This is a genomic window from Streptomyces sp. NPDC001532 (assembly GCF_040298625.1).
GTDB lineage: Bacteria > Actinomycetota > Actinomycetes > Streptomycetales > Streptomycetaceae > Streptomyces.
This window is the reverse complement of sequence record NZ_JBEPAL010000023.1, coordinates 1-56,093: the sequence shown is the minus strand read 5'-3', so window position 1 is coordinate 56,093 and position 56,093 is coordinate 1. Positions and strand designations below refer to the sequence as shown.

The window sequence follows — 56,093 nt, the reverse complement described above, 5'->3', positions numbered from 1 at the left end:
GCTGGCGCCGGCTCACCGAGGCCGGCCACGCCTGGCTGCACTGCTACGCCCCGGTCGTCGGATCCGTGGCCCCCGCCCTCGCGGTCATCGAGGTGGACTGTGTCGCCGGCTCCCTGCACGAGGTGGCCGCCCGGATCGTGGACGACCCCCACCTCATCACCATCGACCATGTGACCGGCGCCCGTGACCTGCTGCTGACCGCGGTCTTCCCCGACCAGGCGGCGCTCGCCCGCTACGTCGGCTTCCGCCTGGAGAGGCTGCCCGGCGTCGCCGCGACCCGCTCCCAGCTCGCCACCGCGGTGCACGCGGAGGGCAGCCGCTGGCGGCTGGACCGGCTCACCCCCGACGGACGGGAGGCGCTGCCGCACTACCGGCCCGGCACCGGCGTGCGCCGCGGCCTGGCCGCCGCCGACGACCTGGACCGCCGGCTGCTCGCCCTGCTCTCCGAGGACTGCCGGCAGCCGGCGGCCCGGCTCGCCCGGCGCACCGGTGCGAGCCCCACCACGGTCCGCAGGCGCCTGGACCGCTTCCACCGCGAGGAGGCCCTCATCTACCGGTGCGAGGTCGCCCGCTGCCTGTCCGGCTGGCCGGTCGCCGTCACCCTGTGGGGCGCCGCGCCGCCCGGCGACGCGGCACGGATCGCCGCCCAGCTGATCGCCCTGCGCGAGACCCGGCTGTGCGCCTCCCTCTCCGGCCCGCACAACCTGCTGCTGACCGTCTGGCTGCGCTCCATGGAGGACATCGCCGCCTTCGAGGCCCGGCTGAGCACCCGTTTCCCCGAACTGGCCGTCGCGGACCGCGCGGTCACCCTGTGGCCCCTCAAGCTGGGCGGCCAGATCCTCGATCCGAAGGGGCGCCACATCCGGGGCGTCCCGGTGGCGTTCTGGACGGATCCGCAGGCCGAACGCGCCGAGGCCGACCTGGTCCGGCGGTTGTCGGCACCGCCGCGTCCCTGACACCCAGTGATGTCCGCCGCCGGTTCGCCCCCAGGGCCGGAGAGGGGGCGGGCGGTGGTGAAAGGTCCGGCGAACGGGAGTGAGACCGGCGAGGAGGGGCCGACGGCGGGGAAGGGAGCCGGGCCACGCTGCCCACGGTGGACCACTTCTGACCAGGTCTGATCGTTCTCCTGCGCTTCGCGGACAAGCGCTCCACGCGGTTATCGGTCTGTCGCGCGAGGCCTCATACCAGAGCGGGACGGTCTGCGAGGGACTTTGTCAACTGCCCACCGCACATGTGGCGTTGCCGACTACTGTGAGTGTCCGTCGCGCGACCCCGCGCGTCCGGGCCCCGACCCACGGACCAGTACGAGGACACCGATGTCACACCTCCGCGCACCGGCCGCACGCGCAGACCGCCGTGAAGGCGGACGGCACGGACGACCGGTCGCCCGCACTGCCCCCGCACTGCCCGAGGCGCACATACGGTCCCAGCTGCTGCGCCTCGCCGTCCTGCCGCCCGTCGCGGTCGCCCTCGGAGGCTGCGCGGCGGTCCTGTTCACCGTCCGCTCCACCGGCGTACGGACCAGCCTCACGCTGTGGGCCGTTCTCGCCGGAGCCGTCTGCGTGGCGCTCGCCGGCATCGTCATCGCCGCCGTCGCCGCCCGCCGTGCCGCCCAGTCCGTGCACGAACGCCTCGCCGCACTGCGCCGCGCCGGCGCGCGCCGCGAGGCCGAGCTGCGCGCCCTCGTCGAGGGACTGCGGCGCGGCGAGATGCCGCCACCGCGCACACCGCGCGGCGAACCGGCCGAGGACGCCGACGACTTCGACCTGCTCGCCGCCGACCTCGCCCGCGCGCACGACGGGGCCGTCACCGCCGTCGTGCAGGCCGCGCAGCTTTCCAGCCAGACCGGCAGCGAACAGAAGCTGGAGGTCTTCGTCAACCTCGCCCGCCGGCTCCAGTCACTCGTGCACCGCGAGATCGCGATCCTGGACGAGCTGGAGAACGAGATGGAGGACCCCGACCTCCTCAAGAGCCTGTTCCACGTCGACCACCTCGCCACCCGGACCCGGCGCCACGCCGAGAACCTGGCCGTCCTCGGCGGCGCGGTCTCCCGCCGGCAGTGGAGCAACCCGGTCTCCATGACCGAGGTGCTGCGCTCGGCGATCGCCGAGGTGGAGCAGTACTCGCGGGTGAAACTCGTCCCCCCGATCGAGGGAACCCTGCGCGGGCACGCCGTCGCCGACGTGATCCACCTGCTCGCCGAACTCGTCGAGAACGCCACGGTGTTCTCCGCCCCGCACACCCAGGTGCTGCTGCGCGCCAACCTCGTCACCTCCGGGCTCGCCGTCGAGGTCGAGGACCGCGGCCTCGGCATGCCGGTCACCGAACAGGAGCGGATGAACGCCCTGCTCGCCGACCCCGACCAGGTCAACGTGGCCCGCCTGCTGGCGGACGGCCGCATCGGACTGTTCGTCGTCTCCCAGCTCGCCCGCCGGCACGGCATCGGCGTCCGTCTCCAGAGCAACATCTACGGCGGCGTACAGGCCGTGCTCGTCGTACCGCAGGATCTGCTGGGCGGAACGCCGGGCGCGAGCGGGGAGGTGCCGCGACCGCAGGCGGGCACCTCGCAGCCGCCCCCGCCCCCGCCCCCGCCGCCGACGGCCGCCCCGACCCCCCCGCGGCACGCACCGCGCCCGCACCCGGTCCCGTCCCGGACGGACGCCTCCCCGCTGCCGCAGCCCTACCCGGGCGTGCCGGGGCCGGCCAAGCCCCCGGCGGTCGCGTCGCCGGCCCCGCGCTCCCACCCGGGCGCGGCGCAGGTCCCGCACCCCCTCCCGGGCGCGGCGCAGGCCCCGCGCTCCCACCCGGGCGCGGCGCAGGTCCCGCACCCCCTCCCGGCCCAGCCGTTCGCGCCCCCCGCCCACGCCCCCGTGTCGCACCACCACGCCGCGCCGGAGCCCGGTTCGCACCGAGGTGCCGCCGTGCCGCTGCCCGTGCGCGGCGTGCGGGCGCAGCGGCCGAATCCGGCGGAGGCGGTGCCCGGTATCCGGGCCGAGGACCGGCCGGTCGTCGACGGGCACGACGGAGTGGCGCCCGTCCCGCGGCACCAGGGCGTGGTGCGCGGCACCATGGGCAAACCCCAGCTGCCCCGGCGGCGCGCCCAGGAGCACATCGTCCCCCAGCTGCGCGGCGGCCCCGCCCCGCGCCAGGACGGCGACGAGCCCGCCGGCCACGACCCCGGCCTGATGGCCGCCTTCCAGCGGGGCATCGGCCTCGCCGAGGCGCAGCAGAGCCTGGACCCGGCCGAGGGCGTCCATCGCGACCCCCTCGCCCACGCCGGGCCACCCGCTCCGGGCGTGTCCGCACCGGACGTACGTCCGGTCGACCCGGCCCGCATACCGCGGACGCGCCCCGTGCGGGCGACCGCGTCCCCCGAGGCGCACGGCGGGTCCGACCGCCTGCCGGCGCCCGCCACCGACCACCGTTCCACACCCCGGCACGACGGGAGCGCACCAGCCGGATGACCACCTCCACCACCCCCCACGCCACCCCCCATACCGCCCCTCACGCCACCCCCCACACCACCCCCACCCCGCGCCCCAGCGCTACCGCGGACCCTCGTACCCCAAGGAGTCGATCCACCATGGCGAGCGACGCCCCCACCGGCCAGGTATCCGATCTCGACTGGCTGATGAGCGGCCTCGTGCAGCGCGTCCCCCACACCACCAGCGCGGTGCTCCTGTCCTGCGACGGGCTGGTGAAGTCGGTGCACGGCCTCGACCCCGACAGCGCCGACCACATGGCGGCGCTGGCCTCCGGCCTGTACTCCCTCGGCCGCAGCGCCGGGATCCGCTTCGGCGACGGCGGCGACGTCCGGCAGGTGGTCGTCGAACTCGACTCGACGCTGCTGTTCGTCACCACCGCGGGATCCGGTACCTGCCTCGCCGTGCTCGCCGGCCGGGAGGCCGACGCGGCCGTGCTCGGCTACGAGATGGCGATGCTCGTCAAGAGCGTCCGCCCCTACCTGGTGACCGCGCCCCGACAGCACGCCGTCGAATCCACGGCGATGAGGCCTTGAGCGTGGCGGCGGCCGGCGACGGTCCCTGGCTCGACGAGGCCGCCGGACGGCTGGTGCGGCCGTTCACCGTCAGCAACGGCCGCACCCGCCCCACCGTCGCACTCGATCTGATGTCCCAGGTGATGGCCACCGGGGCCACCCCCATCGGCTACCTCGGTCCCGAACACGCGCAGGCCCTCGACCTGTGCCTGGCGCCCGTCTCGGTCGCCGAGGTCGCCGCCCATCTGACCCTCCCGGCGGTGGTCACCAAGGTGCTGCTGGCGGACCTTGTCGACTGCGGGGCGCTGACCACCAAGCCCCCCGCTTTCACCCACAACCCCACGGACCGGGCCCTTCTGGAGGCAGTGCTCGATGGACTACGACGACAGCTCTGACTACGACGACGGCAGCGGTGCGTACGACGACGGCGCCGACCCGTTCCCCACCGCACTGAAGATCCTGGTGGCGGGCGGGTTCGGGGTCGGCAAGACCACGTTCGTGGGCGCCGTCAGCGAGATCGCGCCGCTGAGCACCGAGGAACTGCTCACCACCGTCAGCGTCGGAACCGACAACCTCGACGGCATCGAGAACAAGATGGAGACGACCGTCGCCATGGACTTCGGTCGGATCACCCTCGACTCCGACCATGTGCTCTACCTGTTCGGCACCCCCGGACAGGAACGCTTCTGGTTCATGTGGGACGAGCTCTCCGAAGGCGCGCTCGGCGCGGTCATCCTCGCCGACACCCGCCGCCTGGAGGAGTGCTTCGCCGCCGTCGACTTCTTCGAGGAGCGCGGCCTCGGCTTCATCGTCGCCGTCAACGAGTTCGACGGCGCCCACCGCTACGACCCCGAGGAGGTGCGGGCCGCCATCGACCTCGACCCGGAGATCCCCATCGTCCGCTGCGACGCCCGGATCTCCGCATCCGGCGTCCAGACCCTGCTGACCCTGGTACGGCACCTCATCGCCCACGCGCCCGTCGTCCCCGCGCCGAGCCACGGCGCCCACCGGTGACCACCACACCCCCTAGCCCCACCGTACGGAGCCGCACATGACATCCGCCCCCAGCGACGGAGCCCGGCCATGAGCTACGACCCGCCGCGCCCGGCCGGTCGTCTGTTGCTCACCCCCGAGGACAAGGACGCCCCCGCCCGCACCCTGCGGCTGCGCGGACTCGGACTCGGACAGCGCCCGGAGCCCGCCCTCGACGCCTTCGCGGCCCGCCTCGCGGCCCACACCGGAGCGCCGTACGCCATGGTCAACTTCCTCGACGAGAACGGGCAGTTCTTCGCCGGACTGCACGCCCCGGACACCGGTCCGGCCGTGCCCGACGGCGGCAACCGGCCCGTCGTCGGCCGCCGGCTGCCGCGCGACCACGGCTTCTGCCCGCATGTCGTCGTCCGGCGCAAGGCACTGGTCCTGGAGGACGTCAGCGACTATCCGCGGTTCGCGGGCAACCCGGTCGTCGACGAGTTCGGCATCCGCTCCTACCTCGGCGCCCCGCTCCTCGACACCGCCGGGATGGTGCTCGGCACGGTGTCCGTCGCCGACACCGCGCCGCGGCCCTGGGGCAGGACCGGCCTGGAGACCATCAAGTCGACGGCCGCGGAACTCGCCGCACACCTGGAGCGCGGCCCGGCGCGTTGAGCCCTCCGGGGGGTGTGAAGGAAAGCTGTGGCGCCGCTTAAGAAAACCTCGATGGACCAGGGGCATCCTCGTACGGAAGATTGCTAGGCGATTCCACCCCCCTCCCCGGCCGCGGGCGCTTCGGCATGCCCCGGCCGGGTCTCAACGTCAGGAGCCGTAGCGTTGAAGGCGCTGGTCAAGGAGAAGGCGGAGCCCGGGCTCTGGCTCGTGGACGTCCCGGAGCCCGCCGTCGGACCCGGCGACGTACTGATCAAGGTGCTGCGCACCGGTATCTGCGGCACCGATCTGCACATCAGGGCCTGGGACGGCTGGGCGCAGCAGACCATCCGCACCCCGCTCGTGGTCGGACACGAGTTCGTCGGCGAGGTCGTGGAGACCGGCCGGGACGTCACCGACATCGCGGCCGGCGACCGGGTCAGCGGTGAGGGCCACCTGGTGTGCGGCAAGTGCCGCAACTGTCTGGCCGGCCGCCGCCATCTGTGCCGCGCCACGGTCGGCCTCGGCGTCGGGCGGGACGGGGCGTTCGCCGAGTACGTGGTGCTGCCCGCGTCCAACGTGTGGGTGCACCGTGTGCCCGTCGACCTGGACGTCGCGGCGATCTTCGACCCGTTCGGCAACGCCGTGCACACCGCGCTGTCGTTCCCGCTGGTCGGCGAGGACGTCCTGATCACCGGCGCCGGTCCGATCGGACTGATGGCCGCCGCCGTCGCCCGGCACGCCGGCGCCCGCAACGTGATGATCACCGATGTGAGCGAGGAGCGGCTGGAGCTGGCCCGCAAGATCGGGGCGAGCCTCGCGCTGAACGTCTCCGACGCGACCATCGCCGACGGCCAGCGCGAGCTGGGCCTGCGCGAGGGCTTCGACATCGGCCTGGAGATGTCCGGCCGCCCCGAGGCCATGCGGGACATGATCGCCAACATGACCCACGGCGGCCGGATCGCCATGCTCGGCCTGCCGTCCGCCGAGTTCCCCGTCGACTGGGCCCGCATCGTCACCTCGATGATCACCATCAAGGGCATCTACGGCCGCGAGATGTTCGAGACCTGGTACAGCATGTCGGTGCTGCTCGAAGGCGGCCTCGACCTGGCCCCCGTCATCACCGGCCGGTACGGCTACCGCGACTTCGAGGCGGCGTTCGCCGACGCCGCGAGCGGCCGCGGCGGCAAGGTCATCCTCGACTGGACCCTCTGAGACCTCCCAAGGACCGAAGATGTTCGACTCCGTGCGCGACGACCTGCGCGCCACCCTCGACGAGATCCGCGCCGCCGGGCTGCACAAGCCCGAGCGCGTCATCGGCACCCCGCAGTCCGCGACCGTCGCCGTCACCGCGGGCGGCCGCCCCGGCGAGGTCCTCAACTTCTGCGCCAACAACTACCTCGGCCTCGCCGACCACCCCGAGGTGATCGCCGCCGCCCACGAGGCGCTGGACCGCTGGGGCTACGGCATGGCGTCCGTGCGCTTCATCTGCGGCACGCAGGAGGTCCACAAGGAGCTGGAGGCGCGGCTGTCCGCGTTCCTCGGCCAGGAGGACACCATCCTGTACTCCTCCTGCTTCGACGCCAACGGCGGTGTCTTCGAGACGCTGCTCGGCCCGGAGGACGCGGTCATCTCCGACGCCCTCAACCACGCCTCCATCATCGACGGCATCCGCCTCTCCAAGGCCCGCCGCTTCCGCTACGCCAACCGCGACATGGCGGACCTGGAGGCGCAGCTCAAGGAGGCGTCCGACGCGCGCCGCAGGCTGATCGTCACCGACGGCGTCTTCTCCATGGACGGCTACGTGGCGCCGCTGCGCGAGATCTGCGACCTCGCCGACCGCTACGACGCCATGGTCATGGTCGACGACTCGCACGCCGTCGGCTTCGTCGGCCCCGGCGGGCGCGGCACCCCCGAGCTGCACGACGTGATGGACCGCGTCGACATCATCACCGGCACGCTCGGCAAGGCCCTCGGCGGCGCCTCCGGCGGCTATGTCGCCGCCCGCGCCGAGATCGTCGCCCTGCTGCGCCAGCGCTCCCGCCCCTACCTCTTCTCCAACACCCTCGCCCCGGTGATCGCCGCCGCCTCCCTCAAGGTCCTCGACCTGCTGGAGTCGGCCGACGACCTGCGCGTCCGGCTCACCGAGAACACCGCGCTGTTCCGCCGCCGGATGACCGAGGAGGGCTTCGACGTCCTCCCCGGCGACCACGCCATCGCGCCCGTGATGATCGGTGACGCGGCCGAGGCGGGCCGGATGGCGGAGCTGCTGCTGGAGCGCGGGGTGTACGTGATCGGGTTCTCCTATCCGGTGGTCCCGCAGGGCCAGGCCCGCATCCGGGTGCAGCTGTCCGCCGCGCACTCCACCGAGGACGTGAACCGGGCCGTGGACGCCTTCGTCGCCGCCCGCGCGGAGCTGGCCGCCTGACCTGAGAGAATCGATCCCGTGATCGAAGCGCGGCGGCTCCACATCCTCCGTGCGGTGGCCGACCATCGCACGGTGACGGCGGCTGCCGCCGCGCTGTACCTCACCCCGTCGGCGGTCTCCCAGCAGCTGACCGCCCTGGAGCAGGAGACCGGCCACCGCCTGGTGGAGCGCGGCGCCAAAGGCGTACGGCTCACCCCGGCCGGCGAGATCCTGCTCAGCCACACCCATCTGGTCCTCGCCCAGCTGGAGCGGGCCGAGGCGGAGCTGGCCGCCTACGGCTCGGGCGCGGCCGGCACGGTCACCGTCGCCGCCTTCGCGACCGGCATCGCCGAGGTCGTCGCGCCCGCCGTGGCCCGCCTCGCGACGACCTCGCCCGGCATCCGCATCCGGGTGCAGGACGCCGAGGGCGACGCCAGTCTGCCGATGGTGCTGGACCGGCAGGTCGACGTGGCGGTGGCGGTGGAGTACCGGGGCGCGCCGTCCGCCGACGACCCGCGGCTGACCCATGTGCCGCTGTACGCCGAGCCGTTCGACGCGGTGGTCCCGGTCAGCCACCGGCTGGCGGAGACGGCCGAGGTGCCGCTGGCCGAGCTGGCCAAGGACCCGTGGATCGGCCCGTACCCCGGCAACCCCTGCCACGACGTGGTCGTGCTCGCCTGCGAGAGCGCGGGCTTCCAGCCCCGCCTGGAGCACTCCTCCGACGACTTCCGCGCCGTCGTCGCACTCGCGTCGGCGGACGCGGGCGTGGCCCTCGTCCCGCGCTCGGCGCTGCGCGGGATGGACCTGGCCGGCGTGGTGGTGCGGCCGGTGGACGGGGTCGCGCCCACGCGCCGGGTGTTCGCCGCCGTGCGCCGGGGCGCGGAGGAGCATCCGCTGATCCGTCCCGTGCTGGACGCGCTGCGGGACGCCGCCGAAGGGTAAGGAACCGGCCAGGCAGGGAACCGGCCACCGGTCGAACGCGGTCTCGGGTGGCATGCGTGTGACGATGATCCTCCCGGCCCTGACCGAGGCGACCAGCCCGCTGTTCCGGCCCATCAAGTACTCGCTGTTCCCGCCCCTGGGCCTGGCCACGCTCGCCGGGTATCTCGACCCCGACGACGAGGTCACGCTGCTCGACGAGCATGTGGAGCGGGTCGACCTGGAGGCCCTTGAGACCCCCGACCTGCTGGTCGTCCAGCCCTACATCACCTCCGCCCGGCGCGGTTACGAGATCGCCGACCACTTCCGTGCCCGGGGCGTGCACGTGGCGATGGGCGGTCTGCACGTCACCTCGCTGCCGGAGGAGGCCGCGGCGCACGCCGACACGATCTTCACCGGCCCCGGCGAGGACACCTGGCCGCTGTTCCTGAAGGACTTCCGCGACGGCGTGCCCGCGCGCCGCTACGACTCCACGCAGCGCACCCTGGCCGGGCTGCCGCCGGTGCGGCGGGACCTGATCAAGCGCCACCTCTATCTCGTCCCCAACTCGATCGTGGTGTCCCGAGGCTGCCCGCACCACTGCGACTTCTGCTACAAGGACGCGTTCTTCGAGGGCGGCAAGTCCTTCTACACCCAGGCCGTTGACGACGCGCTGGCCGAGATCGACCGGCTGCCCGGCCGCCATCTGTACTTCCTCGACGACCATCTCCTCGGCAACCGCCGGTTCGCCGAGGCCCTGTTCGACGGCATGCGGGGGATGGGCCGGCTCTGGCAGGCGGCGGGCACCGTCAGTTCCGTACTGAAGCCGGATCTGCTGGAGCGCGCCGTGGAGGCGGGCCTGCGCAGTCTGTTCGTCGGCTTCGAGACCGTCAACGACGCCAACCTCGCCGAGCGGCGCAAGGACCAGAACATCGGCACCGACTACGCCGCGGCGGTGCGGCGCCTGCACGACGCCGGGGTGATGGTCAACGCCAGCTTCGTCTTCGGCCTGGACCAGGACGGCCCGGACGTCTTCGACCGCACCGTGGCGTGGGCGGTCGAGCAGGGCATCGAGACGGCGACCTTCCACATCATGACGCCGTATCCGTCGACCGGGCTGTGGAAGCAGCTGGAGTCCGAGGGGCGCATCGTGCACCGCGACTGGGATCTGTACGACACCCGCCATGTGGTCCACCGGCCCAAGGGCATGACGCCGCGTCAGCTGGAGGACGGCTACTGGCGGGCCTACCGCGACTTCTACCGCTGGTCCAGCATCTGGCGCGGCTCGGCGGCCCAGCCGGGACCGCACGAACGGCTGCGGCACCTGGCGTACGCGGGCGGGTGGAAGAAGTTCGAGCCCGCCTGGGACCTGCTGATCCGCTCCCGGCGCGTGGTGCGGGCGCTGCCCGCGCTGGAGCGCACCCTGGCGGCGTTCGGCGGCCGGGAGTGACCGGCGACACAGCTCAGCAGGTCCCATATCCGGGATAGCATCCCGGATATGAAACAAGACGTCACCGAGACCGGCGCGGACGCCGTGGACGCCCGGCTCGGCGCCCGGCTCGCCGAGCTGCGCGCCGAGCGCGGCTGGTCGCTGGGGGAGCTGGCGGAGCGCAGCGGGGTCAGCCGGTCCACCCTGTCCCGCGCCGAGCGCGCCGAGATCAGCCCCACCGCCGCCGTACTGAACCGGCTGTGCAACGTCTACGGCCGCACCATGTCCCAGCTGCTCAGCGAGGTCGAGGGCGAGCCCACCGCGGTGCTGCGGGCCGCCGAGCAGCCGGTGTGGGAGGACCGCGCGGCGGGCTTCGTCCGCCGCCAGGTGTCCCCGCCGCACGCCGGGCTGCGCGGCGAACTCGTCGAGGGGCGGCTCGCCGCCGGCGCGGACCTGGCCTACGACCGGCCGCCCGTGCCCGGACTGGAACAGCACATCTGGGTGCTGGACGGCACCCTCGAGGTGACCGCGCAGGACGCAGAGCACCGGCTGGAGACCGGGGACTGCCTGCGGCTGCGGGTCTGGGGCCCGACCCGGTTCCGCTGCCCCGGCCCCGTGGACGCCCGCTATGTGCTGGCGGTGGTGCTGCCGTGACCGTGACGACGATCCGACTGGACGCGGACCGACTGCTCGACCACGCGGACGAGTTGGCGGAGCTGCTGGTCGACACCGTGGCGAGCGGCGCCTCCGTCGGCTTCCTCGCACCGCTCGACCCCGCCGAGGCCGGCGCCTGGTGGCGGGGACGGGCCGCCGCGGTGGCCGCCGGGTCACTGGCCGTCTGGGCGGCGTACGACGGGAAGCGGCTGGTCGGCACCGTCTCCCTCGCCTTCGCCGACAAGCCGAACAGCCGCCACCGCGCCGAGATCGTCAAGCTGATGGTGCACCGGGACGGCCGCGGCCGGGGCCTCGGGCGGCGGCTGCTGACCACCGCCGAGGAGGCCGCCGCGGCGGCCGGTGTCACCCTGCTGCACCTGGACACCGAGACCGACAGCCTCGCCGAGCGGCTGTACGGCTCGGCCGGCTGGACGCGGCTCGGCGCCATCCCCGACTTCGCCGCCGAGCCCGGCGGCGAACTGCGCCCGACGACCATCTACTACAAGCAACTGCCCCCGGCGCCGGCCATGGCCTCCACCAGGTGATTGTCAGTGGCAGGGACTACCGTGCGGGTCATGTCGGATGCCGAGGACGTACGTCGTATCGCCCTGTCCCTGCCGGACACCACGGAGAAGATCGCCTGGAGCATGCCCACCTTCCGGGTCGCGGGCAAGATGTTCGCCACGCTGCCCGAGGACGAGACCTCCATGGCGGTGCGCTGCCCCAAGGAGGAGCGTGCCGAACTGGTCCTCGCCGAACCGGGGAAGTTCTGGATCGCCGACCATGAGGTCCAGTTCGCCTGGGTGCGGGTGCGGCTCGCCGCGCTGGAGGACGAGGCGGAGCTGCGGGACATCCTCGCCGACTCCTGGCGGCAGGCGGCACCGACCCGACTCCTCGACTCCCACCCCGAGTTGGGGCTGTCGTCCGGCGGGTGAAAATCCCTTGGACGCACGCGACCGCCATGGCATGATCCCCGGGCTCGGGAGGGCCGGGGAGGGAGTGCGCCAGTGACGTCCGGGACGCCGTCGGCCGAGAGTCTGTGGTCGCGGGAGTTCAACCTGTTCTTCGTCGGCCGTGCCGTCGCACGGCTCGGCGACACCATGCTGCCGGTGGCCCTGGCCGCCGGGCTGCTCCAGCACGGGTACGGGGCCGGAGCGGTCGGTCTGGCGATGGCCGCGACCGCCGCCTCCTTCGCCGGACTCGTCGTCTTCGCCGGGGTGATCGCCGACCGGTTCGGCACCCGCGCCCTGATGATCGGCTCCGACCTGGTCCGGCTCGGCACCCAGGCCCTCGCCGCCGGCCTGTTCTTCGCCGACCACGTGGTGCTCTGGGAGATCTGCGTGATCGGCCTGGTCAACGGGGCGGCGGGCGCCGTCTTCCAGCCCGGTGTCGCCAGCATGGTGCCCCGCCTCGCCGCCGATGTGCAGGGCGCCAACGGCGCGATCCGCGTCGCCGAGTCCTTGGCCCAGCTCGCCGGACCCGCCACCGCGGGAGTGCTGGTCGGCCTCGCCTCACCCGGCGGGGTGTTCGCCGCCCACGCCGCCACCTACGCGATCAGCGCCCTGTGCCTGCTGCTGCTCCGCCTGCCCCCGCTCGCTCCGGACAGCCGCCCCGCCGCCCACCCGGCCGCCACCTTCCGGGCCGACCTGGTCGAGGGGTGGCGTGAGTTCCGCTCGCGGACCTGGCTGTGGGCCGTGATCGCCGTCTGGTGCCTCTACATGATCGCGGTCTGGGGGCCGACCGGCCCGCTGGTGGCCGCGGAGGTGGTCCAGGACCACGGCGCGCGCGCCTACGGCCTGGTCAACTCCGCGCTCGGCGCCGGCACCGTCGTCGGCGGCCTCCTCGCCCTGCGACTGCGCCCCCGCAGGATGCTGCGCGCGGGCGCCTACGCCCTGATCGGCTTCGCCGGATACCCGCTCTGCGTCGGGCTCGGGCTCGGCGTGCCCGCCATGGCGGCCGGGGCCGCGGTCGCCGGGGCCGGGATGTCGTTCTGGAGCGTGATGTGGGCGACCAGCGTGCAGACCCAGGTCCCGTCCGAGGTCCTCAACCGCATCCACGCCTACGACGTGGCCGGGTCGCTGGCGATGATGCCCGTCGGCCAGGCCCTCGCCGGACCGGCCGCCGCCGCGCTCGGCGTGGAGCGGGTGCTGCTGGTCGCCGGGGCGATGAGCTTCGTCGTGGTGATCGCGCTGCTCTCGGTCCCGGCCATCCGCGGCCTGGTGCGCGCCGACGCGCCCTCGGCACCGCGCGGACGGGTGCCGGAGAAGGCGGCCCTGGTCCGTCCCGAGTAGCGGCCCGGAGGCGCACCCACGGAAAAGGGGTGCGCGACCACCGACCCGAGTGCGGTATGGTTTCTCTGCGCGTTCGGCCAGGGGAAACCCCAGGTCAGACGGCACCGGGACGTGGCGCAGCTTGGTAGCGCACTTGACTGGGGGTCAAGGGGTCGCAGGTTCAAATCCTGTCGTCCCGACGGTGAAGTACAAGGTCAGGGCCCTGTTTCGACAGGGTCCTTTTCCTGTCGTGTAAACGGTCAGCCGGCCTGCTACCACCGATCCACAGTCCAACGCTGCGGGCCCTGGTTACGATCCCCCGATGGAATGGTGGAAGACGATCGCGCCCCTGGTCGGTGTTGTCCTGGGAAGTCTCGGCACACTGCTCGGGCAGAAGCTGTCCGACTCACGCACCCTCCGGCGTGACCGGCTGCTCGCGCAGGAAGAAGCGAAGATCCGTCTGGCCGCAGAGCGGGCGACTCTCCAGCGGGAAGCGATCATGGAGATACAACACGCGCTTGAAGGCAGCATGGCCGCCAACGAGCTGCCGCCCGGGGCCCGGATGAGTGAGCAATTCCGGGCAGCGGCAACGGAATCCGCGCTGCATCTCCGTGCTCACATTGCCCGGCTAGAAGACCGTGAACTGGCCGCCAGCGTGCTGGAGTGGCTGGAGCCACACCGCAATGCGGCAGCGGCACGGGCGGCGCTCGATGCGCTTCAGGACCGACTGAGCCGCCATCTTCGAGGGCTCTACGCGGACGGCCCTGCCTAGCGCGCGAACGCTGGCGTCATCAGCGCCCTGTCCTGCGCACGGCGGGCGTACCGTGGCAGCGTGGCAAACGAAGACCTGGGGAAGACTCTGCGCCGCCTGCGCCGTCTGGCCTCCCTCACACAAGAAGAGCTGGCCGAGCGCTCTGGCGTATCCGTTGACGTGATCCGTCAGCTCGAACAGGGACGGAAGCATTCGGCGCGTCTGCCCACGCTGCACGCCCTGGCGAATGGTCTCGGTGTGGAGCTGACCACGCTTCTCGGGGATCCGCCTGCTGTGTCCTCCTCCGGGGAGAACGACGGTCCCCGCTTCGTGGCGGTGCGCCGTGCCATCATGCCCGCGCTCTGGGGACCGGCGCCCGAGCCGCCCGGACCCGACTTCTCCATGAACAGCCTGCGTGAGCAGATCGCGGACGGCTGGACGCAATACCACTCTGCCGAGTTCGACACGGTGATGAAGGCGCTGCCGGACCTGATCTCGGATGCGCGCTCCGCCACTGCATCGGGCAGCGACGATTCGCGCAGGGCCGGTTTCGCGGCTCTAGGGAAGGCACTTCAGCTCGCCGGGCACGTAGCCGTGCGGATGGGCAAGACGGACCTCGCTCTGATCAGCCTCGAACGCGCCATAGACGCTGCCGGACAGTCTTCCGATCCGCTGCTACTGCCAATGATCGTTAACTCCACGGCGTGGACGTATCAGCGGCAAGGCCGCCTGGAAGACGCGTTGGGTATCGCCCTCCGGGCCGCCGACGACATGGCGAACGCGGGCCATACGGATACGACCGATGGCCTGAAGGTGTGGGGTGCGCTGACCATGAGCGCCGCCACATCGGCCGCGCGCAGCGGCGACTACGAGCGCGCAGCCGCGATGATGGAGACGGCCGAGAAGGAAGCCGCCCGCGTCTCGAAGTTGCCGGACGGCGGAGACAACCGCATGGTCAGCGTCTTCAGCCCGTCATCGGTCCGCATCGAACGCGTCCGGCTCGCAGTGCAGTACGGGCATCCGCAAGACGCCCTGGCTCTGGCAAAGGGGATGCGGCTCAGCAAGGACACGCCTCCGTCGTGGCGCACGTGGCTGCTGCTGGATGTGGCCCGAGCGCACACGGACACTGGGGATGCGGCCGGAGCGGTGAAGACCCTGGAGTCCCTGCGCCGTGTGGCGCCGACGTGGATGCAGCACCACACCTTGGCCGTGGCGATCGTGCGCGACCTGTGGGCGCTCCCCAATCACCCTCCGGGCCTGCGGTCGTTGGCGGAGTTCCTGGGGGTCTGCGAATAGCGTGGTGAAAGTGGGACGTTGCGCCCCTGTCAGCGTTCCAGGCATGTCGCTTACATGAGCGGACAGCGCCCCGGCGGCCGTGCGACCGGCCCCGGGGCTTGGCCGATCTGAGGAAGCAGACCGACATGCCGCAACCTACAACGCGGGCTCGCAGGACCGGGCACCCCGGGTACAGCGAGACCCTGCCCCGTCAACCCGAGAGTGCCGCGCCCGCACGGCGCCTGGTCCGCGCCGCGTGTGCCGTGTGGCGCTTGGACGACCTGGCCGAGGACGGCGCCCTGATCGTCTCCGAGTTGGTGGCCGACGCCGTGCAGCACGCCCGGCGGGAGTCCATCCGGGTGGCCGTCGACCGCCCCGGCGCGGGGCGCGTGCGCATCGGCGTCGTGGACTTCTCGAAGGCTCCGCCGGTGCGCAAGGCGTCCGGCCCCGAGGACGAAGGAGGGCGCGGATTGGCGCTCGTGACGAAGCTGGCGGATGCCTGGGGCAGCGAGCCGCTGCCGTGGGGGAAACGGGTGTGGGCGGAGCTGCACGGGAAGGGACACGGATGACCGGCGAGCAGAAGCGGCGCGCGTGGGTGGGCGACATGATCCATGACGAGGACGCCGACCGGCGCGGGATCGTGGCGGACGTGCGCGGCGGCGCCACGTGGGTGCTGCGGCCGGAGTACGGGCCGGACCGGTGGACCTCGCAGCGGCCGGACCGGCTGCGGGTGATCAAAACCCGGGAAGAGAGGCTGCGGGAGCGGAGCGCCTGACGACAGAAGCCCCGGCACGGTGGAGTTCACCGGCCGGGGCTTCGTCGTCTCACGTCCGTCTCACACAGATCTCACGAACTGCACGGTCTGTCGCGGAGTTTGCGGCCCTGACCTGGACTTTTGCAGTCTCCCTGGATTTCGCGGACCCCCCTGGACTGTGTTTCGTTCACTGGGGGTCAAGGGGTCGCAGGTTCAAATCCTGTCGTCCCGACGGTGCGAAGGGCTTCGCGGACGAGAGTCCGCGAAGACCCTTACGCGTGTTCCGGGGAACCCGCCCTCCGGTCTCAGCGAGCCCCGACCGGCTCCGGACCGTCGACCGGCTCCGCACCCCCGACCGGCTCCGGGCCGTCGAGCGCGCAGGCGTCGTCGACGCCGTGGGACGCCCAGGCGGGGAAGGGGTCCTCGGCGGGTAGCGGTTCGCCGGGGCGCAGCAGACAGGCGGACAGCTCCGCGTGCACCGCCGCCCGGTCCAGCCCGGTGCCGATGAAGACCAGTTCCTGCGCGTACGGCGCCTCGTCGTCGCGGGCCGCGGAGGGTTCGAAGCGGGCGACGGAGCCCGCCTGCGACCACAGGCCGGTCACCCGCGGGCGGGTGGCCAGGGTGAAGAAGCCCTTGGACCGCAGCACCCGGCCGCAGGCGCCGCCGTCCAGCCGCTCGGTGACGAACTCCCACAACCGGCCCGGGTGGAAGGGCAGTTCGGAGCGGAACACGGTCGAGGAGATGTCGTACTCCTCGGTCTCCGGCACATGGTCGCCGTTGAGTTCGCGGACCCAGCCGGGCGCCTGCTGGGCGCGGTCCAGGTCGAACAGGCCGGTGTCCAGCACCTGGCGGAGGCCGACCCGGCCGTGGACGGCCGGGACGACCCGGGCCGCGGGGTTGAGGCGGGCGAGGATCGCGCGCAGCCGGTCGGCGGCGGTGGCGTCCACCAGGTCCAGCTTGTTCAGCACGAGGACGTCGGCGAACTCGACCTGGTCCATCAGCAGGTCGCTGACCGTGCGCTCGTCGTCCTCGTACTGGTCCAGGCCCCGCTCGGTCAGTTCGTCGCCGCTGTTCAGCTCCGTCAGGAAGCCGGCCGCGTCGACGACGGTGACCATGGTGTCCAGCCGGGCCAGATCGCCGAGGGTGGCGCCGTCGTCGCGGGCGAAGGCGAAGGTGGCGGCCACCGGCATGGGCTCGGAGATGCCCGACGACTCGATGAGGAGGTGGTCGAAGCGGCCCTCCCGGGCCAGCCGGTCGACCTCCAGGAGCAGATCGTCGCGCAGGGTGCAGCAGATGCAGCCGTTGGTCATCTCCACCAGCCGCTCCTCGGTGCGCGACAGCGCGGCCTCGCCGCCGCGGACCAGCGCCGCGTCGATGTTGACCTCGCTCATGTCGTTCACGATGACCGCCACCCGCAGACCCTCGCGATTGGCGAGGACATGGTTGAGCAGTGTGGTCTTGCCCGCCCCGAGGAATCCGGAGAGCACGGTGACGGGCAGTCGCTCGTAGGGCACCGGCGATCAGCCCTCGGGCCGCAGCAGCCCGCGCTCGTACGCCTTGACCAGGTGCTGCGGCACGAGGTGGCGGACGCCGTCGACGGTCACGGGGACCAGCGGCGGCGTGCTCGCCTTCCACTGGGCGCGGCGGTGGCGGGTGTTGCTGCGGGACATCTTCCGCTTGGGGACGGCCATGGGAGTCCTTCCTGGTGGGTGAACCAGGCAGACGCTACATGAAAATGGGTCCCATTACGAAAAAGTAGTTCGCCGTCGGCCGTCTTCAGCGGCGGCTGCGCACCTTCCCCTCCCTGGGCGCCGGGATGAACTGCAACTCCAGCGCCGCCGGCGGCTCGGCGACACCAGGACCGCCGTCGGCGGCCCAGCGCAGCAGTTCCTCCGTGGAGTCGTCGTCCGTCGCGAAACCCACCCACACCGCGCGGCCCCCGGCCCGCCGCCCCGTGCTGGACGGCTGCACCACGACGACGTTCGCCTGGTCGCACGGGCCCAGACAGTCCGTGGTCCGCACCGCGAACCGGCCGCCGGACTCGGCCGCGGCGGCCCGCAGCCGGGCCAGCTGCCAGGCGTGGTCGGTGCCGGGGTGCTTGCGCGCGTTGCCGCAGCAGCAGCCCCGGCACACCACGAGGGTGCACGGCCGGGCGGCGAACCGGGCGGTGCCGACCGTGCTCAAAGCGCCAGGCCCACATGGGCGAGGGCCTGCTTGAGCAGGACGCCGTGCCCGCCCGGCATCTCGCTCTGCACCGCCTCCGACGCCGCCTCATGGGGGCTGAACCAGACCAGGTCGAGGGCGTCCTGCCGGGGCCGGCAGTCACCGGTGACCGGGACGACGTAGGCGAGGGACACCGCGTGCTGCCGGGGGTCGTGGTAGGGGGTGATGCCCTGGGTCGGGAAGTACTCGGCGACCGTGAAGGGCTGGAGCGAGGCCGGGACGCGGGGCAGCGCGACCGGGCCGAGGTCCTTCTCCAGGTGACGCAGCAGGGCGTCCCGGACCCGCTCGTGGTGCAGCACCCGGCCGGAGACCAGCGTGCGGCTGACCGTCCCGTCCGGGCCGATGCGCAGCAGCAGTCCGATGCTGGTGACCTCACCGCTGTCGTCCACGCGGACCGGCACCGCCTCGACGTACAGGATCGGCATCCTGGCGCGGGCCAGTTCGAGTTCGTCGGGTGTCAGCCAACCGGGCGTGGTTTCGGTCATGTCAGACATTGCTTGATCATACTTTCAGGTGGCGTCGGAAAACCGGTAGACCCGGCGGGCGTTGTCCCTTGCCCGCCCACCGGGCGATCCGCGAAGCGTCGGGCAGGCTCGGCTCGTCGGCGTCCACCCGCTCCGCGAGCAGCCCGGCCGGGCCCTTCCGGAAGGCCGGCGCGCCGAGTTGGAAGAACTCGGCGACACCGTAGGCGTGCGAGCTGTACGGCAGTTCGCGGAACGGGGCGATCTCCAGGGCCTCGGCGAGGACGGCTGCGAACCGGGCCGGGCCGACGTGCGTCAGCGTCAGACCGGGATCGAGGTGCACCTGCTCGAACACCGAGGCCGGACAGGCGGCTTGGCGGTGGTACGGCCAGCAGCGCAGCAGCAGCAGCGGGACGGTTCTGGCGGTCAGCCGCGGCCAGTCGGTCAGCAGCGCCGGGTCCGCGTGGTGCGGCCGCAGATCGCGTCCCCGAACCCGGTGTGCAGCTGGAGCGGCAGGCCCAGCTCCACGGCCGTCCACAGCGGATGCCGGACCAGCACGGGGTCGGCGAGCCGTCCGCCGCCCACCGCGAGCCACCGGCGGGCCGCGCCGGTGACCTCCGCGTCGGAGGGCCGCGCCGGATCGAGGGCGAAGCCGGTGCGGTAGGCCGCCACGGACTTCACCGCCACCACGCCGGGCCCGCGCACCGCCTCCCCGGCGGCCGTCCGGAACGTCTCCGCGCAGGCGTCCGGCTCCACCCCGGCCGCCGCCACCGCCTCCGCGACGTTCTCCGGCCGTACGACCTCCCACGCCTCGGCGTCGGCGGCGCGGGCCGCCTCGGCCGGGGTGGTCGGGCCGCGCGGGGCGTGCCCGGTGTCGACGCCGAACACGCCGGTCGCGAGCAGGCCGGACACGGCTCGCCCTCCTGGGTGATCCGGTCCACCGGGGCCCATGCCCAGCCGGGCGGCGCGGCGAGCACGGTCAGCCGGTCCAGGTCCGGACAGAGGCGCGGATCGCCGTCGGGCGAGCCGAGCACATCGGTGCGGACGATGGTGTCGTGCGCCAGGAAGGTGTCGAACACCGGCGACATGCCGACACCCCACGCCACGGCGTCGGCGAGCCGCGCGGTCGGGATCGTCTTCACCCGGGCGACGCCGGCGGTGTCGACGTAGGCCAGGACGATGCCGTGCACGTCCCGCCCGGACAGCTCCTCGCTCAGCGCGCCGGCCCGCTCGACCTCGCCGGGTCGGCCGCCGGGCACCGGATCGGCCAGGGTGGTCATCGGTCCTCCTCCGGCTCATCACCGGGCTCAGGGCACCACGGGGCTCAGGGTTTGACCGCCACCGCGCCGAACTGCGGGACCACGACGGGCCACGGGCTCCGCGGGCGCCACTGCGAGCACGACACCAGGCCCGGCTCCAGCAGCTCCAGCCCCTCGAAGAACGCGGCGACGTCCGCGCGGCCGCGGGCGGTGATCGGCGGTGTGGCGTTCTCGTTCCAGAACCTCATCGCCGGGATCTGGCCCTCGCCGCCCAGCTCGGACTCGTAGGTGGGGTGGGTGAGGACCAGGAAGCTGCCGGAGGGGACCGCCGAGACGACCCGGCGCACGATCTTCCGCGCCTCGTCGGTGTCGAGCACGAAGTTCAGGATGCCCAGCATCATCACCGCGACCGGCCGGGACAGGTCGAGGGTGCGGGCGGCCTGCTCCAGGATGGTGTCCGGGTCGTGCACATCGGCGTCGATGTAGGCGGTGGCCCCGGCCGGTGTGCCGGTGAGCAGGGCGCGGGCGTGCAGCAGCACGACCGGGTCGTTGTCGACGTAGACGATCCGCGCGTCGGGCGCGACCCGCTGGGCGATCTCGTGGGTGTTGTCCGCCGTGGGCAGACCGGTGCCGATGTCCAGGAACTGCCGCACCCCGCGCTCCGCGGCGAGGAACCGCACCGCCCGGCCCAGGAAGTCGCGGTCCGCGCGGGCGATGTCCCGGATCACCGGGAACATCGAGGCGACGTGATCGCCGACCTGGTGGTCGACCTCGTAGTTGTCCTTGCCGCCGATCCAGTAGTTCCAGACCCGGGCGTTGTGCGCCACACCGGTGTTCAGGCGTGCCGCTCCGTCCGCAGGGGTGGGGGCCTCGCTCACGTCGCTTCCTCTCCTCGCCCGTACCGCGGTCCCCGTCATTGTGCCGCGTCCATGATCAGGCCGTCCCGGTGACCGGGCGAGGGGACGATCACCCGGAAGGGTGAGGGCCGCCGGGTAGGGTTGACAGTCGCCCACGGAACGACACTGAACGACACCGAACGACACACGGCTGCCGTCGCAGGAAGCAGGACATGCCCTACTCGCACTCGCCCCTCACCGCCGCCGACACCGCGTCCGCCGCCGCGCCCGAGGCCCCTCCCGCCGACATCCGGCTCGTCGTCACCGACATGGACGGCACCCTCCTGGACGACGACAAGCGGGCTCCGGCCGGGCTGTGGGAGGTGCTGGAGCAGCTGCGCGAGCGCGGAGTGCTGTTCAGCCCGGCGAGCGGCCGGCAGTACGCGACCCTCGTGCGCGAGTTCGCGCCGGCCGCGCAGGGCATGGTGTTCATCGCGGAGAACGGCACCTACGTGGTGCGCGACGGGGTCGAGTTGAGCAGCGACCCGCTGGACCCCGGTGTGGTCGCCGAGGTCGTCGCGGCGGTCCGGCGGCTCGCGGCCGACGGCACGGACGTCGGAGCCGTCGTCTGCGGCAAGAGATCCGCCTACGTCGAGCGCGCCGACGAGCCCTTCCTCACCGAGGTGCGCCGGTACTACGTGGAGAACCGCGTCGTCGAGGACGTCACCGCCGTGGACGACGACATCCTCAAGGTCGCCCTCTACGACTTCGGCCCCGCCGAACGCGGCACCGCGCCCGCGCTGGCCGCGTTCGCCGAGACCCACCAGGTCGTGGTCTCCGGCGCGCACTGGGTCGACGTCATGAACCGCACCGCCGACAAGGGCGCCGCCATCCGCAGGCTCCAGCGCGACCTGGGGATCACCCCCGCGCAGACCATGGTGTTCGGCGACTACCTCAACGACCTGGGCATGCTGGACACCGCCGACTGGTCCTTCGCCATGAGCAACGCCCACCCCGAGGTCGTCCGCCGCGCCCGCCACCTCGCCCCGTCCAACAACGACGACGGAGTGCTGCGCACCATCAGGCGAGTACTGGGCCTGCCGGCGGCCGGCACCGGCGACTGACGGACCGACGGATGAACCGACTGACGGGCTGACGGACTGACCGGACCGACGGGCTGACGGACTGACCGACTGACGGAGTGACGAAGTGGCGGGCTTGCGGCGGAATCGTCGGCGATCCCTGGGTCCGACCGCGTCAGCCCGCCCTCGTCGGCGACGCGTCCGGGGCGACCGCGCCGGGGCTCCCCGCGCCTCGGCGCCCCGGTGTCGCCGCTCGCCCGGCTGGGCATGGTGAGGGGTGCCGACCGGCCGCTCGGGCCGTGACGTCACGTCGAAGAGGGGGAGCCATGCCGTCGGTTCCGTCGACTCCGTCCATCTCGTCGAATCCCGCACCACGTCAGCGCCCGCAGCCGGTGCTGGCCCCGCCCGCCCGCGCGGCCGTCTTCCTGGTGGTCACCGTCGACCCCGGCGGGGAGAGCGCCGCCCGCGAGGTGCTGGCCGAACTCGCCGCCTGGGAGCGCGCGTTCGCCTTTCCGCACCCCAACGGCGACCTGTCCTGCGTGGCGGGCGTCGGCGCCGACGCCTGGGACCGCCTGTACGGTGCCCCGCGCCCGGCCGCCCTGCACCCGTTCCGCGAACTGACCGGGCCCCGCCACCACGCCGTGTCCACCCCGGGCGACCTGCTCTTCCACATCCGGGGCGCGCGCCCCGACCTGTGCTTCGCGCTGACCGCCGAGATAGTGAAGGGCCTGCGCGGACTCGCCACCGTGCAGGACGAGGTGCACGCCTTCGCCTACTACGACGCCCGCAACCTGCTGGGCTTCGTCGACGGCACCGAGAACCCCGTCGGCCCCGACGCCGAGGAGGCGGCGCTCATCGGCGACGAGGACCCGGAGTTCCGGGGCGGCTCGTACGCGATCGTGCAGAAGTACCTGCACGACGTGGCGGCCTGGGAGTCACTGACCACCGAGGAGCAGGAGCGGGTGATGGGCCGGGTCAAGGCGACCGGCCTGGAGCGGGCGGCGCCCGGCTCGCACCGGGAGGTCAACACCGTGCTCGGCCCGGACGGCACCGAGCAGCGCATCCTGCGCGCCGCGATGCCGTTCGGCCGGCCGGGCCGGGGCGAGTTCGGCACGTACTTCATCGCCTACGCCCGCGATCCGCGACTGACCGAGACCATGCTGCGCCGGATGTTCCTCGGCACCCCGGCCGGCGGCCCCGACCCGCTGCTGGACTTCTCCCGCGCCGTCACCGGCAGCCTGTTCTTCGTCCCCTCGGCCGATCTGCTCCAGCACGTCTCCGAGCACGGCAAGCCGCGCTGAGTCAGTCGTCCTCGCCCTCGTCGCCGGCAGGCGTGTCGGCCGCCGGTGCCGGGGTCTCGGCGGCCGGGGCCGCGGTGTCGGCCGCGGGCACCTGCGCCGTGGTGGCGGTCACCGGCGCGTCCGTGCCCGGGGCGGTGGTCCCGGCGACCGGGGCATCGGCGTCCACCGCCGGCGTCCGCACCTGGCTCTGCTCCCGGGAGTCCTGGGAGTCGGCGGCCGGCGCCTGGTCCTGCGGCGCGCTCGACGCGGCACCCGAGGGGTCGGCGGTGGCGGAGGGATCCGTGCGGGAGCTCTCGGTGCCGCTGTCGTCGGGCGAGAACAACAGCATCCCCGTGACCACCGCCGCGATGAACAGGCCCATGCCGGCGGCCCCGGCCGCCACCTTCCGTCCGTTCCCGGACGGCGCGCGGCGCCGGGAGCCCGGTCCGCCGGAGGACGGCAGCATGTACGTCGTCGCCTGACCGGACTCGCCGAGCGAGCGCGACCGGGTGCGGGACTGCGGGTGCGGCTGACCGTGCGGCTGCCCGTGCTGGGCGGCGTGTGACTCGCGGTGGGGCGCCCGGTGCGCGGCGGAGTGCGGCGCGGGGTGCGAGGTGGGGTGCGGATCGTGCCGCGGGCCCTCGGCGGGGAGTCCCGGCGCGGCCGCGGGCAGCGGCTCGGCGCGGCCCTGCCAGGCGCCCGACGCGAACCACTCGGCCACCTGCGCGGCGCCCGGCCGGTGCTCGGGCTGCTTGGCCAGCAGACCGAGCAGGTAGTTCTCGAAGGCGGGCGGCAGCTGGGCGCCGCACTGCCGGGGCGGGGTCGGCGCGGCGTCGAGGTGCTGGTGGAGGATGGCGATCGCGCTGTCGGCCTGGAACGGCGGCGCGCCCGTCAGGAGTTGGTAGAGCACACAGCCCAGCGAGTAGACGTCGCTGGCCGGGCCGGCCGGCTTGCCCAGCGCGCGCTCCGGGGCGATGTACAGGCTGGTGCCGACGATCTGCCCGGTCGCGGTGAGCGCGGCGGCCGGGTCGTCCATGAAGCGGGCGATGCCGAAGTCACCGATCTTGAGCGTGCCGTCGGTGTCCAGGAGCAGGTTGGCGGGCTTGATGTCCCGGTGCACGATGCCCTGCTGATGGGCGGCGGCGAGTCCGGCGGCGGCCTCGGCGGCGATTCTGGCCACCCGGTCGGCGGACTGGGGCCCCGAGCGCGCGAGCAGCCCGGCCAGGCTGTCGCCCTCGACCAGTTCCATCACCAGGAACAGCCGGTCCTCGTACGTACCGAAGTCCAGGACGCCGACCACATGCGGGTGGTGGAGCCGGCCGGCGGTCTGGGCCTCCAGCCGGAACCGGGAGGCCGCGGTGGTGTCGGAGTCCTGGGGCAGCAGCAGCTTGACGGCGACCGGCCTGCCGAGCGTGTCGTCGTAGGCCCGCCAGACCTCTCCCATCGCGCCGCGCCCGATCGGGTCCTGCAGCCGGTAACGGCCCGCTATGAGCACCTGTGCTTCGTCCTCGTCCTGAGTGAGTCGACCGCCGCGGGCCGTAACTCACCGCGCGGGTGCGGGTGATGTGGGGAAAAGCGCCGCGGCTGGCACAGCGTACCGGCCGTACGAGGTTGTCGATCACCTCGGGCGCCGGTCGCCCCGCCCGACGGCGACCTCCGCGACCGGCGGCGCCACGGCCGCGCCGCCCCGAACGGGACCCTCGCGGCACGGAGTTGGGTTGACCATCGTCCGGCACCCGCGGGCCACGGCCGCGGGCCACGGGCCGCGGGCCGCGGGCGGGTCCACCGGGCGCCGGGCGTCGGCCCCTCGCGGCCCACCGGCCGGTCCGGTCCGTCCCGGCCGCCGTCGAGGGTTCGGCCCGGTGGTGTGCCGGGTGCGGGTGCCCCCGCCGCCTCGGCCGGCTGGACGCCACGGCCGACGGCATGCCGTGGGGCGTCCGGCGGTGCAGGATGGATCGGGCGCAGCACCGCCCCGCCCGCCGTCCAGCGCAAGGAAGCAGCATGAGCGATCCGGCCGCCGTCGCCCGCCTCACGCAGGAGCTCACCGCCGACCTCAAGGTCGGCGAACTGGAGGACTTCTACCGCGACCTGCACCGCCACCCCGAGCTGTCCTTCGAGGAGCACGGCACCGCCGCCGCCCTCGCCGACCGGCTGCGCGCGGCCGGGTACACGGTGACGGAAGGCGTCGGCGGTACCGGCGTGGTCGGCGTGCTGAGCCACGGGGACGGGCCGGTGGTGTGGCTGCGCGCCGACATGGACGCGCTGCCCGTGCGGGAGGCGACCGGGCTGGCGTACGCCTCCACCGTCGACGGTGTGATGCACGCCTGCGGCCACGATCTGCACGTCACCTGGCTCGCGGGCGCCGCCGAAGCGCTCGCCGCCGGACGGGACGCCTGGTCCGGGACCGTCGTCGTGGTCGGGCAGCCCGCCGAGGAGGCCGGCGGGGGAGCGGCGGCGATGGTCGCCGACGGCCTCCACGAGCGCTTCCCGCGCCCGGACGCGCTGTTCGGCCAGCACGCCGCCCCGGGACTCGTCGGGGCGTACGCGCACACACCCGGTCTGATCCTGTCGGCCTCCGACGACCTCGACATCGTGGTGCACGGCCGCGGCGGTCACGGCTCACGGCCCGAGGCCGCGGTGGACCCGGTGGTCACCGCGGCGCACCTCGTCACCCGGCTCCAGACGGTGGTCGCGCGGGAGGTCGCCGCCAAGGAGTCGGTGGTGCTGACCGTCGGCCGGTTCCACGCCGGGACGCGGCACAACGTCATCCCCGCCGAGGCGCGGCTCGGGCTGAACCTGCGCACCCAGGACGCTGGCGTCCGCGACCGCGTCCTCGCGGCCGTGCGGCGGATCGCCGAGGGGGAGTGCGCGGCCGCGGGCTGCCCGGCCCCGCCCGAGATCACGCTCGCCCCGGACGGTTTCCCGACCACCGTCAACGACGCCGCCCTCGACGCCGAGACCACCGCCGTCCACCGCGCGCTGTTCGGCGCGGGCGCCGTGCTCGACCTCGGTCCGGCGACCGGCAGCGAGGACTTCTCCCACCTGGCGCCCGAAGGGGTGCCGTACGACTACTGGTTCGTCACCACGACCCCGCCGGACATGTGGGCGGCGGCGCCCGGTGAGGGTCTGGCGGAGAAGCTGGCCGCGGTGCCCGCCAATCACAGCCCGCTGTTCGCGCCCGATCTCGCGGCGCTGGTGCCGGGCGTGCGGACGCTGGTGTCGGCGGCGCTCGGCCGGCTCACCTGATCGGACCACGCCCGCCCGGTGCCCGAGCCGATCGGGCTCCAGCGACGGCCCAGCGGGCCGGGGTGCCGATCAGCCGAGCCGATCAGCCGGGCCGATCAGGCTTTGCGGCCCACCGCCCCGTAGAGCGACACCGGGCCCGGGCCGAGGTCGGACTCGCCCTCCGCCAGCTCCGGACGCCAGTCCACGACGGACACGACACCCGGCTCCAGCAGGTCGAGCCCGGTGAAGAAACGGCCCACCTCCGCCTGCGAGCGGGCCACCAGGGGCACCCCGCCCGCGGTGTACGCCGCGATGCCCCGGTGGACGTTCTCCGGCTCGAAGTCGGCGGTCATCGCGGACAGCACCAGCGCGCTGCCTGGCGCCAGCGCGCCGACCAGCCTGTCCACCAGCTCGTAGGCGCCGTCCTCGTCCGCGATGAAGTGCAGCAGCGCGATCAGGGACAGGGCGACGGGACGGTCGAAGTCGATGGTCTGGGCAGCCTGTTCGAGGATCCGCTCCGGCTCGCGCACGTCCGCCTGCACGTAGTCCGTCGCGCCCTGCGGGGTGCCGCGCAGCAGGGCGGCGGCGTGCGCGAGGACGATCGGGTCGTTGTCGACGTAGACGACGCGGGACTCCGGCGCGGTGGCCTGGGCGATCTGGTGGAGGTTCGGCTCGGTCGGGATGCCGGAGCCGATGTCGAGGAACTGGCGGATGCCCGCCTCCCGGACCAGCAGCCGGGTGGCCCGCTGCATGAACCAGCGGTTGCCGCGGGCGGCGCGCGGGGCGCCGCCGTCGATCGCCATGATCTGCCGGGCGAGTTCCTCGTCGACCGGGTAGTTGTCCTTGCCGCCCAGGTACCAGTCGTACACGCGGGCCGGATGGGGCCGCGTCGTGTCGATCCGCCGCACGGTCGGCTCGGTCCCCGTCACACTGCGCTCCTCTGCTCGGCGGGCCGGCGACGCGGCCCTGGGATGCGAGCAGTCTGACACGATCATGCGGCGCGGCGGAGAGTGTCTTCGGCCACCTCCTTCGCCAGCGCCGCCCGCACCAACGCGGCGGCCAGCACGGCCGGTTCGGCGTCTCCGGCGAGTTCGACCAGCCGGTTCGCGTCCTCCGGCAGCCCCAGCCGCCGGGCGCCCGACAGGGCCTTGGTGTCGATGTGGGGAGCCACTTCCGGCCAGACGCGCTGTACCTCGCGCAGGAAGATGTCGGCGCCTGCCGGGCCCATGCCGGGGACCTCCCGCAGCAGCCGGCGCAGCGCGCCGACGTCCCCGTCCGCCTCCTCGCGCAGCCGCCGCAGATCGCCGCCCCAGCGCTCGATCAGCAGCCGCGCGCCGTCACCGAGCATGGTGGCTGTGCGCTCGTCGTAGCGCCGGTAGCCGCCTTCGCCGAGCGCGTCCACCCGCTGCTGCCAGTCGGCCCCGGCCATCCGCCGCGGATCGCGCAGCCCCGCCTCGTGCAGGGCCCGCGCGGCCGCGACGGCGACCGAGGCCCGGATCCGTGCGCTCAGCAGCACCGCCAGCACCAGCAGCCGGTACAGCGGCTGCGGGGTGTCCTTCAGGCGGATGCCGGCCTCCTCGGCGTACGTCCGCCCGTGCGCCCGCACCAGCTCGCGCACCACGTGCCGTGGATCGGTCATGGCTTCAGCGGGTCGTGGCCGATCGTCATCAGCTCGTGGCGCCGGCTGGTGCGGTCGCCCTCCGGCTCGTTCGCCATGTCGGTGCGCCCGGACACCATGTCGACCACCAGCGCCATCACCCGGACGTCCGCGTCGGTCAGATCGGTGCGCCGCTTGCGGAGGATGGCGAGAACCTGCTGTCCGAGCGGCGGGCCCGCCTGGTCCGGCAGCGACTCGGACGCCTCGTCCGCGTCACGCACCCGCAGCCAGGCGGCCAGCTCCTGCGAGGTCATGTTCACCACGCGGTGGAAGTCCTCCCACAGCGCGTCGAGTTCGAGGGAGTCGGTCACGGCCTGTCCCTTTCCTGGATTGCGTGCCATGGGGAGCGTGCGCGCGGGCCCGCTCGGCGCGGGCCCGGGCGCGGGGTCACTCGTCGCGCGGGAAGTTCTCCGCGTCGAACATCCACCGCTGCTTCTCCAGGTCGCCGGTGATGGCGATCAGCAGGTCCTGGGTGACCGGATCCGGACGGTCGGTCGCCTCGATACGCTCCCGCAGCCGTCCGATCGCCGCCTCCAGCGACTCCACCATCACCTGGACCACCTCGGTGTCGCGGACCCAGCCGTCCTTCGGGCTCGGCAGCGTGAACCGCGCGGCGATGGTCTCCGGACGGCCGTCCGGCGGCACGCCCAGCGCGGAGGAGCGCTCGGCCACCGTGTCGGCGTGCGTACGGGCCGTCGCGACCACCTCGTCCAGCTGGAGGTGGATCGAGCGGAACCGGGGTCCGACGATGTTCCAGTGCGCCTGCTTCCCGATCAGTGACAGCCCGAGGAGATCGACCAGCGTCTCCTGGAGCGCGTCGGTGGCGATGCGGCGGGCGTCGTCGGGCAGCGTGCTCTTCACTACGGTCATCGCGGGCTTTCTCCTTCTCACGTCGTCCCAGAGGTCTGGACGTACGGAGCGGCGCGTCGCGAGGGCCCCGAGGCGCCCACGGGGACGGACGACTCGGCGTCCTGTCCCGGCGCGGGCCGCTCACCGCAACCGCTCCTGGGGGCGCGGGTGCCCCGGGCGTAACGGCGCAAACGTGACGCCGGGGGTGCGTGCCGCGCCGCGCGCTCAGAGAGCGGGCGCGCCCGCGGGCCCATCGTCGAGTCCGGGCGCGGGCCCGTCGCCGGGCCCGTCGCCGGGCCCGTCGCCGGGCCCACGGTTGTGCACGCCGTCGTGCACGCCATCGTGTGCGCCGTTGAGTACGCCGTCGTGTGCGCCGTCGAGCACGCGATCCAGTACGCCGTCGAGGAAAGCCGTCACCTCCGTGAACGCCTCCTGCCGGTTCGTCTCGTGGAACACCTCGTGGCGCGCGCCCGGGAACACGCGCGCGGTGAGCGCGCCTCCGCTCAGACGTTCCACGCCGGCCCGGCTGCCGGCGAGGGGGACCAGACGGTCGTCGTCGCCGTGCAGCCAGAGCACCGGCAGCCCGCCCACGTCACCGGCCTCGGCCACGTCCGCCAGGGTGCGGACGAACGCCCGGAGCGTCGGGTGTTTCATCGGGCCGTGCCAGACCAGCGGGTCCGCCGCGTAGGCCGCGCCGACGCCGGGGTCGCGGGAGAGGGCCGCCGGGTTGACCGGGATGTCGGGGATCTCGCCGTGCGCCGCCTCGTGGGCGAGCAGCCGCGCCGGTGTGTCCCAGGCGCCGATGACCGGCCCGGACAGCACCAGCGCGGCGAGTTCGGCGCCGTACCGCTGGGCGTAGCGGGCGGCGATCAGGCCGCCCATGGAGTGCCCGATGAGCACGATGGGCAGGTCCGGTCGGCCGGCCCGCGCCAGTTCCGCCACCGCGTGCAGATCGGTGACGACGTCCTCGAAGTCCTCGATCACCACCCGCTCGCCCGCCGAGGCGCCGTGCCCGATGTGGTCGGGTCCGAACACGGCCGCGCCGTGCTCCACGAGCACCCCGGCCAGCTCGGCGTAGCGGCCGATGTGCTCGCCGTAGCCGTGCGCCAGGACGGCCAGGTACCGGGGCCGCGGGTGCGGCCACTCACGGGCGGTGATGGCGCCGCGGGTTCTGGCGAGGACGTGCTCGCGGGCGTCGGTCATGGCTGCTCCAGCGACGTCGAGGGAGTTCCGGAAGGTTTCGGGGGATCTTCCCAGGGGGCCGCCCGGAGGTCTATAGTCCAAAACTAGCAGTGCTAATTAATGCTGATGCCGAAGTTGATGCCGAAGCTGTTCTTGTCTGCTGAGCGATGACGGTCAGGAGTCCCACGTGCGTCCCGTCCACTTTGCGGCCGCCCGCCGCACCCCCATCGGCAAGTTGCGCGGAGCTTTGTCCTCGGTGCGGCCCGACGACCTCGCCGCGGCCGTGATCCGCGGCCTGGTCGCCGACGTCCCCGAGCTGGACCCGGCCCGTATCGACGACGTCTACTGGGGCGCCGCCAACCAGGCGGGCGAGGACAACCGCAACGTCGCCCGGATGGCCGCGCTGCTCGCGGGCCTGCCCGAGTCGGTACCCGGTGCCACTGTGAACCGGCTGTGCGCCTCCGGTCTGGAGGCCGTCACCACCGCCGCGCGGACCATCGCCGCGGGTGAGGCCGACATCGTGCTCGCGGGTGGCTCCGAGTCCATGAGCCGCGCCCCCTTCGTGCTGCCCCGCCCGGACGAGGCCCTGCCGCACCGGATCGAGACCGCCGACACCCGGCTCGGCTGGCGCCTGGTCAACCCGGCGATGCGGGAGCTGCACGGTCTGCTCGCCATGGGTGAGACCGCGGAGGAGGTCGCCGTCCGGTACGGCGTCTCGCGCGAACGCCAGGACGAGTTCGCCCTGCGCAGCCACCAGCGCGCCGCCGTCGCCCGCAAGGACGGCCACTTCGACGCCGAGCTGCTGCCGGTCACCCGCCCGGACGGGGTCGTCGTCGACAGCGACGAGTGCGTCCGCGAGGACACGTCGTACGAGAAGCTGTCCCGCCTCAAGCCGGTCTTCCGCGACGGCGGCACCGTCACCGCGGGCAACGCCTCCCCGATGAACGACGGCGCCGCCGGTCTCCTCCTGGTCAGCGAGGAGGCCCTGGACGAGCTGGGCCTGGAGTCCCTGGGCCGCTACGTCGCCGGTGCCTCGGCCGGCGTGCACCCCGATGTCATGGGCATCGGCCCGGTCCCCGCCACCCGCAAGGTCCTCGGCCGGGCCGGCTGGAGCGTCGACGACCTCCAGGAGGCCGAGTTCAACGAGGCGTTCGCCGCGCAGGCCCTCGCCTGCGTGGACCAGCTCGGCGTCGACCCCGACCTGGTCAACCCGAGCGGCGGCGCGATCGCCCTGGGCCACCCGCTCGGCTGCTCCGGCGCCCGCATCCTGACCACCCTGCTGCACCGGATGCGCCGCACGGGTTCGGCCCGCGGCCTGGCGACGATGTGCGTGGGGGTGGGGCAGGGGAGCGCGGTGCTGGTCGAGAGGCACTAGGGGGCGTCTCGCCGATCATGCCGGGCTCCCGGCGCCTGGCACCGCGCCTCGCCGCGTTGTCGTCGGTTGCCATGGCTCCGCCATGCCGCCCTCCTCCGCCTTGCGATGCACGGCACCGGACGCCGCTCGCTGATCCGGCCTGATCGACGAGACACCCCCTAAGGCCTGTCCGACAATTCCCGCCTGCTCCCGGTGCCTGGCACGCGGCCCTAGCCCCACGCCACGGACATCCCGGACCCCGCAGACCCGCAGCCGCAGGGCGCACAGCCGCAGCCGCACACCCGCCTGAGCCGCAACGAAACGGAGCACCCCTCCATGGCAACCCTGTCCCTCGCCAGCATCCTCGCCGAGAACGCGCGTCGCCGCCCCGGCAAGACCGCCCTGGTCGAAGGCGACCTGCGCCTCACCTTCGCCGAGGTCTGGCAGCGCGCCCTGGCCCGGGCCGGAGCCCTCGTCGAGCTCGGCCTGCGGCCCGGGGACCGGGTGGCCCTGATGGCGCCCAACGTGGCCGAGTTCCCGACCGCGTACTACGCGATCGCGGCGGCCGGCGGTGTCGTGGTCCCCGTCCACCTGCTGCTGTCCGCCTCGGAGATCGAGCACGTACTGAAGGACAGCGGCGCCACCCTGCTGCTCTGTCACCCCGCGCAGGCCGAGGCGGGCACGGCCGCCGCGAACGCCGCCGGGGTGCGGGTCGTCACCCTCGGCGCCGAGTTCGACAAGCTCGCGGTGGACGCCCGGCCGCTGCCCTCGTACGTCACGCGCGACGCCGACGACCCGGCCGTCGTCTTCTACACCAGCGGCACCACCGGTGTCCCCAAGGGCGCCGTGCTCAGCCACTTCAACCTGGTGATGAACGCGACCGTCAACGCCTTCGACGCCAACGACGTCCGCCCCGACGACATCGCGCTCGGCGCGCTGCCGCTGTTCCACGCCTTCGGGCAGACGGTCTCCCTCAACTCCGTCTGGCGGGCCGGGGCCACCCTCGTGCTGCTGCCCCGCTTCGACGCGGCGCGCGCCATCGAGCTGATGGTCGAGGAGAAGGTCGACACCTTCCACGGGGTGCCCACGATGTACGTCTCCCTCGTCGCCGCGGCCGCCGAGGCGGCGGCGCTGCCCGAGCTGCGGGTGTGCATCTCCGGCGGTGCCTCGCTGCCGGTGGCCGTGCTGGAGCGGTTCGAGAAGGCCTTCGGGGCGCGGATCTTCGAGGGCTACGGGCTGTCCGAGACCTCCCCGACGGCCACCGTCAACCAGCCGGTGTTCGGCACCAAGGCGGGCACCATCGGGCATCCGCTGTGGGGCGTGGACGTGGAGATCGCCCGCGCGGAGACCGAGGACCGGATCGAGCTGCTGCCGACCGGCGAGCTGGGCGAGGTGGTGATCCGCGGCCACAACGTCTTCTCCGGCTACCTCGGCCGCCCCGAGGCCACCGCCGAGGCGATGGTCGACGGCTGGTTCCGTACCGGTGACCTCGGCACCAAGGACGAGGAGGGCTTCCTGCGGATCGTCGACCGCAAGAAGGACGTCATCATCCGCGGCGGCTACAACGTCTACCCGCGCGAGGTCGAGGAGATCCTGATGCGCCACCCGGGCGTCGCCCAGGTCGCGGTCATCGGCCTGCCGGACGAGCTGCACGGCGAGGAGGTGTGCGCCGTGGTCGTCCCGGCCCCCGGCAGCGCCGCCGACGCCGACGGGATCACCGACTGGTCCAAGGAGCACCTCGGGCGCCACAAGTACCCGCGGCGCGTGGAGTTCACGGACGCGCTCCCGCTGGGGCCGAGCATGAAGGTGCTCAAGCGGGAACTGCGGTCCCGGTACGCCGGACAGTAGCCCGGGCAGTCCGCCCGTACCCCGTCGTACATCGTCGTGCGGTGGCACCGCTGTGCTGCCGCACGACGGCATGTCACCAGGTGAGACCCGCTGACCGCGGGCAGATGCGTGCACATAGCATCGGTGCCCGCATGAACACCATGAACCTCTGGCACATCACCGGCTGGGAGTTCGCCGTGCTGGCCCTCGCGGCCCTGCTCGTCGGCTTCTCCAAGACCGCGGTGAGCGGCGCCAACACGATCAGCCTCGCGGTCTTCGCGGCGGTGCTGCCTGCCCGCGCCTCCACGGGCGTGCTGCTGCCGCTGCTGATCGCGGGGGACGTGCTCGCCGTCCTCACCTACCGCAGGCACGCCCACTGGCCCACGCTGTGGCGGCTGTTCCCGGCGGTCGCGGCCGGCGTGGTCATCGGCACGGCGTTCCTGATGTGGGCCGACGACGAGATCGTCCGCACCTCGATCGGCGCGATCCTGCTGCTGATGACGGCGCTGACGGTGTGGCGGCGGCGCACCGCCGAGCGGACGGACGAACCCGACTCGGTCACCGGCCGCGCGGGCCGCATCAAGGCCCGCTCCTACGGTGTGCTCGGCGGCTTCACCACGATGGTCGCCAACGCGGGCGGGCCGGTGATGGCGATGTACCTGCTGTCGGCGGGCTTCCGCAAGCTGGGCTTCCTCGGCACCTCGGCGTTCTTCTTCCTGATCGTCAACGTGTCCAAGGTGCCCTTCAGCGCGGGCCTCGGCCTGATCGACGGCTCCTCGCTGCTCCTCGACGCCGCGCTCGTCCTCTTCGTGCTGCCCGGAGCGCTGCTGGGCAGATGGGCCGTGGACCGCATCAACCAGCGCCTGTTCGAGCAGCTCGTCATCGCCGCGACGGTGCTGGGCGCCCTGCAACTCCTGCTGCGCTGACGGACCCCCCCTAGGAGGCACCCTCCGCCGGACGGTCGCGCAGCCCCAGCAGCGCCGGAAGGTCCGCGAACGAGTCGACGACGTGATCGGGCTCGCCGCTCGCCGCCCGGTGCGTCTCCGGCAGGTACTTGCCGGTCCGCACCAGGACCCCCGTCAGACCGGCCCGCTGGGCGGCGAGCACATCGGACTCGATGTCGTCGCCCACCATCACCGCCTCGTCCGCACCGGCGCCCAGCCGCGCCAGCGCCGCCCCGAAGAACGCCGCCGACGGCTTCCCGGTCACCTCCGCCTCCGTACGCGCCGCCTGCTCCAGCCCGGCCAGGAACGCCCCCGAGTCCAGCCGCAGGCCCTCGTCCGTACGCCAGTACAGATTGCGGTGCATGGCCACCAGCCGCGCCCCGCGCTGCAGACAGCCGAAGGCACGGTCGAGCGCCGCGTAGCCGAACTCGGGCCCGGCGCCGCCCACGAGCACCACGTCCGGGGCGTCCGCGCCCTCGTCGCCCGCCTCGCCCACCAGGCGCACGCCCTCCAGGTCCGCCTCGATCTCCCCGCTGTTCAGCAGGTAGCAGCGCGCCCCGGGACACCGCTCGGCGAGATGCGCGGCGGTGGCGGCCGGCGCGGTCAGGATGTCGTCGGCGGACACCGGGAACCCCGCGTCCGCGAGCGTCCCGGCGATCGACGCGCAGGTCCGGGACGTCGTGTTGGTCACCAGGACGAACGGCAGTCCGGCGGCCCGGATCTCCCGCAGCGCCTCCACCGCGCCGGGCAGCGGCTGCCAGGAGACGGTCAGTACGCCGTCGATGTCGATGAGCACGGCTCGCACCGGGTCCATGACACGACCATAACCGCGCCACCGCCGACACGGGCGGCCGTCAGCCCTCCCGCCGCCAGTTCTCCCGCCGTCGGTTCTCCCGCCGTCAGCTCTCCCACTGGGCGAGACGGTCCAGCGCGGCGGCCGTACCGGTGAACTCGCGCTCGCCGAGCAGGGCGCGCAGCTCCCCGTTGAAGCGGTCGATCTCGGGCCGGGCGGCGCGCAGCGCGGCGGCCCCCTCCTCGGTCAGCTCCAGCACCACGGCCCGGTGCTCGCGCGGATGCGCCCGCCTGGCGAGCAGGCCGGCCCTGGTCAGCCGCGCCACCAGCCCGGTCACCGCGGACTCGCGCAGCCCCAGCACCTCGGCGAGCCGCCGCTGGGTGAGCCCCGGCTCGTCGCGCACCGCGAACAGCGCGCCGAGCTGGGCGGTGGTGACGCCGGCGGCGGCCAGACAGCGGCGGTCGGCGGACGTCCGCAGCCGGTGCGCCGCGCGTTGCAGCAGGAAGTAGAGCCGGTCGTCGGACTCGCTGTCGCTCCCCATGGGGGGATCTTGACAGATGCGACCGCCGCGCGGGAGCCTCACTTCACTACTGAAGTGACATCTCGGTGAGGTGGGAAGTGAACGGCATCCCGGATCTCGCGGCCGCCCGGCGGGTGCTCGACGACCAGCCCTTCAGCAAACTCCTCGGCGCCCGCCTGGTGACCTTCGGCGACGGCGGCGCCACCCTCGAACTGGACATCCGAGACGACCTGCGCCAGCAGTACGGCTTCCTGCACGGCGGCGTCCTCGGCTACGCGGCCGACAACGCCCTCACCTTCGCCGCCGGAGCCGTCGCCGGAGCCAGGCTCATCACCTCCGGCTACACCATCGACTACCTGCGCCCCGCCGTCGGAACCCTGCTGCGCGCCCGCGCGAGCGTCGTCCGCGCCGGCCGCACCCGCGTGGTCTGCCGCTGCGATCTGGCCACCGTGGACGACACGGGCGTCGAGACGCTGTGCGCGGTCGCCCAGGGCACCATCGCGGTCCCGCAGGACACCTGAACGCTCTGCGCCTACGCGGTGTCCGGCAGCTCGTAGTCGCTGATGACGTACAGCGCCTCGTCGTCCACGGCGTCGCGCTCCCCGTCCAGGAACACCCGCACCGGATGGCCGTCCGCGGCGTACTCCGTCTCCGCCGCGTACACGCCGTCATGGCGCGCCTGCCGCACCTGGGCCAGCAGCTCGCCGAGGGTGGGCACCTCGCCGGGGAGCCGGGCCACCACCCGGCGTCCGCTCTCGTCGAGGCCGACCGCGTCGGCGACCTCGCCGTCGCGCACGGTCACCCGGAAGGTGCCCAGCAACGACCGCTCCCCTTCGCTCGACCTCAGCGTGAACGAGTAGGCGTCGGGCTCCACCCAACCGGTGCCACCGTCCCCCTGGCCGCCCCGGCCCCCACGTGGTCCCCCGTCTCCCGGATCGTTCGACGCCTCACCCGCGCAGGCGGAGACCACCGCCAGCAGCGCTCCGGTCAGCAGGGCGGCGGTGAGCCGGGAGCGGGCGGTGCGGCGGACAGCGGTCATGGCGGCATCCTCTCGACGGGCGGGCGGGCGGGCGGTCCGGTGCCGCGGCGGCGCTCGACGGCCGACCGCGGTCGTTCCTACGACGCCAAAGGCCCGTCAGGCGTTCGATACGCTCGGCGCCATGCCCCGCCACATCCTCGTCCTCGGCGGCACCACCGAGGCCCGCCACCTCGCCGCCGAGCTGGCGGCACACCCAGGAGTGCGGGTCACCACCTCGCTGGCCGGGCGGGTGACACGGCCCGGGGCGATCGCCGGTGAGGTGCGCGTCGGCGGCTTCGGCGGCGCCGAGGGGCTGGCCGACTGGCTGCGCGCGCACACCGTGGACGCCGTCGTCGACGCCACCCACCCCTTCGCCATGACCATCACGGCGAACGCCGCACACGCCTGCGCCGCCACCGGACTGCCCCTGACGGTGCTGCGCCGACCGGGCTGGCGCCCCGAACCCCTCGACCGCTGGCACCCGGTCGCCTCACTCGCCGCCGCCGCACAGCTGCTGCCGAGCCTCGGCCGCCGGGTCCTCCTCACCACCGGCCGGATGGACCTCGCGGCCTTCGCCCACCTGGACCGGCTGCACTTCGTCGTACGGTCCGTGGAGCCCCCCGAGCCGCCGATGCCGCCGGACATGGTGCGGGTCCTGGCGCGCGGGCCGTTCACCCTCGCCGACGAACGGGCACTGCTGCGCGAGCACCGCGTCGACGTGCTGGTGACGAAGGACAGCGGCGGCGCCGCGACCGCGGCCAAGCTCACGGCCGCCCGGGAACTCGCTCTGCCCGTCGTGGTCGTACGCCGCCCGCCGCTCCCGGACGGCGTGACCGCGGTCCCCGGCGTACCGGAGGCCCTCGCCCGGCTGGGCCTGGGGCCGGGTCCCGGTGCGCCGGGCGGGGGAAGGGGCGTCTCCTCGGGGCTCAGCGCGCCCCGGTGAGCGCCGGCCGCTGCTCCGGTCGCGGGGCGAGCCCATGGCTCAGGTCCTCGACCAGCAGCCGCTTGGCGATCGTGTCCACCGCGGCCCGCAGCTCCGCGCCCGACGGGCGGCCGATGTCCTCCCGTACCCGCTCCTTCAGCCAGGTGCCCCACGCCTCGGAGATGACCCGCGCCTCGCGGGCGCCCGCCGGGGTGTGGGTGAGGATCGAGCCGTCGCGGGTCAGATAGCCCTCGTCCACCATCCGGTCGAAGACCGGCAGCAGCACCTCGGGCGGCATCCGGCGGCGCACCGCGATCAGCCCGAGGCTCGCGTGGCCGACCAGCCGGGTGAACAGCTCGACCTGCATCACCGCCCAGGCCCCGGCCACGTCCAGCCGCGTGTCGGAGCCGGTCAGGAGCCGGCGGGCGGTCTCCTGGTCCATGCCGCCGATGATCTTCCCGACGGCGGCCTCCAGGACCCGCCGCGAGTCCGCGCCCGCCGGTGAGGCGAAGCCGTCGCCCATGTCGGTGGAGCCCATCCGCGCGCTGTCGCGCAGCGGCACCTCCTTCAGGAACAGCGCCACCACGAAGCCCACGGCGACGATCGGCACGGTCCACAGGAACACTGTCTGGAGGGTGTCCGCGTACGCGTCGACGATCGGGGCGCCGACCGCGGACGGCAGCTCGTGCAGCCCGTCCGGGCTGGTCGCCGCCCGGGCCACGACCGACGGATCCCCGCCGCCGGTCCGCACGGCCGCCGCGACACCGTCGCGCAGGTTGGGCTCCAGGGTGTTGGCGTAGATGGTGCCGAAGACGGCGGTGCCGAACGAACTGCCCAGGGTGCGGAAGAAGGTGACGCCGGAGGTCGCGGTGCCCAGATCGGCGTACTCGACGGTGTTCTGCACGGCGATCGTGAGCACCTGCATGCACAGACCGATGCCGGTGCCCAGCACGAACATGTACAGCGACTCCCGCCAGACGCCGGTCGACGGCCCCATCAGGGACATCAGGAACAGCCCGAGCCCCATCACCACCGACCCGACGATCGGGAAGAGGCGGTACCGGCCGGTCTTGCTGACCACGTTGCCGCTGGCGATCGACGCGATCAGCAGACCGACCACCATGGGCAGCGTCCGTACGCCGGAGACGGTGGCCGAGTCGCCGTCGACGTACTGCAGATAGCTCGGCAGATACGTCATCGCGCCGAGCATGGCGAAACCGACGATGAAGCTGAGGATCGAGCACACCGTGAACACGGGATTGCCGAACAGCCGCATGGGCAGCATCGGTTCGGCCGCGCGGGTCTCCACCCAGCAGAACAGACCGAGCGCGACGACGCCCAGCGCGAACAGCCCGATGACGACCGCCGAACCCCAGGCGTACTCGACGCCGCCCCAGCTCGTCGCCAGGATCAGCGCGCTCGCGCCGACCGCGACCAGGGCGATGCCCAGGTAGTCGATGACCGGCCGGGACGCCGACTTCACCCCCGGGATGGTGCGCGCGGCGGCCGCCACCACGACGATCGCGATCGGCACGTTGACGTAGAACGCCCAGCGCCAGGAGAGATGGTCGGTGAACAGCCCGCCGAGCAGCGGCCCGATGACCGTGGACACCCCGAACACCGCGCCGATCGCGCCCTGGTACTTGCCGCGCTCGCGCAGCGGGATGACGTCCGCGATCAGCGCCATCGACGTCACCATCAGCCCGCCCGCGCCGATGCCCTGCATCGCCCGCCAGGTGATCAGCAGCGGCATGTCGGTGGCCAGACCGCACAGGAACGAGCCCGTGATGAACACGATCGCCGAGACCTGGAAGACCACCTTGCGGCCGAACAGGTCGCCGAACTTGCCGACCAGTACGGTCGCGACGGTCTCCGCGAGCAGATACGACGTCACCACCCACGACATGTGCTCCGCCCCGCCCAGGTCCGACACGATGGTGGGCAGGGCGGTGCCCACGATCGTCTGGTCGAGGGCCGCCAGCAGCATCCCCAGCATGATCGTCACGAAGACGACGTTCCGGCGCCGGACGTCCAGCACGGGAGGCTGTGCGGCGGGCGGCGCGGGCTCCTCGGTGATCGTCACGGGGCCACGATCACACCGCCCGAGGCCCCCCGCATGCGGGGACGGTCCGCCCGGGTGCCCATCCCCTAAGGGGTGCCGGCACCGCCCTCGGCCGGATTGCGGCGCAGCAGATACGTGTCCATGATCCAGCCCTTGCGCTCACGCGCATCCTCGCGCAGCCGCTCGATGCGCGGCGCGGCCTCGGCGATCGGGCCGGCGACGGTGATCTCGTCCGGGGTGCCGAGGTAGGCGCCCCAGTAGATGTGGATGTCCTGATCGGCGTACCGCCGGAAGGTCTGGTGCGCGTCCAGCATCACCACGACGTCGTCGACGCCCTCCGGGAAGCCCTCGGCGAGCCGCCGCCCGGTGGTGATCTGCACCGAACCGGCCACCCGGTTCAGCCCTGTGCGATGCCGGGCCACGAGCGAGGAGACACTGCTGATGCCGGGCACCACGTCGTACGCGAACGACACCGCGCCCCGCTCCAGCACCTCCTCCAGGATGCCCAGCGTGCTGTCGTACAGCGACGGGTCGCCCCACACCAGGAACGCGCCCGTCTCCTCCTCGCCCAGCTCCTCGCGGATCAGCCGCTCGTAGATGTCCGCGCGGGCGCTGCGCCAGTCGCCGACGGCCGGCGAGTAGTCCGCGCCGCCCGCCCGGCGGTCCCGCTCCGGGTCGCGGGCCTCGACGACGCGATACGTGCCCTCCGGTACGTGCGTCTCCAGCATGTCCCGGCGCAACCGGGTGAGGTCCGACTTCACCTCGCCCTTGCCGAGCAGGAAGAACACATCCGTGCCCCGCATCGCACGGACCGCCTGAAGGGTCAGCTGCTCGGGGTCGCCCGCACCGATACCGATGACATGAATCTTTCGCACGCCCCGAGTCTGCCGTACGCCTCCGACGGCGCCGCCACCGCCCGGCCGAACCCGGCTCAGACCCCCCGGAGCCGGGGCGCCCGGGCCCGCGCGTCCACCACCGCGGCGCCGCCGACCCCGTCCGCGCCGTCCGCCCCGGCCTCGACCGCCGCCGCCAGCTCGCGCGCCCACGCCACCACTCCGGCCAGATCCATGCCGTACACGCCGGGCCGCCCGAGCGCCGCCGCCCACTCCTCCACCGCACCCGCACCGCGTCGCAGCAGCCGCGCCCCGCCGGTCACATTGCCGCGGGCCGCGTGGGTGAGGCCCACGGCGAGCTGGGCGAGGCCCCGCCACAGCGGGCGCTCCTCGTCCGGCCCCGACTTCCAGGCGTCCTCGAACACCTCGTGCGCGTGGAACGGCTTCCCGGCGTCCAGCAGCGCCTGCGCCTCCGCCACGGTCTCCTCGGGCGTCCGCACGACCCCCTCGGGCTGCCGCTCCACCCCCTCGGCCCCGTACTCCAGCGGCCGGCCCAGCCCGTCCCGCGGCCGAGCGCTGCGCGCCCGCCCCTCCGCGTCCCGGTCCCGTGCCCCGGCCGCCGCCGGCGTGCTGTTCTCGTGTCCCGTTCCACCCATGTGCCGATTGTCCCGCCGAGGGCCCGCTTCGGCGTCGCCGGGCCGGTGGGGTAAAGTGCTGTCCGCGCGAGCACGCGGTCGACCGCACGACGCGCATCGGGACGTGGCGCAGCTTGGTAGCGCACTTGACTGGGGGTCAAGGGGTCGCAGGTTCAAATCCTGTCGTCCCGACAGATCGACCGATCTGTCGAGGTCAGGGCCTTGTCTCACTTCGGTGAGACAGGGCCCTCGCTCTTTTCCCGGGGCCGTCGCCGCTGCCGGAGCGGCTGCCCGAACTCGCCGCCGTCCCCCGCCTCGTCGCCGCCGCTCCCCGGCCGCGTCGGCGCCGCTCTCGTGCCGTATCCCGTACTCACGTGATGCCCCGCCCGTACACGTATTCACGGGATGGGCAGCTCTCAGGTGCCCGCGATGATCGTCGAGTCGGCAATGAGAGAGCGCTATCGGGCCCTCGCCAGCGTGTAAGGAAGAAGTTCGGTGACTCAACAATCCAGCTCCGTACCGGGTCTCGCGCCGGTGCTTCCGGCGCCCGGGGCGCACACCGCGCGCAAGGCCGGTCTGATCGCCGGAATCATCCTCGTCTCCCTGAACCTGCGTCCGGCGATCACCAGTCTCGGGCCGCTGCTCCCGCAGATCGAGAAGGATCTGGGGCTGTCGGGCACCGGGGCGGGGCTGCTGACCATGCTGCCGGTGCTCTGTCTGGGCGTGTTCGCGGGGCTGGGGCCCGCGTTGCGGCACCGGTTCGGTGAGGACCGGGTGCTGCTCGGGTGTCTGCCGGTGCTGCTCGCCGGCATCCTGCTGCGGCTGCTCGACCCGACGGCCCTGCTGTACGTCGGCACGGTGGTGATCGGCGGGGCGATCGCGGTGGCCAACGTGGTGCTGCCCAGCCTGATCAAGCGGGAGTTCCCCGACCGGGTGCCGCTGATGATGGCCACCTACACGATGGCGCTCACCTTCGGCGGCGCCGCCGCGGCCGGTGCGGTGATCCCGCTGGAGGACGTGGTGGACACGGACTGGCGCGGCTCGCTGGGCCTGCTCGCCGTGCCGGTGGTGATCGGTGTCGTCGCCTGGCTGCCGTTCGGGATCCGGCGGGTGGTGCGGACCGGCGACGGCCGGCGGGTGTCGATGGGGCCGCTGCTGCGTGACCGGCTGGCCTGGCTCGTCACCGCCTTCGTCGGCCTCGAGGCGCTGCTGGCCTACGTCATCTTCGGCTGGCTGCCCGCGATCTGCGTCGACCGCGGCATGAGCGAGGAGGCGGCCGGCTACATGATGTCGGCGATCACCTTCCTCCAGGCCGCCGGCTCGATGGTCGTCCCGTTCTTCGTGGACCGGGGCGGCCGGGGGCAGCGGGGCTTCTGCGTGGTCGTCTCGCTCGGCACCGCCGTGGGCCTGATCGGTGTGGTCGCCGCGCCGATGTGGAGCATCTGGCTGTGGGCGCTGGTCCTCGGCATCATCGGCGGCGCCGCGTTCAGCCTGGCGCTGACCCTGATCGGACTGCGCGCGGGCGACGGCGACAGCGCGGCCGGGCTGTCGAGCATGTCGCAGGGCGTCGGCTACGCGCTGGCCGCGGCCGGTCCCTTCGGGGTCGGCGCGCTGCACCAGCTGTCCGGCGGCTGGGGCGTGCCCCTGGCGGTGCTCGTCGGGCTGTGCGTGCTCATGGCCGTCATCGGACTCGGTGCCGGCCGCGACGCGACCGTCACCCTGAAGCGCTAGACCGGCGGTCGTCCACCGGCCCGCTCCTCGTTCCCTCCTGCACGTCTTCACACCCCGCAGACCCTGCTCCGGCCGTGCACCACGCCGACCCGACCCAGGGAGGTTCGTGCTGCCCGGCACCCGCTTGGTAACCGTCCGATGGGAAAGAGAAGATGAAACCTGCAGATCTGTCCGATGTGGGCGTGGCCGGCCCGGCCGATCCCGTGGCCGCGGGCCCCGTGACCACCGAGCCGGGCAGCGCGGCCCCGGTGACAGCGGCCCCGGTGACAGCGGACCCGGCGACCGCCGACCCGGTCGCCGTCGTCCACCGGCACCTGATCCGGCACACGGCTCCGGACGCGGCGCCTTCCGGCCGGCCGGTGCCCGTGGTGGTCCGTCAGCAGGGCGCGCGGATCGAGACCCGGGACGGCAGGGTGCTGCTGGACGCCGCGAGCGGCGGATTCGGCGGCGCCCACCCGCGGGTCCGGGCCGCCATCGCCGACCAGGCCCGCCGGGTCGCGCTCTCCAGTCGGATCCTCGTCAGCCGCCCGCTGGCCGGCGCGGTGGCGGCGCTCGCGGAGTTCTGCCCCGGCCCGCTGTCGGTGTCGTATCTCTGCAACAGCGGTGACGAGGCGCTGGACTCGGCGTTCAAGCTCGCCAAGGGCACCCACCCGGACCGCCCGTACGCGCTGGGCATCCAGGGCGAGGACTTCGGCGCCCTCAGCCACGGCCGGTCGCTGGGCCGGGGGAGCGCCGTACTGCCCGGCGCCCCGCTGCGGCCGCGCACGGTCCCCGCCGAGGCACCGGAGGAACTGCTGGAGCGGGTCGACGAGTCGGTGGCGGCGGTGCTGGTCGCCCCGGCGGCACCCGGCCGCCCGCTCGGCCGGCTGACCCTCGACTGGTGGGTGGCGCTGCGCGAGCGCTGTCACCGCACCGGCACCCTGCTCGTCCTCGACGAGCGCCGCACCGCCCCGGCCCGGCTCGGCCGCCCGCTCGGCACCGGCGCGCTGGGCATCTTCCCGGACGTCCTGGTGATGGGGGAGGCCCTGGGCGCCGACGCGGTGCCCGTGGGCGTGTCGGTGATGACCCGGGCCGTCTACGAACGGGTCTACGGCCGCCGCAACCCCAGCCTGCACGGCTCCACGTTCGGCGCCAACCCGCTGTCCGCGGCGGCCGTGGGCGCCGTGCTGGACGCCGTGGTGAGCGATGACCTCGCCGCCCGGCAGCGGGACTTCGAGCAGGCCGCGCTGCGGCTGCGGGAGGAGCTGACCGGCTCCGCCGAGCTGCACGCGGACGGCTCCCTGCTCTGGGTCCGCACCCGCGACACCGGCGCCGCCCGCCGGCTCGCCGCCGAACTGGCCGCCCGGGACGTCCTGGTGCGCGACCCGGCCGCCGGCCTGGTCACCCTCACCCCGCCGCTCACCGCCGACCGGGAGGACACCGACCAGATGCTCCAGCGGCTCGCCGAGGCGCTGAAGGCACTCGACACCGAGGAGACCGGACGATGAGCACCGCGACCGCGGTGGCGGCCCTGGACCGCCAGCAGGTCCTCACCACGCTGGGCCGGCACTGGAACCCCACCGCCGCGCTGATGATGGCCGCGGCCGGCCGGCAGCTGGAGTCGCACGCCCGAGGCACCGAGGTGTTCGCCGAGGACGGCTCCCGCGCCCTGGACTTCGCCGGCAGCTACGGCGTCTTCCTCGTCGGCCACCAGAACGACGCGGTGCGCACGGCCGTCCTGGACGCCCTGGAGACCGCGCCGACCCTGGTGCCCGGCACCGTCCACCCGGCCACCGCCGACCTGTTCGCCCTGCTGACGGAGATCCTGCCGGCCGGGCTCACCGAGTTCTCGCTGGGCTGCTCCGGCGCCGAGATCTCCGAGATCGCGCTGCGCGCCGCCCACCTGGCCCGCCCCGGCCGCCGGAAGATCGTCATCGTGGACGGCGGGTACCACGGCAAGACCCTCGGCGCCCTCACCGTGCTCGGCCAGCACGAGCACCGGGACGACTTCACGCCCGCTGGCGAGGACCTGGTGATCGTGGCCCCGGGTGACGCCCGGGCCGTGACCGAGGCCGTGTCCGGCGGCGACGTGGCCGCCGTCTACGTCGAACCGGTGCTCGGCGGCGCCTACCTGAGGGTGCCGCCCGCCGACTTCATGCCGCGGGTGGCCGAGGCCTGCCGGGACACCGGCACGCTGCTGATCGCCGACGAGATCCAGACCGGGTTCGGGCGCACCGGGAAGATGTTCGCCGTCGAGCACTCCGGGGTGCGGCCGGACATCATGCTGCTGTCCAAGGCGCTGACCGGCGGGTTCGTGCCGGTCGCGGTGTTCGCCGCGACGCCGGAGGTGCTGGCCGCCGCCCGCGAGAACCCGCGCTGGTACCCCGGTGTGCTGGACGGCACCGCGGGCTCCGCCCTGTCGATGGCCGCCGCCGCGGCCACCATCCGGGAGGTGCGGGAGCGGAATCTGCCGGAGCGGGCCGAGACCGTCGGCCGGGCGCTGCGCGAGGGCCTGAAGCGGGCGGTCCGCAGGCATCCGCGGCATCTCGTGGACGCCCCCGGCATCGGGCTGATGACCGGGCTGCGCACCCGCAACCCCTCGGTGGAGAACCTGATCTCCATGCAGATGGCGGCCCGCGGCATCCATCTCGGCCACTCGCTCAACGAGCAGATGGACGAGCCCGTGCTGCGCTTCTACCCGCCGCTGACGGTCTCCGAGGCCGACATCGAGCGGGTGCTGGCGGCGCTGGAGGAGTCGCTGGACTGGCTGGACCGGCGTCCGGCCTGGCTGATGCGCCGGATCACCTGGCTGCTGCGCCGCCAGTACCGGCTGCCGCCGCCGCTGGTGCTGAAGCTGATGCACTCCGACCTCGAAGTGAACTGGTGACCGGGCCGACAAGGGGGAACTCGACATGGAGATAGCCATCGCGGAGTCCGGCACGTCCGAGTACCACGAGGCGCGGACGTTCGCCCAGAACAGTTACCGCAAGGCGTACGGCGCGACGACCGCGCCGCGTCCGGACCGCTTCGTGACCGTCCGCGAGGCGGCCGGCGGCCCGATCGTCGCCTGCGCCGGTCTCACCGGACCGCGCCCGGAGGGGTTCTTCTCGGAGAACTACCTCGGGGAGCCGGTGGAGCGGGTGCTGGCGTCGGTGGTGGACCTCGCCCCGGAGCGCGGCGAGGTGGTGGAGGTGGGCCCGCTGGCCGGTGCCGGCGGTGCGGGCGGTGAGCTGATCCGACTGCTGCCGATCATCGCCTGGTGCCAGGGGAAACGATTCATCCTCGCCACGGTCACCGACAAGGTGGAGCGGTCGATGGCCGGCGCGGGCGTGCCGTTCATGCCGCTGCGGCAGGCCACCACCGACTGGATGGACGCCACCGCCCGGTCCAGCTGGGGCACCTACTACGACCGCTCGCCGATCACCGGCGTGGTGCCGCTCGACAGCATCGGCCACCTCATCAACAGCCTGACCGGCCGCTACAACTTCGTCGAACTCGCCGTGCGGACCCTCGTCGGCACCGCCCAGGAGGTGTCCGGTGCACACGCTTAAGAAGACCCTCCAGACCCTGGCCGAGGACGACCGTCCGCTCGTCGACGTGCTCGCCCCCGACGGCTCGGTGGCCCGCTCCTACTCCTACCGCCGGATCACCGGCGCCGCGGCCGCTGTCGCCGCGACCCTGCGCGCGCACCCCGTACGACCGCGCGGCCCGCGCCCCGACGGCGACCCCACCGACCCCGCCCAGCTCCAGGTCGGCGTGGTCACCGCCAACGGACCGGAGTTCCTGGTCGCCGACTTCGCGGTCCTCGGGGCCGGCGGCGCCGAGGTGGTGGTGCCACTGGCCTTCACCGCCGACCAGGCGGCCTCCATGCTCGCGGACGTCGACGTCTGCCTCGCCGACCGGGCGGGTGTGCACAGGCTGACCGAGTGGGGCCTGGAGAAGGTGCTGCCGCCGGACGCCGAACTGCGGGTGCTCGACATCGAACACGACCAGTCCGGCACCGATCCGCTCTTCGCGGACCTCGACGCCGCCGAACGCCTCTGCAAGATCATCCACACCTCGGGCACCACCTCCAAGCCCAAGGGCGTGTGCATCCGCGAGGCCGCGCTGGAGGAGCTGATCGGCTCGCTGCGCTCGGCGATGCCCGCCGGCGCCTACCGCCGCTACCTCTCACTGGTCCCGATGAGCCTGCTCATCGAACAGGTCACCGCCGTCTACCTGGTGGTGTGCGACGGCGGCACGGTCGTGCTGCTGCCGCCCGGCGTCCCGCTCGTGGGCACCTCCTCCTTCGCCCCCCAGGCGGTGTTGCCCCACATCCGCGCCGCGCACCCCACGGCGCTCGTCGCCACCCCCGCCCTCGCCGAGGCCATGCTCACCGCCGCCGACACCGAACGCGCCGCCCGGCGCGACCCGGTGGCCGCCCTGTTCGGACGCACCGAGACACCACTGGTCTGCTGCGGCGGCGCCCCCGTCGACGCCGACACCCTGCGCCGCCTCGACGCCCACGGCATCCCCGTGTACGAGGGCTACGGGCTCAGCGAGAACAGCTCGGTGGTCGCCTGGAACACCCCGGCCGCCCGCCGACTCGGCAGCGTCGGGGCCCCCCTCGCCCACGTCCGGGTCCGCACCGCCCCCGACGGTGAACTCCTCGTCAAGAGCACCTCCTTGTTCGCCGGGTACAAGGGCGGCGACGACCCGTCCGGCTGCGAGGTCGACGAGGACGGCTGGCTGCACACCGGCGACCTCGCCGACATCGAGGACGGCTACATCTGGATCAAGGGACGCAAGAAGAGCGTCATCATCACCGCGGCCGGCCGCAATGTGGCACCCGAGTGGGTGGAGGCCCAGTACCGCTCCCACCCCGCCGTCCTGGCCGTCGCGGTCGTCGGCGACGGACTGCCCGCCCTGCACGGCCTGTTCCTCGTCGACCCGCGGGCCCCGCTGGACACCGTCCGCGCCGAACTGGACGCGCTGGGCCGCGACCGGCTCTCGGACGTGGAACGCGTCGAGGTGGCCCATCTGGTCCCGGCGGACGAGTCACTGCACGCCGAGTTCTTCACCGTCACCGGACGGCCCCGCCGCTCCGCTGTGCAGGCGGCGCTCACGGCCGGCCGCTTCGGATGACGGTGTCCCCGCCGCCCGGACATCGACGGCCGGCGCGGCTGCGCACATCCGGCAGCTCCCCTGTCCCGACCCTTTCGACATCCCGAGGAGAAACCATGATCGACCACGTGCGTGCGACCTCCTACGGCTCCGGCACCGGCCTGCTCCTGACGCCGGCCGATCCCTCGACCACCCTGGCGAGCCTGGTCCCCGGCCAGGTGACCGGGGCGCTGCGCGAGGCCGGCTTCCTGCTGCTGCGCGGCTTCCGGCCCGACCTCGAACAGTTCTCGGCGTTCGTCGGCGCCCACTCCGAGCGGGTCACCCTCGACCCGGCCCGCTCCTTCCACGGCGGCTCCACCGCGCAGAAGGTGGACGCCGGTTACGACTCGGTCGGCCTGCACCTGGAGAACGGCAACAGCCCGTTCGCGCCCACCCTCACCTGGTTCTTCTGCGAGAAGGCCGCCTCGTCCGGCTCGCAGACCACCGTGTGCGACGGCTACCGGGTGTGGGACGCGCTCAGCGAGGAGGCCCGCGGCCTGTTCGGCGAGCACGAGATCGTCTACAGTCGGCGGGTCGAGGAGACCAAGTGGAAGGCCTTCGCCGCCTTCCACCTCGGCTCCTCCGACGCCTCCTCCGTCACCGTCGAGCAGCTGCGCGATCTGGCCGGCGGCCCCGGCGAGACCACCATCGACCTGCTGGACGACGGCTCGATCCACTACGCCTACCGGGTCTCGGCGGCCCACGGCACCCTCTTCGGGGAGCGGCTGGCCTTCGCCAACAGCATCCTCGGCCCGTCCAACCACTACGAGACGCCCCGCATCACCTTCGCCGACGGCCGGGACATACCCGTGCACATCCTCAAGGAGGTGGAGAGCGTCACCGAGGACCTGACCGAGGAACTCGACTGGGCCGACGGCGACGTGGCGCTCATCGACAACACCCGGGTCATGCACGGCCGCCGCGCCATCACCGACCCCGAGCGCACCATCTACAACGCCCAGAGCGACCTGGACCGCGTACTGCTGACCGTCTGACGAGGCTCGCCCCGCCGTGGTGCCGCCGGGAATCCCCCGGCGGCACCTCTCGTCGCTCACGCCCAGAGTTCACCCCGGCCCGGCTCCAGCAGCGAGTCCAGTAGTTCGCCGTCCCGCCCGCCGCCGACCACGCGTACCGCGGGCCGTTCCGTGCGGTACGGCAGCCAGTCGTCCGCCGGCGCGCCGGTGCGGACGAACGCGCCCCACAGCCGCCGCACCCGGGTGCGCAGCGCGGTCAGCTCCGCCTGGTCGGCGTCGGCGAACAGCGGGGCGTGCCGGGCCTCCTCGCGGCCCAGCACGAACGGGATGTCGACGCAGTGGCAGGCCCGCAGGCCCGCGCCTTCGCCGGGCACCTGCCAGTCGAAGCGGAACAGCCGCACGTTCGCCCCCCAGGAGTCGGCGAGGTCGGCGAACCGCTGGGTCGGCGTGATGAAGAACGCGTCGGTCTTCAGCTCCTCGAAGGCCACCCGCAGCGGCGCGCCGGAGGCGTAGTGCCGCAGCGCCTCCTCCGCGCGAGCCCCGAACACCCCGCTGAACTCGGCCGCCACCTCCGCGTGCGTGATCCCGTCCAGGCCCCGGTCCTTCCCGTACCACAGGCCGCACTCGTGGCGGGTGACGCCGGCGAGGAGGTCCAGTCCGGCGGGCGGGGGCGCCGCGCGCAGGGCGCTCGGCAGATCGGCGGGGACCACCGCCCCGTCGGCGACGAGCTGGAACGGCGGCCGGACGTCACCACGCGGCCGGGGCCGGGTGAGCAGGTCCCGCTGGGCGAGCAGCAGCCGCTCGCCGGAGACGGTCCGCAGGCCGGCCGGGTCGGTGTCCAGCGCGGCGAGGAAGTCGTCGGCGGTGCGCGCCGCCTCCTCCCGGGTCAGCGGCGGCATGCCGAGCGGCGCGCTGTGCAGGGCGGCACGCCGGAACAGCGGACGCACCTGGGGCAGCGCGAGCAGCGCCGCGAGGGACTGCCCGCCGGCCGACTGGCCGAGCACCGTGACACGGTCCGCGTCTCCGCCGAAGGCGTGGATCTCCCGCTTGACCCAGCGCAGTGCCGCGATCTGGTCGAGGAGCCCCGCGTTGGTGACATGGGTCGTGCCGGGGGCGGTACGGAAGGACAGCGAGGTGCCGCTGCCCTCGAGGGCCGCCGGGCGCGCCCACGACGGGGCGAGGAAGCCCAGGGCGCCGAGCCGGTAGTTGACCAGGACGACGACGATGCCTTCCTGGGCGGCGAGTTCGGCGCCGTCGTAGCGCGGCAGGTCGGCGCCGCCGGTGAGGAAGCTGCCGCCGGGCAGCCACACCAGCACCGGGTGGGGGCCGTCGCCGGTGGCGGGGGCCCACACGTTCACCGTCAGACAGGCCTCCGTCCGCGGCGGGTCGACCGGGTCGCCCATCAACGCGGCGAACGGGGACGGCAGTTGCAGCGGGACCGTGCCGACCGGGCCGTCCACCCGCAGCGGTTCGGTCCAGCCGGGGTGCGGGCGGGGCGGGGCGAAACGGTCCGGGCCCACGGGCGGGGCGGCGTAGGGCACACCGCGGTACGCCGCCACGCGGTGGCCCGGTCCCTCCAGCCGGCCGACCAGGGGACCGCCCGACACCTCCGTCTCGGTCCGGGTCGTCGCCGGGGCGGCGTCAGCTGCGCGCATGGATGGTCGTCTCCCTGTCGGTCGGGGTCACTTCGAGGTGGGGGCCGGGACCTGCCCGGAGGGGCTGTGCGCCAACACGTAGCGGGCCAGCTCCACCCGCCGCGACACGCCGAGCTTGGCGAAGGCGCGGCGCAGATGGGAGTCCACGGTGTGCGCGGAGACCGCCAGCCGCTGCGCGGTCTCCCGGTTCGTCAGGCCCTCCGCCACCAGGCGTACGACACGCACCTCGGACGGCGTCAGGCTGTCCCAGTCGGCCGCGGTCTCCGGCGGCCGGGGCGCGGCGAGCGACACGGGCCGCGCGGCGGGACCGGCGAGCGCCCGTGCGGTGCCGGGCGCCTCGCGCACGATCCGGCCGGGCGAGAACCGTGTCCGGCGCCGGACGCGTTCCGCGCCGAGCCCCGCTCCGGCGGCCACGTAGATCCGCTGGGCCTCCTGGAGCATCTCGGTCGCGCGCAGCGGTTCGCCCTGGACCCGGGTGGCGTCCGCCGCGTCCTCCAGCGCGGAGGCCAGCGCGAGCGGATGCGAGCCGCCGCGGAAGGCCCGCACGGCACGGTGCAGCGGTGCCGCCAGGCCCCGGTACAGCCCCTGGGCGTGCAGGGCGGCTCCGGCCAGCGGGGTGACGCCCGGGTTCTGCCGGGCCAGCCGCCGGGCCAGGTCGACGGCCTCCGCCGCGTGTTCGGGCGCACCGGCCCGCAGCGCGATCCGGACCAGGTGGGGGAGGGCCAGCGGGTCCGCGGCGAGCAGCCAGGTGTGCCGCCCCGGATCGGCCCACACCTCCGCCAGCCGCCGAAGGGCCGCCTCCGGGTCGCCCGAGGCGTCGAGGTGGATCGCGGCGGCCAGCGCGGGGAACGCGCCGGCGAAACCGGACGGTGTGCCCGCAGGCGACTCCAGGTGCGCGGCGGCCCGTTCCAGGTCCCCGCGGACGGTCGCGAGCAGCACCAGCATGGCCCGCAGCGCCTTGCGGGTACCAGGGTCGGCGAGCCGCCCGCAGGCCTCCAGGCCGGCCTGCGCCTCCTGCTCGGCGTCCTGGAGGCGTCCGCAGTGCCACCGCTGGACGGACCGGGCCAGATGCCAGCGCGGCGCCGCCCACTCCCAGCCCTGCTCGCTCATGGTGTCCCGCCAGGCCTTCAGCACCTCGCCGGCGTCCAGCGGCCGTCCCGCCGAGCTGAGGACCAGCGCGGGCACCGCCCGCTCCCAGCCGAAGCTGCGCTCCGTACCCGGCGGTCCGGCCACGACCGCCTCCCCGGCCAGCCGCAGTGCCTCGCCGATCTCGCCCGCGTGCTGGGCGCAGCCGGCGAGCAGTGCGGTGCCGAGGGCCGCCGAGGCCAGGTCGCCGGTGCGCCGGGCCAGGGTGACCGCGGAGCGGGCCAGGGCGGCGGGCCGCGCGGTGTCGCCGCCGGAGTACGCCAGCAGACAGCGCGCCTCCAGCACGGTGAGCCACGCCCGGCGGCGGGCGGGCGGACGGGACGGTCCGAGCGCCCGCCGCAGATGCCGCAGCGCGTCATGGGCCTCGCCCAGCCGCAGCAGCAGCTCCACGAGTTCGGCGAACGCCTCGGCCTCGGCGTCGGTCTCCCAGCCCGCTCCGGCGAGCGCCGTGTCGAGCAGCCGGTGGGCGGCGCCGGTCTGGCCGGTGGCCAGGAAGAGCCGTACCGCCGTCCGCACCGGCCCCGCCGCGAGCGGTTCGTAGCGGCGCAGATGGGCCAGCAGCGCCCCGGACAGCTCCTCACGCTCGCGCGGCGGCACGGAGCCCTCGTTGCGCAGCAGCCACTCCAGGTGGGCGACGCCCTGCTCCAGGTCCTCCTCGGTGCCGGACAGGATCAGATGCCCGATGGTCTCCGGGCAGGGCCGTCCCTCGGCCGCGCACAGCCGGGCCGCCTCCGCGTGCAGCGCGCGGCGCACCGGGCCGAGCAGGCTGTCGTGCAGGGCCTGGTGGACCAGCGGGGCGCGGAAGCGGAAGGCGACCCCGTCGTCCTCCAGCAGGCCAGCCGCCGCGGCCTCCTGCGCGGCCGTCGCCAGCTCCATCGTCGACCGGCCGGTCAGCGCGGCGGCCTCCCGCAGCGAGAAGCGCGGTCCCAGCACCGCGCCCACCTGGAGCAGTTCCCGCGTCTGCTGGCCGAGTCCGGACAGCACCGGCGCGGTCGCGCGGGACAGATCGGCAGGCGGGTGCCCGCCCAGCACCTGCAGCGTGCCGCCCTCGGTGCGGATCCGGCCCTCCTCGCGCAGCAGCTGGACCAGCCGCTCGATCAGGGAGGGCGTGCCGCCCGCCATGGTGACCACCCGGCGCACGTCCTCCGGCCGGGCCGCCGCGCCGAGGAGTCCGGCCGCCAGCTCCGAGGCGGCCGTCTCGTCCAGCGCGGACAGCGGCACCACCTCGGCGTGCGCGGCCAGCAGCCGGTCGAGGGCGTCCCGGGTGGGCCGTACGACGGGGAAGTCGGTACAGGCGGCCAGCCACAGCACCGGCACTCCGGTGAGCCGGGGCAGCAGGGTCTCCAGGGCGGCGAGGGTCAGCTGGTCCGCCCATTGCAGGTCGTCCAGGACGATCACCAGCGGGGACCGGGCGGCCCGTCGCTCGATCAGCCGGTGCAGCAGCTCGATCAGCCGGCTCCAGTGCGTCGGGCGGTCGGCGAACGCGGCCAGCGACCGCGCCTCCTCGGCGTCGATCACCGGGCGCGGTCCGGCGGCCAGCGCCGCGAGCAGCGGCGCCATCGCGGAGTGCTGGTCCAGCCGGGCCAGCCGGGCCGTCGACACGGCCATGCCGCGCCGCGCGGCCTCGGCGCCTGCCGTCCGCAGCAGCAGCGACTTGCCCGACCCGGACGGGCCGTGGAACACCAGCAGGGAACCTCTCCCCGCCGCCGCCGCGTCCAGCGCGGCCCCCAAGGCCGCCCGTTCCCGCTCGCGCCCGACGAGACGCTGGTCCCCAGGTGCCGGCATGGGGTGCTTCCTCCCTGTCTTGCCGCCTCGCATGTGCCCGTCGCCGCCGCTGCCCGAGCGGTCAGCGACCGGGACCACCGCGGCCCCGGGCCCGCCGCGGCGCCCCGGGCCCACGCTCGGGCTCCGGTTCGGCGGCGCGCACCGCCAGCAGGCCCTCCAGGGCGTGCAGACTCGTCTGGACGACATGCCGGGCCGCCGCCGCGGCGGCCTCGGAGTCCTGGTTCGCGATGGCCTGGACGAGCGCTTCATGGGCCTCGACACCGCACTCCAGATGGGTGTCCGCGCCGGCGAACAGGTCCAGGCTCTCCTGGAGCCGCTGGACGAAGAAGCGGTAGCACTCGGTGAGCGTCACATTGTGCGCCGCCTCCACGACCGCCAGGTGCAGGGCGGCGTCCCGCCTGCCGAACTCGGCGTCGTCCCGCCCGGCCGCCTCGCCGCGCTCCTCCAGCAGCCGCCACAGCCGCGCCATGTCCTCGGGGGTGCGCCGCCGGGCCGCGGAGTGCGCCGCCTGCACGTCGAAGCAGAGCTGCACCTCGAACACATCGCGCACATCGGCGAGTTCGATGCTCTGGAGCATGGGCGCCGGGTCGGACACCGACCGCACGAAGACGCCCTTGCCGCGCTGTGCCTCCAGCATCCCGGTGTGCACCAGCGCGCTGACGGCCTCGCGGATGGTGGGGCGGCTCACGCCCAGCTCGGCCGCCAGTTCCGTCTCGGAGGGGATCCGGGAACCGATGGGCCAGGCACCGTCGGCCAGCTCCTTGTGGAGCAGTGCGATGACCTCACGGGCCGTCGAAGGACGGGCGATCGGGCGCAGAGCCATGGCGCGGTCCCCTCGGTGCTCTCGTCAGTTGTCTGACAACTGACGTCAGGTTAGCCACCGTTCGTCAGGCCCGACCAGTCCGCTTCCGGCCAAGGGGACGGCAGATCGCGCCGAAGGCGGCGAGCAGCGCGGCCGGATCGGGGCCCTCCAGCACGGACGGCTTGGCCAGCCCGTCCAGCACGATGAAACGCAGCACGTCGCCGCGCGACTTCTTGTCGACCCGCATGGCCTGGAGCAGCCTCGGCCACTGGTCGTGGCGGTAGCTCAGCGGCAGCCCCAGCGACTCCAGGACGGTGCGGTGCCGGTCGGCGGTGGCGTCGTCCAACCGCCCGGTGACCCTGCCGAGTTCGGCCGCGAAGTGCATCCCGACGGCGACGGCGGCGCCGTGCCGCCAGGTGTAGCCCTCGTTCTTCTCGATCGCGTGCCCGAGCGTGTGGCCGTAGTTGAGGATCTCCCGCAGCCCGGCCTCCCTCAGATCCGAGGAGACCACCTCCGCCTTCACCCGGACCGCGCGCTCGACGAGTTCCGCGGTGTGCGGTCCGGCCGGGGTGCGGGCGCCCGCCGGGTCGGCCTCGACGCGGTCGAGGATCACCGGGTCGGCGATGAACCCCGCCTTCACGATCTCGGCGAGCCCGGAGACGTAGTCCTGCGCCGGGAGCGAGTCCAGGGCGGTCAGATCGCAGAGCACTCCGGCCGGAGGATGGAAGGAGCCGACCAGGTTCTTGCCCTCGGCGGTGTTGATGCCGGTCTTGCCGCCCACGGCGGCGTCCACCATGCCGAGGACCGTGGTCGGCACCGCGATCCAGCGCACGCCGCGCAGCCAGGTCGCCGCCACGAACCCGGCCAGGTCGGTGGTGGAACCGCCGCCGACCCCGACGACGACGTCGGTGCGGGTGAACCCCGACCGGCCCAGCGTCTTCCAGCAGTAGGCGGCGACCTCGGCGGTCTTGGCCGCCTCGGCGTTCGGCACCTGGATCGCGATCGCCTGGAAACCCTGCCCGGCCAGCTCGGCGCGCAGCGCCTCCCCGGAGCCGGCCAGCGCCTCCGGGTGGATCACCGCCACGCGGGTCGCCCTGTCGCCGATGAGCCGGGGCAGTTCGGTCAGCAGGCGGCGGCCGATCAGGACGTCGTAGGGCTCGGTGCCGCCGACATGGATGCGGGTCGTCATACGGGTTTCAACTCCAGTACGTCGAGGACTGCTCGGGCGACCTCGGTGGGGGTACGGCCGTCGGTGGCGACCAGGGCGCGGGCGACCTCGGCGTACAGCGGCCGGCGCGCTTCGGCCAGCTCCCGCCAGCGCTGCTGCGGATCGACCGCCAGCAGCGGCCGGGCCGTGCCGAGACCGCTGCGGCGGGCCGCCTCCTCCGCCTCCATCGACAGCCAGACGACCGGGTGGGCGGCCAGCAGCGCGCGGGTGTCCGGGTCGACCACCGCGCCGCCGCCCAGTGCGAGCACACCGTCGTGCTCGGCGAGCGCGGCGCGGACCGCGCGCTTCTCGACGGCGCGGAAACGCGGCTCGCCGTGCGCGGCGAAGATGTCGGCGATGGCGCGGCCCTGTTCGGCGACGATGTCGTCGTCGGTGTCCCGGTAGCCGACTCCCAGCCGCTGCGCGAGCAGCTGTCCGACGGTGGACTTGCCCACCCCCATCGGGCCGACCAGGACGACGACAGGACCGGTACTCATCGGATGTGCAGGTTGTCGAGGTACGACCGCACGTTCCGGGCGGTCTCGGCCACGCTGTCGCCACCGAACTTCTCCGCCACCGCGTCCGCCAGCACCAGCGCCACCATCGCCTCGGCCACGATCCCGGCCGCCGGC

General features: G+C 73.7%; 55 protein-coding genes, 2 tRNA genes and 3 pseudogenes (1 of these 60 running past the window's edge). 34 read left to right on the top strand and 26 right to left on the bottom strand.

Annotation, left to right across the window (positions count from 1 at the left end; translation table 11 throughout):
• The 19 genes from ABT232_RS21620 to ABT232_RS21530 all read left to right on the top strand — a co-directional run.
• A protein-coding gene (locus tag ABT232_RS21620; protein WP_351842270.1) for an Lrp/AsnC family transcriptional regulator crosses the window boundary here: on the top strand, positions 1 to 956 show its 3' portion. Its footprint begins 151 nt before the window's first position; only the last 956 of its 1,107 coding nucleotides appear in the window; its start codon lies off the left edge, out of view; the stop codon is at positions 954 to 956.
• Between the two features lie 360 nt (positions 957 to 1,316).
• Entirely contained in the window at positions 1,317 to 3,464 is a 2,148-nt protein-coding gene (locus ABT232_RS21615; protein ID WP_351842268.1) for a sensor histidine kinase, read from the top strand.
• A gap of 119 nt (positions 3,465 to 3,583) precedes the next feature.
• Positions 3,584 to 4,018, top strand: coding sequence for a roadblock/LC7 domain-containing protein (locus ABT232_RS21610; protein ID WP_351842266.1), 435 nt, complete (start codon positions 3,584 to 3,586; stop codon positions 4,016 to 4,018).
• 2 nt (positions 4,019 to 4,020) lie between these two features.
• Positions 4,021 to 4,392, top strand: coding sequence for a DUF742 domain-containing protein (locus tag ABT232_RS21605; RefSeq protein ID WP_351842400.1), 372 nt, complete (start codon positions 4,021 to 4,023; stop codon positions 4,390 to 4,392).
• Positions 4,370 to 5,011 carry a GTP-binding protein gene (locus tag ABT232_RS21600; protein WP_351842264.1) on the top strand — a complete coding sequence of 214 codons (642 nt, stop codon included), beginning with the start codon at positions 4,370 to 4,372 and terminating at the stop codon, positions 5,009 to 5,011. Before ABT232_RS21605 ends, ABT232_RS21600 begins: the two co-directional genes overlap by 23 nt.
• A 69-nt stretch (positions 5,012 to 5,080) precedes the next feature.
• The gene (locus tag ABT232_RS21595; RefSeq protein WP_351842262.1) at positions 5,081 to 5,644 is read left to right on the top strand and encodes a GAF domain-containing protein; all 564 of its coding nucleotides are present in this window, start codon (positions 5,081 to 5,083) and stop codon (positions 5,642 to 5,644) included.
• Positions 5,645 to 5,806: 162 nt separating this feature from the next.
• On the top strand, positions 5,807 to 6,835 hold the full coding sequence (gene tdh / locus ABT232_RS21590; protein WP_351842260.1) for an L-threonine 3-dehydrogenase: 1,029 nt from the start codon (positions 5,807 to 5,809) through the stop codon (positions 6,833 to 6,835).
• 19 nt (positions 6,836 to 6,854) lie between these two features.
• Positions 6,855 to 8,048, top strand: a complete 1,194-nt coding sequence (locus tag ABT232_RS21585) for a glycine C-acetyltransferase (protein WP_351842258.1) — start codon at positions 6,855 to 6,857, stop codon at positions 8,046 to 8,048.
• Positions 8,049 to 8,066: 18 nt separating this feature from the next.
• Positions 8,067 to 8,969, top strand: a complete 903-nt coding sequence (locus ABT232_RS21580; protein ID WP_351842256.1) for a LysR family transcriptional regulator — start codon at positions 8,067 to 8,069, stop codon at positions 8,967 to 8,969.
• A 52-nt stretch (positions 8,970 to 9,021) separates the two neighbouring features.
• On the top strand, positions 9,022 to 10,395 hold the full coding sequence (locus ABT232_RS21575; RefSeq protein WP_351842254.1) for a B12-binding domain-containing radical SAM protein: 1,374 nt from the start codon (positions 9,022 to 9,024) through the stop codon (positions 10,393 to 10,395).
• 48 nt (positions 10,396 to 10,443) lie between these two features.
• Positions 10,444 to 11,028: a helix-turn-helix domain-containing protein gene (locus ABT232_RS21570; RefSeq protein ID WP_351842252.1), complete on the top strand. Its 585-nt coding sequence runs from the start codon at positions 10,444 to 10,446 to the stop codon at positions 11,026 to 11,028.
• A 2-nt stretch (positions 11,029 to 11,030) separates the two neighbouring features.
• A complete protein-coding gene (locus ABT232_RS21565) occupies positions 11,031 to 11,573 on the top strand; it encodes a GNAT family N-acetyltransferase (protein WP_351842250.1) in 543 nt (180 codons plus the stop codon).
• Between the two features lie 30 nt (positions 11,574 to 11,603).
• The gene (locus ABT232_RS21560) at positions 11,604 to 11,963 is read left to right on the top strand and encodes an MmcQ/YjbR family DNA-binding protein (RefSeq protein ID WP_351842248.1); all 360 of its coding nucleotides are present in this window, start codon (positions 11,604 to 11,606) and stop codon (positions 11,961 to 11,963) included.
• Between the two features lie 72 nt (positions 11,964 to 12,035).
• Positions 12,036 to 13,319, top strand: coding sequence for an MFS transporter (locus ABT232_RS21555; RefSeq protein WP_351842246.1), 1,284 nt, complete (start codon positions 12,036 to 12,038; stop codon positions 13,317 to 13,319).
• Positions 13,320 to 13,424: 105 nt separating this feature from the next.
• Positions 13,425 to 13,498 (top strand) — tRNA-Pro (locus ABT232_RS21550).
• Positions 13,499 to 13,620: 122 nt separating this feature from the next.
• The gene (locus ABT232_RS21545) at positions 13,621 to 14,070 is read left to right on the top strand and encodes a hypothetical protein (protein ID WP_351842244.1); all 450 of its coding nucleotides are present in this window, start codon (positions 13,621 to 13,623) and stop codon (positions 14,068 to 14,070) included.
• A 60-nt stretch (positions 14,071 to 14,130) separates the two neighbouring features.
• Entirely contained in the window at positions 14,131 to 15,345 is a 1,215-nt protein-coding gene (locus ABT232_RS21540) for a helix-turn-helix domain-containing protein (RefSeq protein ID WP_351842242.1), read from the top strand.
• 125 nt (positions 15,346 to 15,470) lie between these two features.
• Positions 15,471 to 15,893 carry an ATP-binding protein gene (locus ABT232_RS21535; RefSeq protein WP_351842240.1) on the top strand — a complete coding sequence of 141 codons (423 nt, stop codon included), beginning with the start codon at positions 15,471 to 15,473 and terminating at the stop codon, positions 15,891 to 15,893.
• Positions 15,890 to 16,099, top strand: a complete 210-nt coding sequence (locus tag ABT232_RS21530; RefSeq protein WP_351842238.1) for a hypothetical protein — start codon at positions 15,890 to 15,892, stop codon at positions 16,097 to 16,099. Before ABT232_RS21535 ends, ABT232_RS21530 begins: the two co-directional genes overlap by 4 nt.
• Before the next feature lie 284 nt (positions 16,100 to 16,383).
• Here the strand turns inward: ABT232_RS21530 and ABT232_RS21525 are convergent, their stop codons facing one another.
• From ABT232_RS21525 to ABT232_RS21495, 8 genes and pseudogenes are all read right to left on the bottom strand, one after another.
• Entirely contained in the window at positions 16,384 to 17,592 is a 1,209-nt protein-coding gene (locus ABT232_RS21525; protein ID WP_351842236.1) for a GTP-binding protein, read from the bottom strand.
• A 6-nt stretch (positions 17,593 to 17,598) separates the two neighbouring features.
• A complete protein-coding gene (gene rpmF / locus ABT232_RS21520; RefSeq protein WP_351842234.1) occupies positions 17,599 to 17,769 on the bottom strand; it encodes a 50S ribosomal protein L32 in 171 nt (56 codons plus the stop codon).
• Positions 17,770 to 17,854: 85 nt separating this feature from the next.
• Positions 17,855 to 18,262: a (2Fe-2S) ferredoxin domain-containing protein gene (locus ABT232_RS21515; RefSeq protein WP_351842232.1), complete on the bottom strand. Its 408-nt coding sequence runs from the start codon at positions 18,260 to 18,262 to the stop codon at positions 17,855 to 17,857.
• Complete coding sequence (locus tag ABT232_RS21510; protein ID WP_351842398.1) at positions 18,259 to 18,786, bottom strand: NUDIX hydrolase family protein; 528 nt, start codon at positions 18,784 to 18,786, stop codon at positions 18,259 to 18,261. The genes ABT232_RS21515 and ABT232_RS21510 overlap by 4 nt, the downstream gene beginning before the upstream one ends.
• A gap of 16 nt (positions 18,787 to 18,802) precedes the next feature.
• Positions 18,803 to 19,117 carry a hypothetical protein gene (locus ABT232_RS38485; RefSeq protein ID WP_450871707.1) on the bottom strand — a complete coding sequence of 105 codons (315 nt, stop codon included), beginning with the start codon at positions 19,115 to 19,117 and terminating at the stop codon, positions 18,803 to 18,805.
• A gap of 89 nt (positions 19,118 to 19,206) precedes the next feature.
• A complete protein-coding gene (locus ABT232_RS38480) occupies positions 19,207 to 19,674 on the bottom strand; it encodes a hypothetical protein (RefSeq protein ID WP_450871714.1) in 468 nt (155 codons plus the stop codon).
• Positions 19,656 to 20,042 (bottom strand): annotated as a pseudogene (locus ABT232_RS21500) (glutamine synthetase); the annotation flags it as partial. The pseudogene ABT232_RS21500 and the gene ABT232_RS38480, both read right to left, overlap by 19 nt.
• 44 nt (positions 20,043 to 20,086) lie before the next feature.
• A complete protein-coding gene (locus ABT232_RS21495) occupies positions 20,087 to 20,899 on the bottom strand; it encodes an SAM-dependent methyltransferase (protein WP_351842230.1) in 813 nt (270 codons plus the stop codon).
• Positions 20,900 to 21,090: 191 nt separating this feature from the next.
• Here ABT232_RS21495 and ABT232_RS21490 point away from each other — a divergent pair, with 191 nt between their 5' ends.
• Positions 21,091 to 21,981 carry a Cof-type HAD-IIB family hydrolase gene (locus ABT232_RS21490; RefSeq protein WP_351842228.1) on the top strand — a complete coding sequence of 297 codons (891 nt, stop codon included), beginning with the start codon at positions 21,091 to 21,093 and terminating at the stop codon, positions 21,979 to 21,981.
• Between the two features lie 284 nt (positions 21,982 to 22,265).
• Positions 22,266 to 23,240: a Dyp-type peroxidase gene (locus ABT232_RS21485; protein WP_351842226.1), complete on the top strand. Its 975-nt coding sequence runs from the start codon at positions 22,266 to 22,268 to the stop codon at positions 23,238 to 23,240.
• Position 23,241: 1 nt separating this feature from the next.
• Here the strand turns inward: ABT232_RS21485 and ABT232_RS21480 are convergent, their stop codons facing one another.
• Positions 23,242 to 24,714 (bottom strand): serine/threonine-protein kinase, encoded by a 1,473-nt coding sequence (locus ABT232_RS21480; protein ID WP_351842224.1) that lies wholly within the window; start codon positions 24,712 to 24,714, stop codon positions 23,242 to 23,244.
• 506 nt (positions 24,715 to 25,220) lie between these two features.
• Between ABT232_RS21480 and ABT232_RS21475 the strand changes: the two genes are divergently transcribed.
• Entirely contained in the window at positions 25,221 to 26,465 is a 1,245-nt protein-coding gene (locus ABT232_RS21475; RefSeq protein ID WP_351842222.1) for an amidohydrolase, read from the top strand.
• A 95-nt stretch (positions 26,466 to 26,560) separates the two neighbouring features.
• On the opposite strand, the gene ABT232_RS21470 is transcribed toward ABT232_RS21475, so the two are convergent.
• The 5 genes and pseudogenes from ABT232_RS21470 to ABT232_RS21450 all read right to left on the bottom strand — a co-directional run.
• Positions 26,561 to 27,373, bottom strand: a complete 813-nt coding sequence (locus ABT232_RS21470) for an SAM-dependent methyltransferase (RefSeq protein ID WP_351842220.1) — start codon at positions 27,371 to 27,373, stop codon at positions 26,561 to 26,563.
• Positions 27,374 to 27,435: 62 nt separating this feature from the next.
• Positions 27,436 to 28,083: an endonuclease gene (locus ABT232_RS21465; protein WP_351842218.1), complete on the bottom strand. Its 648-nt coding sequence runs from the start codon at positions 28,081 to 28,083 to the stop codon at positions 27,436 to 27,438.
• Positions 28,080 to 28,412, bottom strand: a complete 333-nt coding sequence (locus tag ABT232_RS21460; protein ID WP_351842216.1) for a DUF3140 domain-containing protein — start codon at positions 28,410 to 28,412, stop codon at positions 28,080 to 28,082. Before ABT232_RS21460 ends, ABT232_RS21465 begins: the two co-directional genes overlap by 4 nt.
• Positions 28,413 to 28,488: 76 nt before the next feature.
• On the bottom strand, positions 28,489 to 28,971 hold the full coding sequence (locus ABT232_RS21455) for a Dps family protein (RefSeq protein WP_351842214.1): 483 nt from the start codon (positions 28,969 to 28,971) through the stop codon (positions 28,489 to 28,491).
• A gap of 366 nt (positions 28,972 to 29,337) precedes the next feature.
• Positions 29,338 to 30,153, bottom strand: a pseudogene (locus ABT232_RS21450) (alpha/beta hydrolase); the annotation flags it as partial.
• A gap of 166 nt (positions 30,154 to 30,319) precedes the next feature.
• Between ABT232_RS21450 and ABT232_RS21445 the strand changes: the two are divergent.
• From ABT232_RS21445 to ABT232_RS21435, 3 genes are all read left to right on the top strand, one after another.
• The gene (locus ABT232_RS21445; protein WP_351842212.1) at positions 30,320 to 31,507 is read left to right on the top strand and encodes a thiolase family protein; all 1,188 of its coding nucleotides are present in this window, start codon (positions 30,320 to 30,322) and stop codon (positions 31,505 to 31,507) included.
• A gap of 315 nt (positions 31,508 to 31,822) precedes the next feature.
• Complete coding sequence (locus tag ABT232_RS21440; RefSeq protein WP_351842210.1) at positions 31,823 to 33,334, top strand: long-chain-fatty-acid--CoA ligase; 1,512 nt, start codon at positions 31,823 to 31,825, stop codon at positions 33,332 to 33,334.
• A gap of 131 nt (positions 33,335 to 33,465) precedes the next feature.
• Positions 33,466 to 34,239 carry a sulfite exporter TauE/SafE family protein gene (locus ABT232_RS21435; protein ID WP_351842208.1) on the top strand — a complete coding sequence of 258 codons (774 nt, stop codon included), beginning with the start codon at positions 33,466 to 33,468 and terminating at the stop codon, positions 34,237 to 34,239.
• 10 nt (positions 34,240 to 34,249) lie between these two features.
• Here ABT232_RS21435 and ABT232_RS21430 read toward each other — a convergent pair whose 3' ends face one another.
• Together ABT232_RS21430 and ABT232_RS21425 are read right to left on the bottom strand one after the other, a co-directional pair.
• Positions 34,250 to 35,071, bottom strand: a complete 822-nt coding sequence (locus tag ABT232_RS21430) for an HAD-IIA family hydrolase (RefSeq protein WP_351842206.1) — start codon at positions 35,069 to 35,071, stop codon at positions 34,250 to 34,252.
• Between the two features lie 85 nt (positions 35,072 to 35,156).
• A complete protein-coding gene (locus tag ABT232_RS21425) occupies positions 35,157 to 35,591 on the bottom strand; it encodes a MarR family winged helix-turn-helix transcriptional regulator (RefSeq protein WP_351842204.1) in 435 nt (144 codons plus the stop codon).
• A gap of 77 nt (positions 35,592 to 35,668) precedes the next feature.
• Here ABT232_RS21425 and ABT232_RS21420 point away from each other — a divergent pair, with 77 nt between their 5' ends.
• Positions 35,669 to 36,091: a PaaI family thioesterase gene (locus ABT232_RS21420; RefSeq protein WP_351842202.1), complete on the top strand. Its 423-nt coding sequence runs from the start codon at positions 35,669 to 35,671 to the stop codon at positions 36,089 to 36,091.
• A gap of 11 nt (positions 36,092 to 36,102) precedes the next feature.
• Here ABT232_RS21420 and ABT232_RS21415 read toward each other — a convergent pair whose 3' ends face one another.
• Positions 36,103 to 36,609 carry a DUF6174 domain-containing protein gene (locus tag ABT232_RS21415; RefSeq protein ID WP_351842200.1) on the bottom strand — a complete coding sequence of 169 codons (507 nt, stop codon included), beginning with the start codon at positions 36,607 to 36,609 and terminating at the stop codon, positions 36,103 to 36,105.
• 121 nt (positions 36,610 to 36,730) lie between these two features.
• Here ABT232_RS21415 and ABT232_RS21410 point away from each other — a divergent pair, with 121 nt between their 5' ends.
• On the top strand, positions 36,731 to 37,531 hold the full coding sequence (locus ABT232_RS21410) for a cobalt-precorrin-6A reductase (protein WP_351842198.1): 801 nt from the start codon (positions 36,731 to 36,733) through the stop codon (positions 37,529 to 37,531).
• On the opposite strand, the gene ABT232_RS21405 is transcribed toward ABT232_RS21410, so the two are convergent.
• The 3 genes from ABT232_RS21405 to ABT232_RS21395 all read right to left on the bottom strand — a co-directional run bounded on the left by ABT232_RS21405 (position 37,515) and on the right by ABT232_RS21395 (position 41,061).
• On the bottom strand, positions 37,515 to 39,593 hold the full coding sequence (locus tag ABT232_RS21405; protein WP_351842196.1) for an MDR family MFS transporter: 2,079 nt from the start codon (positions 39,591 to 39,593) through the stop codon (positions 37,515 to 37,517). The two genes, ABT232_RS21410 and ABT232_RS21405, sit on opposite strands and share 17 nt — an antisense overlap.
• Before the next feature lie 65 nt (positions 39,594 to 39,658).
• A complete protein-coding gene (gene cobF / locus ABT232_RS21400) occupies positions 39,659 to 40,447 on the bottom strand; it encodes a precorrin-6A synthase (deacetylating) (RefSeq protein ID WP_351842194.1) in 789 nt (262 codons plus the stop codon).
• 56 nt (positions 40,448 to 40,503) lie between these two features.
• Entirely contained in the window at positions 40,504 to 41,061 is a 558-nt protein-coding gene (locus tag ABT232_RS21395; RefSeq protein WP_351842192.1) for a DUF309 domain-containing protein, read from the bottom strand.
• 97 nt (positions 41,062 to 41,158) lie between these two features.
• Between ABT232_RS21395 and ABT232_RS21390 the strand changes: the two genes are divergently transcribed.
• The 7 genes from ABT232_RS21390 to ABT232_RS21360 all read left to right on the top strand — a co-directional run bounded on the left by ABT232_RS21390 (position 41,159) and on the right by ABT232_RS21360 (position 48,887).
• Positions 41,159 to 41,232, top strand: a tRNA-Pro gene (locus ABT232_RS21390).
• 303 nt (positions 41,233 to 41,535) lie between these two features.
• Positions 41,536 to 42,771, top strand: a complete 1,236-nt coding sequence (locus ABT232_RS21385; RefSeq protein ID WP_351842190.1) for a CynX/NimT family MFS transporter — start codon at positions 41,536 to 41,538, stop codon at positions 42,769 to 42,771.
• 152 nt (positions 42,772 to 42,923) lie between these two features.
• Complete coding sequence (locus ABT232_RS21380; protein ID WP_351842188.1) at positions 42,924 to 44,258, top strand: aminotransferase class III-fold pyridoxal phosphate-dependent enzyme; 1,335 nt, start codon at positions 42,924 to 42,926, stop codon at positions 44,256 to 44,258.
• Positions 44,255 to 45,637, top strand: coding sequence for an aspartate aminotransferase family protein (locus tag ABT232_RS21375; protein ID WP_351842186.1), 1,383 nt, complete (start codon positions 44,255 to 44,257; stop codon positions 45,635 to 45,637). The genes ABT232_RS21380 and ABT232_RS21375 overlap by 4 nt, the downstream gene beginning before the upstream one ends.
• A gap of 25 nt (positions 45,638 to 45,662) precedes the next feature.
• Positions 45,663 to 46,301, top strand: a complete 639-nt coding sequence (locus tag ABT232_RS21370) for a thermostable hemolysin (protein WP_351842184.1) — start codon at positions 45,663 to 45,665, stop codon at positions 46,299 to 46,301.
• Complete coding sequence (locus ABT232_RS21365) at positions 46,288 to 47,874, top strand: AMP-binding protein (RefSeq protein ID WP_351842182.1); 1,587 nt, start codon at positions 46,288 to 46,290, stop codon at positions 47,872 to 47,874. The genes ABT232_RS21370 and ABT232_RS21365 overlap by 14 nt, the downstream gene beginning before the upstream one ends.
• A gap of 95 nt (positions 47,875 to 47,969) precedes the next feature.
• On the top strand, positions 47,970 to 48,887 hold the full coding sequence (locus ABT232_RS21360) for a TauD/TfdA family dioxygenase (RefSeq protein ID WP_351842180.1): 918 nt from the start codon (positions 47,970 to 47,972) through the stop codon (positions 48,885 to 48,887).
• Positions 48,888 to 48,943: 56 nt separating this feature from the next.
• Here the strand turns inward: ABT232_RS21360 and ABT232_RS21355 are convergent, their stop codons facing one another.
• The 6 genes and pseudogenes from ABT232_RS21355 to ABT232_RS21330 form a co-directional block, all read right to left on the bottom strand.
• On the bottom strand, positions 48,944 to 50,521 hold the full coding sequence (locus ABT232_RS21355; protein WP_351842178.1) for a carboxylesterase/lipase family protein: 1,578 nt from the start codon (positions 50,519 to 50,521) through the stop codon (positions 48,944 to 48,946).
• Positions 50,522 to 50,548: 27 nt separating this feature from the next.
• Positions 50,549 to 53,452, bottom strand: a complete 2,904-nt coding sequence (locus ABT232_RS21350) for an ATP-binding protein (protein WP_351842176.1) — start codon at positions 53,450 to 53,452, stop codon at positions 50,549 to 50,551.
• Between the two features lie 61 nt (positions 53,453 to 53,513).
• Positions 53,514 to 54,275, bottom strand: a complete 762-nt coding sequence (locus tag ABT232_RS21345) for a FadR/GntR family transcriptional regulator (protein WP_351842174.1) — start codon at positions 54,273 to 54,275, stop codon at positions 53,514 to 53,516.
• Positions 54,276 to 54,339: 64 nt separating this feature from the next.
• A complete protein-coding gene (gene aroB, locus ABT232_RS21340; protein ID WP_351842172.1) occupies positions 54,340 to 55,443 on the bottom strand; it encodes a 3-dehydroquinate synthase in 1,104 nt (367 codons plus the stop codon).
• Positions 55,440 to 55,958, bottom strand: a complete 519-nt coding sequence (locus ABT232_RS21335; protein ID WP_351842170.1) for a shikimate kinase — start codon at positions 55,956 to 55,958, stop codon at positions 55,440 to 55,442. Before ABT232_RS21335 ends, aroB begins: the two co-directional genes overlap by 4 nt.
• Positions 55,955 to 56,093, bottom strand: a pseudogene (locus ABT232_RS21330) (chorismate synthase); the annotation flags it as partial. The gene ABT232_RS21335 and the pseudogene ABT232_RS21330, both read right to left, overlap by 4 nt.

Coding starts and splice junctions, on each gene's coding strand:
- ABT232_RS21615 (WP_351842268.1), top strand. CDS start 1,317: ATGTCACACCTCCGCGCACCGGCCGCACGCGCAGACCGCCGTGAAGGC.
- ABT232_RS21610 (WP_351842266.1), top strand. CDS start 3,584: ATGGCGAGCGACGCCCCCACCGGCCAGGTATCCGATCTCGACTGGCTG.
- ABT232_RS21600 (WP_351842264.1), top strand. CDS start 4,370: ATGGACTACGACGACAGCTCTGACTACGACGACGGCAGCGGTGCGTAC.
- ABT232_RS21595 (WP_351842262.1), top strand. CDS start 5,081: ATGAGCTACGACCCGCCGCGCCCGGCCGGTCGTCTGTTGCTCACCCCC.
- ABT232_RS21585 (WP_351842258.1), top strand. CDS start 6,855: ATGTTCGACTCCGTGCGCGACGACCTGCGCGCCACCCTCGACGAGATC.
- ABT232_RS21575 (WP_351842254.1), top strand. CDS start 9,022: ATGCGTGTGACGATGATCCTCCCGGCCCTGACCGAGGCGACCAGCCCG.
- ABT232_RS21570 (WP_351842252.1), top strand. CDS start 10,444: ATGAAACAAGACGTCACCGAGACCGGCGCGGACGCCGTGGACGCCCGG.
- ABT232_RS21560 (WP_351842248.1), top strand. CDS start 11,604: ATGTCGGATGCCGAGGACGTACGTCGTATCGCCCTGTCCCTGCCGGAC.
- ABT232_RS21545 (WP_351842244.1), top strand. CDS start 13,621: ATGGAATGGTGGAAGACGATCGCGCCCCTGGTCGGTGTTGTCCTGGGA.
- ABT232_RS21535 (WP_351842240.1), top strand. CDS start 15,471: ATGCCGCAACCTACAACGCGGGCTCGCAGGACCGGGCACCCCGGGTAC.
- ABT232_RS21530 (WP_351842238.1), top strand. CDS start 15,890: ATGACCGGCGAGCAGAAGCGGCGCGCGTGGGTGGGCGACATGATCCAT.
- rpmF (WP_351842234.1), bottom strand. CDS start 17,769: ATGGCCGTCCCCAAGCGGAAGATGTCCCGCAGCAACACCCGCCACCGC.
- ABT232_RS21510 (WP_351842398.1), bottom strand. CDS start 18,786: ATGACCGAAACCACGCCCGGTTGGCTGACACCCGACGAACTCGAACTG.
- ABT232_RS21490 (WP_351842228.1), top strand. CDS start 21,091: ATGCCCTACTCGCACTCGCCCCTCACCGCCGCCGACACCGCGTCCGCC.
- ABT232_RS21485 (WP_351842226.1), top strand. CDS start 22,266: ATGCCGTCGGTTCCGTCGACTCCGTCCATCTCGTCGAATCCCGCACCA.
- ABT232_RS21475 (WP_351842222.1), top strand. CDS start 25,221: ATGAGCGATCCGGCCGCCGTCGCCCGCCTCACGCAGGAGCTCACCGCC.
- ABT232_RS21465 (WP_351842218.1), bottom strand. CDS start 28,083: ATGACCGATCCACGGCACGTGGTGCGCGAGCTGGTGCGGGCGCACGGG.
- ABT232_RS21455 (WP_351842214.1), bottom strand. CDS start 28,971: ATGACCGTAGTGAAGAGCACGCTGCCCGACGACGCCCGCCGCATCGCC.
- ABT232_RS21440 (WP_351842210.1), top strand. CDS start 31,823: ATGGCAACCCTGTCCCTCGCCAGCATCCTCGCCGAGAACGCGCGTCGC.
- ABT232_RS21435 (WP_351842208.1), top strand. CDS start 33,466: ATGAACACCATGAACCTCTGGCACATCACCGGCTGGGAGTTCGCCGTG.
- ABT232_RS21430 (WP_351842206.1), bottom strand. CDS start 35,071: ATGGACCCGGTGCGAGCCGTGCTCATCGACATCGACGGCGTACTGACC.
- ABT232_RS21425 (WP_351842204.1), bottom strand. CDS start 35,591: ATGGGGAGCGACAGCGAGTCCGACGACCGGCTCTACTTCCTGCTGCAA.
- ABT232_RS21415 (WP_351842200.1), bottom strand. CDS start 36,609: ATGACCGCTGTCCGCCGCACCGCCCGCTCCCGGCTCACCGCCGCCCTG.
- ABT232_RS21410 (WP_351842198.1), top strand. CDS start 36,731: ATGCCCCGCCACATCCTCGTCCTCGGCGGCACCACCGAGGCCCGCCAC.
- ABT232_RS21395 (WP_351842192.1), bottom strand. CDS start 41,061: ATGGGTGGAACGGGACACGAGAACAGCACGCCGGCGGCGGCCGGGGCA.
- ABT232_RS21380 (WP_351842188.1), top strand. CDS start 42,924: ATGAAACCTGCAGATCTGTCCGATGTGGGCGTGGCCGGCCCGGCCGAT.
- ABT232_RS21375 (WP_351842186.1), top strand. CDS start 44,255: ATGAGCACCGCGACCGCGGTGGCGGCCCTGGACCGCCAGCAGGTCCTC.
- ABT232_RS21370 (WP_351842184.1), top strand. CDS start 45,663: ATGGAGATAGCCATCGCGGAGTCCGGCACGTCCGAGTACCACGAGGCG.
- ABT232_RS21360 (WP_351842180.1), top strand. CDS start 47,970: ATGATCGACCACGTGCGTGCGACCTCCTACGGCTCCGGCACCGGCCTG.
- ABT232_RS21355 (WP_351842178.1), bottom strand. CDS start 50,521: ATGCGCGCAGCTGACGCCGCCCCGGCGACGACCCGGACCGAGACGGAG.
- ABT232_RS21350 (WP_351842176.1), bottom strand. CDS start 53,452: ATGCCGGCACCTGGGGACCAGCGTCTCGTCGGGCGCGAGCGGGAACGG.
- ABT232_RS21345 (WP_351842174.1), bottom strand. CDS start 54,275: ATGGCTCTGCGCCCGATCGCCCGTCCTTCGACGGCCCGTGAGGTCATC.
- aroB (WP_351842172.1), bottom strand. CDS start 55,443: ATGACGACCCGCATCCATGTCGGCGGCACCGAGCCCTACGACGTCCTG.
- ABT232_RS21335 (WP_351842170.1), bottom strand. CDS start 55,958: ATGAGTACCGGTCCTGTCGTCGTCCTGGTCGGCCCGATGGGGGTGGGC.